The following is a 56,032-nucleotide window of genomic DNA, read 5'->3' on the forward strand; positions in this document are numbered from 1 at the left end:
TCCTACTGCCATCAAGACGGCGGGAATAACGACAATCATCATCAGGCCGAAGGCCGTCAGAATCAAAGAGCGTTGCTCCAGTCCAATCTGTCCTTTTGGGTCAAGGAGTGCAGAATCACAACCACTGAGTAATACAGTACTTGCGATTAATGACATCCATCCCAAACTTTTATTGTATTTCCTGAGTCTCATTGAACGACCTCAATTCCACGGGATCTGGTGGCGTTTAAAGTGTACGGGCATTTTACGGTAAGGTTGCATTACTGTAAACATGATTGGATCTCTGTCAGTTCTGTGTTAGCGGCTTCTGCTTGGTTTGTCACATATGTTACGTAGTGTTACGTAATCGCTTGCAAAGCCTGATTTTCGTGGGATTGATAACGAAAGGGATAAGAAAAGGAGTACTTAGCGGCGAATGGGCATAACCACCCAAAAATTAGAACAATTGTTTAACATTTAATTATCAAATAAAAGACATTGTGAAAACCTAAAATAAAATCGCCGTAGCTGAATCGGTTAAATTATTTAAAGAATCGAATGAAAACTGTCAATAATTTCCAGAAATCAAAAACGCACAAAACAACAAATAGCGCGGCGGGCAATATAAAAGCGTTAATAAGCCGTTATAATTACGTTTCGTAATTACAACGGCTAATAATGATGCAGCTTCCTTAAATCAGGCGAGTTTTACGCAGCGCCAGGTAGTCGAGCAGACCGCCGAACAAAATACCGCCCACCGCAGTCAGCGCCGCAACCTCCAGCAGACCGGACAGGAAAGAGAAGGCGGTGTAATCCAGGGCGTTCATGATCAGCAGTACCAGCCATACCGCCAGCAGCAGGCAGCCCAGCGCCAGGATCCTTAACGCCAGCGCATAGGCTTGCGGGTATTCGCTTCGCGGCATAAAGCTTGCTGTGCGTTGGGTATGCTCAAGCGTTTGCCGGCACAGCAGCAGCAGGGCAATCCCCGGCACCGCCGCGACGACCGAGAAGAGATAGAACGTCGACCAGCCGTGGGCCTCGACAAACCAGCCGGCGATCGGCCCAACGTACACGCGGCCGACCGCGGACAGCGCAGAGAGCAGCGCGAACTGGGTAGCGGAAAAGGATTTATTGCACAGCGTCATCAGCAGCGCGACAAACGCCGCCGTCCCCATTCCCCCGCACAGGTTTTCAAAGAACACGGCGGTTGCCATGGAATAGAGGTGCTTATCGGTAATCGACAGCAGCCAGTAGCCAGCGTTGGAGACCCCCTGCAGCACACCGAAGATCAGCAGCGCCCGAAACAGCGTCAGCCGCTGCATCAGGACCCCGCCGTACAGGGCGCCGAGAATGGTGGCAAACAGGCCTAAGGTTTTGTTCACCATCCCCACTTCGCCGGCGTCAAAACCGACGCCGCGGATGAGGAAGGTGGTGGTCAGGCTCATGGCAAACGCATCGCCCAGCTTATAAAGGACGATGAGCAGCAGAATCAGCCAGGCGTTATTGCGACCGAAAAAATCGCGCAGCGGTTCGGCGACCGCCTGCTCCAGCGATCTGGGAACCGGGATAACGTCGCTCGGCTCGGGCGCCAGCAGTGTGGCGATGATGCACGGCACCAGCAGCGCCGCCATCAGCCAGTACATCCCCTGCCAGCCGAGATAGCGGTCGGCAAGCCACAGTGCCAGCCCCCCGGATACCAGCATCCCGAGGCGATAACCCAGCACGCTGATCGCGGCGCCAGCGCCGCGCTCTTCCGCTGGCAGAACGTCGGTTTTCCAGGCGTCGAACACAATATCCTGTGACGCCGAGCAGAAGGCGATCACCACCGCCAGCGCCGCCATCCAGCGGAGCTGGGAGACAGGCTCAAGAAAGCCCATCGCCGCGATAGCCAGCAGGAGCAGGACCTGGGTAGTCAGCAGCCAACCGCGACGACGTCCAAGAAACGGCGGCGTATAGCGGTCCATTAGCGGGGACCAGAGAAATTTAAAGACATAGGCCTGGCCGACGAGTGAGAAAAAACCGATCGTTTTCAGATCGATATTTTCCACTGTCATCCAGGCCTGCAGGGTACCGGAGGTGAGGGCCAGCGGCAGGCCTGAGGCGAAACCGAGGATCAGCAAAATCGCTGATTTCGGCTGTTGAAAAATGCGTAAGTAGTGACTGGACATAGCATAAAGCACGAACCCGGCCGCGGCCGGGTTCGTGGTGGCATTAACGCGCGTTTTGCTTGATGAAATCGTGGATGCTGGTGTCCTGCGCCATATCGGCGATGGTATCGGTCAGGACGCTGTTGACGGCATCAGCGATGTTCTTGTTCGAGGCCTGGAAGGCGCCTTCAACGGAATAGCTGGCGCGGTAGTTTTTGGTCATCTTCGTGCCGTTTGCCGCGGTGGCGATGATGGCGATATCGGCTTTCGTGGCGATGTTGTAGCGCACGTTGCCCTGGGAGACGTCAGCGTAGAGTTTATTGACAATAATCTGCAGATCGACCGCACCGTTCGGGCCAATCATGTAGCCGCGAGCGGTCATCTGTTTCTCCAGCACTTCCTGCAGCAGGAAGCGCAGATCGCGCGAGGCGGTGAGGGTGACCTGCTGATTGTCGCGCGTGACTTTCGCCAGCGCCTGGTCCGGACGCTGATCGGCGCCGTTGATGCTGACGGTCACGCCCATCAGGCTCGGATCCTGCTGCGGCAGCGTGATTTTCGGCGATACTTCAATGGTGGTCGGCGGCGTGGCGCATCCTGCCAGCATAAACATGGCGACCAACGGGAAAAGGATCTTCTTAAGCATGTTCAGGTCTCAACGCATGGTGTTGTTATAAGGAAAATTACCGCCATCATAGCATTGCCAACGGCAAGGGGAAGTGGCAACGCGTGTAAATCCATCGCCCTGGCGGTTTTCTGAGCGTCCCGCCACGGTTAATCGCTCTTTCCCCGGCAGTTCTGGCGACCAGAGCCAGTAAACGTGATACTTTTGAATGAAAATATCAGAACAATGCTAATTTTTTGTTGTTTTCTCCTAATGGAAGCGGTAAAAGCGGCTAACATTTAAATGGAGTGGCGGCATCTCAGCGTTGTCGGAGGAGAAAATTCATGATGATACGTGAACAGATCGAAGCAAAACTTAGAGCAGCGTTCGACCCGATGTATCTCGAAGTCGTGGATGAAAGTTATCGTCACAACGTCCCAGCGGGCTCTGAAAGTCATTTTAAAGTGGTGTTAGTGAGCGATCGCTTCACTGGCGAGCGTTTCCTCAATCGCCACCGTATGATCTACGGCACGCTAACCGAGGAGCTGTCGAATACGGTGCATGCCCTGGCGCTGCACACCTACACGATAAAAGAGTGGGAAGCATTACAGGATACGGTTTTCGCCTCGCCGCCTTGCCGCGGTGCGGGGAGTATCGCCTAGAAATCCCATTTGCAACCGCTGGCGCTTTTCCAGTATGTTGCTTGCAGATTTAGCAAAAACGGCCTACGGGCCGTTTTGTTTTGCCTGGAAAATGCGCAAAGTGAGCGCTTTTGCGGACAAATTTGAGCGGGAAATGTGAAAAATGCCGCAGCAGTGGGCGACAACCGTTCTCGACTCACAAAAGTGATGCCGCTATAATGCCGCGTCTTATATATGAATGTCTTCGGGATGATTCTGACGACAGGGAATGTGTTTCTGATTTGAAGAGGGCATCCCGGTTCTGCGAAGCCACCTACACGCGCTTCCAGAGTTGACCGAGCACTGTGATTTTTTTGAGGTAACAAGATGCAAGTTTCAGTTGAAACCACTCAGGGCCTTGGGCGCCGTGTAACGATTACTATCGCCGCTGACAGCATCGAGAATGCTGTCAAAAGCGAGCTGGTCAACGTAGCGAAAAAAGTTCGCATTGACGGCTTCCGTAAAGGCAAAGTGCCGATGAATGTTGTTGCTCAGCGTTATGGCGCATCCGTTCGCCAGGACGTGCTGGGCGACCTGATGAGCCGTCATTTCGTTGACGCGATCATCAAAGAGAAAATCAATCCGGCCGGTGCGCCGAACTACGTTCCGGGCGAATACAAACTGGGCGAAGACTTCACCTACGCGGTAGAGTTCGAAGTGTATCCGGAAGTTGAACTGCAGGGTCTGGACGCGATCGAAGTTGAAAAACCGGTTGTTGAAGTGACCGACGCTGACGTTGACACCATGCTGGAAACCCTGCGCAAACAGCAGGCGACCTGGAAAGACAAAGACGGCGCCGTTGACGCTGAAGATCGCGTCACTATCGACTTCACCGGTTCCGTAGACGGCGAAGAGTTCGAAGGCGGCAAAGCCTCTGACTTCGTACTGGCGATGGGCCAGGGTCGCATGATCCCGGGCTTCGAAGATGGTATCAAAGGCCACAAAGCGGGCGAAGAGTTCACCATCGACGTGACCTTCCCGGAAGAATACCACGCAGAAAACCTGAAAGGTAAAGCGGCTAAGTTCGTTATCAACCTGAAAAAAGTTGAAGAGCGTGAACTGCCGGAGCTGACTGAAGAATTCATCAAACGTTTCGGCGTTGAAGATGGTTCCGTCGCTGGCCTGCGCGCTGAAGTGCGTAAAAACATGGAGCGCGAGCTGAAAGGCGCTGTGCGTAACCGCGTGAAGTCTCAGGCTATCGAAGGTCTGGTTAAAGCCAACGAGATCGACGTTCCGGCTGCCCTGATTGACAGCGAAATCGACGTGCTGCGTCGTCAGGCTGCTCAGCGTTTCGGTGGCAACGAGAAACAGGCTCTGGAACTGCCGCGTGAGCTGTTCGAAGAGCAGGCTAAACGCCGCGTTGTTGTCGGTCTGCTGCTGGGCGAAGTGATTCGCACCAATGAGCTGAAAGCTGACGAAGAGCGCGTGAAAGGCCTGATCGAAGAGATGGCTTCTGCGTACGAAGATCCGTCAGAAGTGGTTGAGTTCTACAGCAAGAACAAAGAGCTGATGGACAACATGCGCAACGTGGCGCTGGAAGAGCAGGCTGTTGAAGCTGTGCTGGCGAAAGCCAAAGTGTCTGAAAAAGCCACTTCCTTCAACGAACTGATGAACCAGCAGGCGTAATTTCGCCGCGATTGTTTAAGGTTCGAGCAAAAACCCGTTGCCGAAAGGCGGCGGGTTTTTTTTTAAGATAATGATAGCCTCAGGCACGGTGCTAAAACGCATTTACCATGATAGCGTTACAGCAAAAGCTTGTTATGCTTGAAATATGGCAACACCATCCCCATTACCGGGGGAGGCAACTGCATCCGCTATCGCACGCGTGTTGAAGAGGCGGTGACGCGTTCAGCGGATAGAAACTGTGGCTGATAATCCGTCCGTAAGGTTACAATCAGTGCAGCAGGTATTTTAAAATTACTCCAGGAGACGGAAATGTCATACAGTGGCGAACGAGACAACTTTGCACCCCATATGGCCCTGGTGCCGATGGTCATTGAACAGACCTCACGCGGTGAACGTTCTTTTGATATCTACTCCCGTCTGCTTAAGGAACGCGTCATTTTTCTGACCGGCCAGGTCGAAGACCACATGGCAAACCTGATCGTGGCGCAGATGCTGTTTCTGGAAGCGGAAAACCCGGAAAAAGACATTTACCTGTACATTAACTCTCCGGGCGGGGTGATCACCGCCGGGATGTCGATTTATGACACCATGCAGTTCATCAAGCCGGATGTCAGCACCATTTGTATGGGGCAGGCCGCTTCTATGGGCGCGTTTCTGCTGACCGCCGGGGCGAAAGGCAAGCGCTTCTGCCTGCCGAACTCCCGCGTGATGATCCACCAGCCGCTGGGCGGCTATCAGGGACAGGCGACGGATATTGAGATCCACGCCCGTGAAATCCTGAAGGTGAAAGGACGCATGAATGAGCTGATGGCGCATCATACCGGCCAGTCTCTTGAGCAGATTGAGCGTGACACCGAGCGTGACCGCTTCCTCTCCGCTGCGGAAGCCGTGGAGTACGGGCTGGTCGACTCTATTTTGACCCATCGTAATTGATGCCCGAGGCGCAAGGGTGCCGCTTTACGCTTCATCCTTCTCGCCGCGATTTTTCGGGTGGTTGGCAGTTTTTCGGACGCTTGCCGGGCAGGCTCGCGGCCGGAGGCTTTGCCACCGCCTCGATGTAGCGCGAAGGATTTTGTGTATATACTAATGAAGGGCGGCACAACGCTATATGGCGGCTTGCGCCTGAGAATGGCATTTGCGTCGTCGTGTGCGGCACAAAGAACTTAAAAAGAGGTTTGGACTCATGACAGATAAACGCAAAGATGGATCGGGCAAATTGTTGTATTGCTCTTTTTGCGGCAAAAGCCAGCATGAAGTGCGTAAGCTGATCGCCGGGCCATCCGTGTATATCTGCGACGAATGCGTTGATTTATGTAACGACATCATTCGCGAAGAGATTAAAGAAGTTGCGCCGCACCGCGAGCGCAGCGCGTTGCCGACGCCGCACGAGATTCGCCACCACCTTGATGACTATGTCATCGGTCAGGAACAGGCGAAGAAAGTGTTGGCGGTCGCGGTATACAACCACTACAAACGTCTGCGCAATGGCGATACCAGCAATGGCGTAGAGCTGGGTAAAAGTAACATTCTGCTGATCGGGCCGACCGGTTCCGGTAAAACGCTGTTGGCGGAAACGCTGGCGCGCCTGCTGGATGTGCCGTTTACCATGGCAGACGCCACCACCCTGACCGAAGCGGGTTATGTGGGTGAGGACGTCGAAAATATCATTCAGAAACTGCTGCAGAAGTGCGACTACGACGTGCAGAAAGCGCAGCGCGGCATCGTTTATATCGACGAAATCGACAAAATTTCGCGTAAATCCGATAACCCGTCGATTACCCGCGACGTCTCCGGCGAAGGCGTACAGCAGGCGTTGCTGAAGCTTATCGAAGGCACCGTCGCCGCCGTTCCACCGCAGGGCGGGCGTAAACATCCGCAGCAGGAGTTCCTGCAGGTTGATACCTCCAAGATCCTGTTTATCTGCGGCGGCGCGTTCGCCGGCCTGGACAAAGTCATTTCCCACCGTGTTGAAACCGGCTCCGGCATTGGTTTTGGCGCGACGGTAAAAGCGAAGTCCGACAAAGCGAGCGAAGGCGAGCTGCTGGCCCAGGTCGAGCCGGAAGATCTGATCAAGTTTGGTCTGATCCCGGAATTCATTGGCCGTCTGCCGGTGGTGGCGACCCTGAATGAGCTGAGCGAAGAAGCCCTGATCCAGATCCTGAAAGAGCCGAAAAATGCCCTGACCAAGCAGTATCAGGCGCTGTTTAGCCTTGAGGGCGCAGAGCTTGAATTCCGCGACGAAGCGCTGGACGCCATCGCCAAGAAAGCGATGGCGCGTAAAACCGGCGCCCGCGGTCTGCGCTCGATTGTGGAAGCGGCGCTGCTGGATACCATGTATGACCTGCCTTCGATGGATGATGTCGAAAAAGTGGTCATTGATGAGTCGGTTATCGAGGGTCAGAGCAAACCGCTGCTGATCTACGGCAAACCGGAAGCCCAGCAAGCATCTGGTGAATAATTAACCATTTCACTCAAGCAGTTAACAAAAAGGGGGGATTTTATCTCCCCTTTTATTTTTCCTGCATTCCCGCCGTTGAATGTGTGGAATACATCCCCATATACTGGATTACATATTAACGACGATGCAGTGGAGTATGGCGTCGTCGGCTACCTGGCGGACTTTAAACTAAGAGAGAGCTCTATGAATCCTGAGCGTTCTGAACGCATTGAAATCCCCGTATTGCCATTGCGCGATGTGGTGGTTTATCCGCACATGGTCATACCCCTGTTCGTAGGGCGGGAAAAATCTATTCGTTGCCTCGAAGCGGCCATGGACCATGATAAAAAAATCATGCTGGTTGCGCAGAAAGAAGCGTCGACGGATGAGCCGGGTGTAAACGATCTTTTCACCGTTGGAACCGTGGCGTCTATTTTGCAGATGCTGAAGCTGCCGGACGGCACCGTGAAGGTGCTGGTCGAAGGGCTGCAGCGTGCACGTATTTCTGCGCTGTCTGATAATGGCGAACATTTCTCGGCGAAAGCGGAGTATCTCGACTCGCCGGCGATTGACGAACGCGAGCAGGAAGTGCTGGTTCGCACCGCTATCAGCCAGTTTGAAGGCTATATCAAGCTGAACAAAAAGATCCCACCGGAAGTGCTGACGTCGCTGAACAGCATCGACGATCCGGCACGCCTGGCGGATACCATCGCGGCGCACATGCCGCTGAAGCTGGCTGACAAGCAGTCTGTGCTTGAGATGTCCGACGTCAACGAACGTCTGGAATATCTGATGGCGATGATGGAATCGGAAATCGATCTGCTGCAGGTTGAGAAGCGTATTCGCAACCGCGTCAAAAAGCAGATGGAGAAATCCCAGCGCGAGTACTATCTGAACGAGCAAATGAAAGCGATTCAGAAAGAACTCGGCGAGATGGACGACGCCCCGGACGAAAACGAAGCGCTGAAGCGTAAGATCGACGCGGCGAAAATGCCGAAAGAGGCGAAAGAAAAAACCGAAGCGGAACTGCAGAAGCTGAAGATGATGTCGCCGATGTCTGCGGAAGCGACCGTCGTGCGTGGCTACATCGACTGGATGGTGCAGGTGCCGTGGAACGCGCGCAGTAAGGTCAAAAAAGACCTGCGCCAGGCCCAGGAGATCCTCGATACCGATCACTATGGCCTGGAGCGCGTGAAGGATCGCATCCTTGAATATCTCGCGGTGCAGAGCCGGGTGAATAAAATCAAGGGGCCAATCCTCTGTCTGGTGGGACCGCCGGGGGTAGGTAAAACCTCGTTAGGTCAATCCATCGCCAAAGCGACCGGACGTAAATACGTACGTATGGCGTTAGGTGGCGTGCGCGATGAAGCGGAAATTCGCGGTCATCGTCGGACCTATATTGGCTCGATGCCGGGCAAACTGATCCAGAAAATGGCGAAAGTGGGGGTGAAAAACCCGCTGTTCCTGCTGGATGAGATCGACAAAATGTCTTCCGACATGCGCGGCGACCCGGCTTCTGCGTTGCTTGAGGTGCTGGATCCGGAACAGAACGTGGCCTTTAACGACCACTATCTGGAAGTGGATTACGATCTCAGCGATGTGATGTTCGTGGCGACGTCTAACTCCATGAACATTCCGGCGCCGCTGCTGGATCGTATGGAAGTGATTCGCCTCTCCGGTTACACCGAAGATGAAAAGCTTAACATCGCCAAGCGTCACCTGCTGCCGAAGCAGATCGAACGTAACGCGCTGAAGAAAGGCGAGCTGACCGTCGACGATAGCGCCATTATCGGCATTATTCGTTACTACACGCGTGAAGCGGGGGTTCGTAGCCTGGAGCGTGAAATCTCCAAGCTGTGCCGTAAAGCCGTTAAACAGCTGCTGCTGGATAAGTCGCTGAAACACATCGAGATTAACGGTGAGAATCTGCATGATTATCTCGGCGTACAGCGCTTTGACTATGGCCGTGCCGATAGCGAGAACCGCGTCGGTCAGGTGACCGGTCTGGCGTGGACGGAGGTGGGGGGCGATCTGCTGACCATCGAAACCGCCTGCGTACCAGGCAAAGGCAAGCTGACCTACACCGGTTCGCTGGGTGAGGTCATGCAGGAATCGATTCAGGCTGCGCTGACCGTGGTGCGTTCGCGGGCGGACAAACTGGGCATTAACGCCGACTTCTACGAGAAGCGTGATATTCACGTCCACGTTCCGGAAGGGGCGACGCCGAAGGATGGTCCTAGCGCGGGTATTGCCATGTGTACGGCGCTGGTCTCCTGCCTGACCGGTAACCCGGTACGCGCTGATGTGGCGATGACCGGTGAAATCACTCTGCGTGGTCAGGTGCTGCCGATAGGCGGTCTGAAGGAAAAACTGCTGGCGGCGCATCGCGGCGGCATTAAGACTGTTCTGATTCCTGATGAGAACAAACGCGACCTTGAAGAAATTCCAGATAACGTTATCGCCGATTTGGATATCCATCCGGTGAAACGAATCGAGGAAGTTCTGACACTTGCGCTGCAGAACGAACCGTTCGGCATGCAGGTTGTGACCGCGAAATAGTGATTCTGCGCAAATTGCGCTAATAAAAATAGGGCTGGTAAGTCATTTCGGACTTGCCAGCCTTTTTTTGTGTAGCTAACTTAGATCGCTGGCAGGGGGGTCATCGACAACTGCTGTTGTAAGGGCATGACAGTCCTGATATAACTGCTGCGCGGTCGCACTATGAAGGACTCAGGTGCGATATAAATTATAAAGAGAGGAAGAGAACAGTGAATAAATCTCAACTGATTGACAAAATTGCTGCGGGTGCGGACATTTCTAAAGCTGCAGCTGGACGTGCGTTAGATGCTTTAATCGCTTCTGTTACTGAATCTCTGCAGGCTGGGGATGACGTTGCGCTGGTAGGTTTTGGTACCTTTGCTGTTAAAGAACGTGCCGCCCGTACTGGTCGCAACCCACAAACAGGTAAAGAAATTACTATCGCTGCCGCAAAAGTGCCGGGCTTCCGTGCTGGTAAAGCGCTGAAAGACGCGGTGAACTGATCGGCTTTCCCGTCAGGGAATGTGACGAAGTACAAGGGCGCATCGTGAGATGTGCCTTTTTTATTGCCTTTTCAGACCACTTTATGTGTGTTTATCGCCACTTGTGGGCTGACAATCACCCTGTTTTCTTGTCAAAATACGTCCTCACGCGCGGCGGCCATCACGTGCTATGCTGCGCGAGCTAAAGTCATCTACAGCGGAGCGTTGTTACACCATGATGGACAACCTACGCACGGCCGCCAACAGCGTCGTGCTCAAGATTATTTTCGGTATCATTATCGTCTCGTTCATTTTGACCGGGGTGAGTGGTTACCTGATTGGCGGTGGCAAAAACTATGCCGCAAAAGTGAATGGCCAGGAGATTGGCCGTGGGCAGTTTGAAAACGCCGTCGCCAGCGAACGTAACCGTATGCAGCAGCAGCTTGGCGACCAGTTCTCCGAGCTGGCGGCGAACGAAAACTACATGAAAACCATGCGCCAGCAGGTGCTGAACCGCCTGATCGATGAATCGCTTCTGGATCAGTATGCCCGCGAGCTGGGCCTCAGCATCAGCGATGAGCAGGTGAAGCAGGCGATCTTCCAGACCCAGGCTTTCCAGACGAACGGTAAGTTCGACAACCAGCGTTTCAGCGGTATTGTCGCCCAGATGGGGATGACCACCGATCAGTACGCTCAGGCGCTGCGTAACCAGCTGACCACACAGCAGCTGATTAACGCCATTGCGGGTACCGACTTCATGCTGCCGGGTGAGTCCGATCAGCTGGCGGCGCTGGTGTCTCAGCAGCGTGTCGTCCGCGAAGCGACCATCAACGTGAATGCCCTGGCGGCAAAACAGACGGCCAGCGATGAGGAAATCAACGCTTTCTGGCAGCAGAATCAGGCCCGTTTTATGGCGCCGGAGCAGTTCCGCGTCAGCTATATCAAAATGGATGCCGCCAGCATGCAGGAGAGCGCCTCTGACGAAGAGATTCAGTCATGGTACGACCAGCATAAGGATCAGTTCACTCAGCCGCAGCGCAACCGCTACAGCGTGATTCAGACCAAAACGGAAGCCGATGCGAAAGCTGTGCTGGCCGAGCTGCAAAAAGGGGCAGATTTCGCCACGCTGGCGAAAGAAAAATCGACCGATATTATCTCTGCCCGCAACGGCGGCGATATGGGGTGGATGGAAGAGGCCTCTACGGTGCCTGAGCTGAAAGATGCCGGGCTGAAAGAGAAAGGCCAGCTGTCTGGCGTGATCAAATCCTCGGTTGGCTTCCTGGTGGCCCGTCTGGACGACGTCCAGCCGGCGCAGGTGAAGCCGCTGGCTGACGTGCGTAATGACATTGCGGCGAAAGTGAAGCAGGAAAAAGCGCTGGATGCTTACTACGCGCTGCAGCAGAAGGTGAGCGATGCGGCCAGCAACGATAATGAATCGCTGGCGGGCGCGGCGCAGGTCGCCGGACTGAAGGTGGTGGAAACCGGCTGGTTTGGCCGCGATAACCTGCCGGAAGAGCTGAACTTTAAACCGGTCGCTGACGCTATCTTCAACGGCGGTCTGGTGGGTGAGAACGGCGCGCCGGGCAGCAACTCCGACATCATTACCGTTGACGGCGATCGCGCTTTTGTTCTGCGCATCAGCGAGCACAAAGCCGAGGCGGTGAAGCCGCTGGCTGAAGTGAAGGCGCAGGTTAGCGATATCGTTAAGCACAATAAAGCGGAACAGCAGGCGAAACTGGACGCCGACAAGCTGCTGGCGGCGCTGAAAGACGGCAAAGGCGATGAAGCGATGAAGGCGGCTGGCCTGAGCTTTGGCGCGCCGCAGACGCTTTCTCGTACCGGCCAGGATCCGCTGAGCCAGCTGGCATTCACTCTGCCGCTGCCGCAGCAGGGCAAACCGGTCTACGGCGTTGGCAGCAATATGCAAGGCGATGTGGTGCTGGTGGCGCTGGATGAAGTGAAAGCAGGCAACATGCCGGAAGAGCAGAAGAAGGCCATGGTTCAGGGGATTACCCAGAACAATGCCCAAATCGCTTTCGAAGCGCTGATGAGCAACCTGCGCAAGGCGGCGAAAATTAAGCTGGGCGACAGCATCGACCAGCAGCAGTAATTTCGCGTCGTCTCGCAAAAATGAGCAACATGATGTAATCCTCAAGGGCCGCTTTCGCGGCCCTTTCCATTTCTGTGATTTGCCTTTTGTCGGCCATCCGCACTGACGCTATCGTAACCTTGCTGTCTACACACAAGGAGATATCAGCATGAAATATGGAATAAAAACACTGATGGCCGCGGGCGTTCTGGTTTTCGCGGTAGGGGTACAGGGGGCGCTGGCGGCACCCGCCAGCGGTAAAGCGGCGGTGAATAAAGAAAATGTGCAGGCGACCGCTTCGGCGAAGGCGGAAGCGGTGCCCGGCGACACCGACAACGGGGCGACAAAAGTCAGCATTAACCACGCCAGCGCCGAACAGCTGGCGCAGGCGTTGAATGGCGTGGGGTTGAAAAAAGCCCAGGCCATTGTCAGCTACCGCGAAGAGTACGGGCCGTTCAAAACCCTCGATGATCTGAAGCAGGTCCCGGGAATGGGGAGCGCGCTGGTGGAGCGCAATTTAGCCCATCTGACGCTGTAAATTTTATGCCAGACCTTGCACAGCGGTGATTTTTTGCCAGGATAAAGAGGTTGCATCAAGTGGTGTGACCTCTTACCTCATAAACAACAATAACAGAAAGGCATTAGTGCTATGCAGACACAAATTAAAGTTCGCGGCTATCATCTGGACGTCTACCAGCATGTGAACAACGCACGTTACCTGGAGTTCCTTGAGGAAGCCCGCTGGGACGGTCTGGAAAACAGCCCCGCGTTTCAGTGGATGATGGAGAAAAACATCGCCTTCGTGGTGGTGAATATCAATATTAACTACCGTCGTCCGGCGGTGCTGGGCGATGTGCTGACAGTGAGCAGCAAACTGGAGCAACTCAACGGCAAAAGCGGCACCCTTAGTCAGGTGGTCACCCTCAACCCCAATGGCGAAGTGGTAGCCGATGCGCTGATTACCTTTGTCTGTATCGATTTGAAGACCCAGAAGGCGCTGCCGCTTGAAGGGGAGTTGCGTGAGAAACTTGACCAGATGAACTTGCGCTGACAACCGACGTGCGAGTGACGGGCCCACGGCAGGTGATGAACCCGTAGCCCCGGTAAGCGTCGCGCTACCGGGGAATTTGAGTCAAAGCTCCGGTAAATCGCGCCCCGTAGACTATGCCTGTGCCAGCCCGGTTTTTTGCTTCATCACCGCCATTACGCCAACCTTGTCCCCCAGATACTGGTTGAGTCCGTTTGCGCGCAGGTTACAGGCGGCGCACTGGCCGCAGCCATCGCCCTTAATGCCGTTGTAGCAGGTGAGGGTTTCCTGGCGCACCAGATCCAGCTGACCCCAGAAGTCGGCAAGCGCCCATGTCTCGGCTTTATTCAGCCACATCAGCGGCGTCTCAAAGCGAATGTCTTTCGCCATCCCAAGGCTGACGGCGTGGTGCAGCGCTTTGACAAACTCATCGCGACAGTCCGGGTAGCCGGAGAAGTCGGTCTCGCACACGCCGGTGATGATGGCTTCGGCTTTCACCTGATAGGCGTAGATTGCCGTCAGGGTTAAAAACAGAATATTGCGCCCGGGGACAAAGGTGTTGGGAATCCCCTCAGCATCAGGCTGATAGTCGGGTACCGGAATGTTATCGCGGGTCAGGCTGCTGACTGCCAGTTCGTTGAGCAGAGTGACGTCCAGCACTTTATGCGCGACGGCGCCCAGTTTCAGGGCGAGTTCGCGCGCAACGTCGATTTCCGCGCGGTGGCGTTGGCCATAATCAAAAGTGACGCAATGCACTTCATCATACTGTTGCAGAGCCTGCACCAGACAGGTGGTTGAATCTTGTCCTCCGCTGAAGACAACTACGGCGCGTTTCATGGCAATTCCTGACTAAATGAGTAAAGGCGCTATGGTAGCGCCAGACGCGCGCGGCGACCAGCTCTCTCACGTCAACGAGGCCGGCAGCCAGGCGCTGGCGAAGTCAAACCAGCCCCGGGCGTTGAGGCGCAGGCCATTAACCCCCGGCGGCGCGCTGATCCGATAGTTATACTTGAACAGCGGCGTCATGATGGCGTCTTCCATCAGACTGTTGAAGACGTTGCGCAGCGCATCGTTGCGGCTGCGGGCGTCGGGCTGAGACTGCACGGCGTCTAATGTCGCCTGCAGATGGGCATATTGCGCCCCGGTCAGCAAATTAGGCCACAGCATATCGCAGCGCAGCCACTGCTCCAGGGCGTACTCCGGCGCTTCGCCGATCAGTCGGTCGCCCATCATCAGGTCGGCCTGCCCCAGATGCTGACAGCCTTCCCAGTTTTTGGCGTCATGAAAAATGATCGTCAGTTCGCAGCCCAGCAGAGCCAGCCGTTGCCTCAGTTGCTCGGCCATCGCATGAAGCTCGACCGGCAGATGATAGAGTAGAGTGAGCCTGGCCGGCAGCGGCACCGCGTTGTTTTCCGGTCCCTGCGGGATGGACCATCCCGGCAGCACCTCATGGCTTGGCGTAATCAGATCCTCCTCCAGCGGCAGCGTTTCCAGCAGCGACGAGTGATGGATTATCGACACCAGTCGCTGGGCCTGAGCTTTACTAAGACGCGGGCTGTGGCGCAGGGTCAGATAGCAGAAGCCAAGGCTGATACGGTTGCTGACCTGGCGCAGATTGTGGAGCTCTTCGCGATCGCCGATGGTGATCTGCACCGGATGGCGGCAGCTGGTGCCGAGATCGCGGTCAAAGAGCTGAGGAGTGATCCAGTATTCCACCGCCTGGATCAGCGGATGCTGCAGGTGGTACCGGGGATGGTTCTCCAGGCGGACGAGTTCCGGACTAAACCGCTTCAGGCGGAATGGCCCGCAGCCGATGGCCGGATCGTCGGGATGCGCCAGCACGCTGCAGTAGCTGGCGAGACGGAACGGTAGCCAGTAGTCAGGACGATGCAGCGTGATGGTGAGACACTGGGCGTGAGTGACATCGATACGGCTGATGCTGGCGAAGAGGGTCCGTAAGGCGGGCAGCTCAAGCAGCAACCGTAACCGCTGCCGTAGCTGTGCGGTTTGCACCGCATCGCCATTGTGCCAGTACAGCGTGGAGCGAATGTAAAAATGCCAGCGCAGGCCGTCCGGCGAGACCTGCCAGTGATGCGCCAGATCGCCGATCGGCATATTGTCGCCTTCATCGAAGCGCGTCAGCCCGGCATAGATCTGCCCGGCCAGATGCTGCTCGGCGCGTCCGGGGAGAAAGCCAGGACGCAGCGGCTCCAGTGGGCGATAGTAAGGAATACGCAGCGTCGGAGTATTGTTTTGCCACTGACCGCCGAGGAAGGGATGGAGCAGGGCTTTCAGCTCCACCGGGGCCAGCTGCGCCAGCTCCAGCGCGTTTTGCTGCTGACCGTTGTTCAGCGCCTGCTCCATCATCTCGTTGCGCAGACTTTCCGGGGTTTTGTGAAATGAGAGCTGTCCGCGTTTGCCGCGCCCGGAGCTGGCCTGCCAGCTTAGCCACCCCGCCTCCTGCGCCTGACGCAGCAGAGTGCGGACGTGGCGTTCGCTACAAAAACAGCGCTCCGCCAGTTCGCCGACGGTCACCTGCTGCGGCGCCCCGGCTGAGGGTTGCCACAATCGCTGGTATTGATTTAAACGGTGTAAGAGTCGCATGGGGGCCGTCATCCACCGGGCCGCTGTAAACCCGGAACAATTAATAATATCTATTCACTATTACTTCCGTATATCCCAGGTGATACTGCAACACAAGCGAAGCCCATCACACATCGGGGAATACACCATGGCAAAACTGGCCGCATTTGATATGGACGGCACCCTGCTGATGCCGGACCATCGTCTCGGCGAGCAAACGCTCACCGCGCTGAAACGACTGCGGGAACGTAATATCACCCTGACGTTCGCTACCGGTCGCCATGTGCTGGAGATGCACCATGTGATTGGCGAATTTTCCCTGGACGCATTTCTGATCACCGGCAACGGGACGCGCATCCATTCGCTGGAAGGGGAGGAGCTTTATCGCCAGGATCTCGCTCCCGAGGCGGCGGAAGCGGTGCTGCACAGCAAATGGGATACTCAGGCCAGCATGCATGTGTTTAACGATGGCGGCTGGTTCACCGGTCAGGCAAGGCCTGAATTGTTGCAAGCGCATGTCTTCAGCGGCTTTCACTATCAACTGTGCGATCCGAAACGCATGTCGGCGCAGCATGTCACCAAGATCTGTTTTTGCGGCGATCATGACGATCTCCGCCGCCTGCGGATCCAACTGAATGAGACGCTGGGCGATCGCGCGTTTCTCTGCTTCTCGGCGATGGACTGTCTGGAAGTGCTGCCGGTCGGGTGTAATAAAGGTGCGGCGCTGGCGGTGCTCAGCCAGCACTTAGGCTTCACCCTGCAGGAGTGCATAGCGTTTGGCGATGCGATGAATGACCGCGAGATGCTGGGCAGCGTTGGGCGGGGTTTTATCATGGGCAACGCGATGCCGCAGCTGAAAGCCGAGCTGCCGCATCTTCCGGTTATCGGAGACTGCCGGCATCAGGCGGTCTCCCACTTTTTAACGCATTGGCTGGATAATCCTGATCTTCCTTATTCCCCCGAATAGAGAGACCCTTCCGGCAAGCCAGATAGTTTTCTATCTGGCTTTTTTTATCGCCTGCCGACCAGCGCGGCGATCTCCGCCTGCCAGGGCGCGATATCGCCGATATTGGCGGCCACCCACTGCGGGTTGTAATAGGTTTCCAGGTAGCGCTCACCGCTGTCGCACAACAGCGTGACGATGGAACCCGTTCGCCCTTCCTCGCGCATCCGCGCGGCCAGCTGCAATACGCCCCACATATTGGTGCCGGTAGAAGCGCCGACCTTGCGCCCAAGCTGTGTTTCCAGCCACAGGGCGGTGGCCACGCTCGCCGCATCCGGTACGCGCAGCATCTCGTCGACGACGTCGGGAATAAATGACGGTTCGACGCGTGGGCGGCCGATGCCTTCAATTTTGCTGCCGACCGGGCTGCGGAGGGTGGCGTCGCGGGTCTGCCAGTATTCGAGGAAGACCGAATTCTGCGGATCAACGACCATCAGCTGCGTCTCATGGCCCTGGCTGCGAATATAGCGGCCAATGGTTGCCGAGGTGCCGCCGGTGCCGGCGCTCATGACGATCCATGACGGCTGCGGGTGCGGTTCATGGCTCATCTGACGGAAAATACTGTCGGCGATATTGTTATTGCCGCGCCAGTCGGTGGCCCGCTCGGCAAAGGTGAATTGATCCATATAATGGCCGTTCAGCTCGCGGGCCAGCGTTTCGGAAGCATCGTAGATTTCGCAGGCGCTCTGCACAAAATGGCAGCGTCCGCCGTAAAACTCGATCTGTTCGATTTTACGTTTGGCGGTGCAGGAAGGCATCACGGCGATAAACGGCAGCCCCAGCAGGCGGGCGAAGTAGGCCTCCGAAACGGCGGTTGAACCCGAGGAGGATTCAATAATCGGCGTACCTTCTTTGATCCAGCCGTTGCACAGGCCATAGAGAAACAGCGACCGCGCCAGGCGATGTTTAAGGCTGCCGGTGGGGTGGGTGCTTTCATCTTTCAGATACAGGTGGATGCCCGGAAACGCAGGCAGCGCCAGACGGATCAGGTGCGTGTCGGCGGAGCGCTGATAGTCGGCGTTGATTTCGCTAATGGCATGTTTAACCCAGGCGCTATTCATCGTGATTTCCTGTTTGTCATTTTGTGCCTAGCTTAGCGGAAAGCGCAGGAAAAATTGTTGCCATTTAGCCTTTGGATTACCATTATGAGAGCAAAATTTTCTCTTCGGATGCCCTATGCTAGATAAAATTGACCGTAAGCTGCTGGCGCTGCTGCAGGAAGATTGCACCCTCTCTTTGCAGGCGCTGGCCGATGCCGTTAATCTGACCACCACGCCCTGCTGGAAGCGCCTGAAACGGCTCGAAGATGAAGGTATTTTGCGCGGGCGCGTCGCCTTACTGGATGCCGAAAAGGTGGGGCTGGGCCTGACGGCGTTTGTCCTGATCAAGACTCAGCATCACAGCAGCGACTGGTATGGCCATTTTGTGAGCGAAGTGACGCAGATGGCGGAAGTGCTCGGCTTCTGGAGGATGGCGGGGGAGTATGACTACCTGCTACGGGTGCAGGTGGCCGATATGAAACGCTATGACGACTTTTATAAACGTTTAGTGAACAGCGTGCCGGGGCTGTCGGATGTCACTTCGAGTTTTGCCATGGAACAGATAAAATATACCACCGCCTTGCCTGTCGAATAACGGTATTGCGCCGTAACCCATTACAAATCAGGATTTTACTGCTTGCGATTATTTGCTCAACTCAGCTGGTACTTCCGCCGGGAGTGGCGCCGCTATCTTGGCGCGATTGCCCTGCTGGCCATTATTGCCGTCCTGCAGCTTATTCCGCCGAAGGTGGTGGGCATTGTGGTGGACGGCGTGACGCAACAACATTACACCGCAGAGAAGGTGTGGATGTGGATCGGCGCGCTGGTGCTGGTCGCGGTAATGGTCTACCTGCTGCGCTATGTCTGGCGCGTGCTGCTGTTCGGCGCCTCTTACCAGCTGGCGGTCGAACTGCGGGAAGATTTTTACCGGCAACTGAGCCGCCAGCATCCGGCATTCTATTTGCGCCATCGCACTGGCGATCTGATCGCCCGCGCCACCAACGATGTTGACCGGGTGGTATTTGCCGCCGGTGAAGGGGTGTTAACCCTGGTGGATTCGATGGTGATGGGCTGTGCGGTATTGATTGTGATGTCGACGCAGATTAGCTGGCAGCTCACCCTGCTGGCGCTGTTGCCGATGCCGCTGATGGCGCTGGCGATTAAACGCAACGGCGATGCGCTTCACGAACGTTTTCGCGTGGCCCAGGCGGCCTTTTCCAGCCTTAACGATCGCACACAGGAGAGCCTGACCAGCATCCGCATGATTAAGGCTTTTGGGCTGGAGGATCGCCAGTCGGCGCAGTTTGCCGCCGATGCCGCCGATACCGGCGCGAAAAATATGCGCGTGGCACGCATTGACGCGCGTTTCGACCCCACCATCTATATCGCCATTGGGGCCGCTAACCTGCTGGCTATCGGCGGCGGCAGCTGGATGGTGATCCACGGCAGCCTGACGCTGGGCCAGCTGACCAGCTTTGTGATGTATCTTGGCCTGATGATCTGGCCGATGCTGGCGCTGGCGTGGATGTTTAACATTGTTGAGCGCGGTAGCGCGGCCTATGGCCGTATCCGCACGATGCTCGAAGAGGCGCCAGCGGTGGACGACGGTAATGAAGCAGTGCCGGCAGGCCGCGGTGTCCTGCAGGTTGCCATCCGCAACTTCATCTATCCGCAGGCGAGTAAACCTTCGCTGGAGCAGGTTAATTTTACCCTCCAGCCGGGGCAAATGCTGGGTATCTGCGGGCCGACGGGCGCCGGTAAAAGTACCATTCTGGCGCTGCTGCAACGTCATTTTGACGTCACCAGCGGCGAGATCCGCTTTCACGATCTGCCGCTGCCGCGTCTGCAGCTCGACAGCTGGCGCGCCCGGCTGGCGGTGGTCAATCAGACGCCATTTTTATTCTCTGACACCGTCGCCAATAATATCGCGCTGGGCAAACCGGATGCGACACCGGCGCAGATTGAACGCGTGGCACGGCTGGCCAGCGTGCATGACGACATTCTGCGCCTGCCCCAAGGGTACGATACCGAGGTGGGCGAGCGCGGCGTGATGCTCTCCGGCGGCCAGAAACAGCGCATCTCGATTGCCCGCGCTCTGCTGCTGGAGGCTGAAATTTTGATCCTTGATGATGCTTTGTCGGCGGTAGATGGCCGTACGGAGCACCAGATCCTGCACAACCTGCGCCAGTGGGGGGAGGGGCGGACGGTGATTATCAGCGCCCACCGGCTGTCGGCGCTGACCGAGGCCAGTGAAATTCTGGTGTTGCAGCATGGGCATATTGCCCAGCGTGGCCGCCATGAGGCGCTGGCCGTGCAGCCAGGCTGGTACCGCGACATGTATCGTTACCAGCAGCTGGAAGCCGCGCTTGACGAGGTTCCGCAGGCGCAAGAGGAGGCCCTGGATGCGTAGATTTACCGAACTCTGGCCGACGCTTAAACGCCTGCTGGCCTATGGTTCTCCCTGGCGTAAGCCGCTGGCCATTGCGGTGGGGATGATGTGGATCGCGGCGGCGGCGGAAGTGAGCGGCCCGCTGCTCATCAGCTATTTCATCGATAATATGGTGGCGAAGCATACGCTCCCGCTGAAGCTGGTGGCAGGCCTGGCGGTAGCCTATATCGGCCTGCAGCTGCTGGCGGCATTACTGCACTATAACCAGTCGCTGCTGTTTAACCGCGCCGCGGTCGGCGTCGTCCAGCAGTTGCGTAGCGATGTAATGGATGCCGCCCTGCATCAGCCGCTCAGCGAGTTTGATACCCAGCCGGTTGGGCAGCTTATCTCGCGGGTGACCAACGATACGGAAGTCATTCGCGATCTGTACGTGACGGTGGTGGCGACGGTGCTGCGCAGCGCGGCGCTGATCGGCGCGATGCTGGTGGCGATGTTTAGCCTCGACTGGCGGATGGCGCTGGTGGCGATCGCGATCTTCCCGGCGGTGCTGATCGTGATGATCATCTATCAGCGCTATAGCACGCCGATCGTGCGCCGGGTGCGCGCTTGGCTTGCTGATATCAACGATGGTTTCAACGAAGTGATCAACGGCATGGGGGTGATCCAGCAGTTCCGCCAGCAGGCGCGCTTTGGCGAACGGATGCGCGAGGCCAGCTATGCCCACTATCTGGCGCGGATGCAGACGTTGCGCCTCGACGGTTTTCTGCTGCGCCCGCTGCTGAGCCTTTTTTCCTCGCTGGTGCTGTGCGGGCTGCTGATGCTGTTTGGCTTTAGCGCGGTGGGCACGATCGAGGTCGGGGTCCTGTACGCGTTTATCAGCTATCTCGGACGCCTTAACGAGCCGCTTATTGAGCTGACCACCCAGCAGTCGATGCTGCAGCAGGCGGTGGTCGCCGGCGAACGCGTTTTTGAGCTGATGGATCGCCCGCGCCAGGCGTGGGGCTCGGATGACGCGCCGCTGAGCAGCGGCCGGGTGGAAATTGACCATCTCTCCTTTGCCTACCGGGGGGATCGACTGGTCCTGCAGGATATCAGTCTGGATATTCCCTCCCGCAGCTTCGTGGCGCTGGTCGGGCATACCGGCAGCGGGAAGAGTACTCTCGCGAGTCTGATGATGGGCTATTACCCGTTAACCCACGGGGAGATCCGCATCGATGGCCGGCCGCTTGCTTCCCTCAGCCACAGCGCGTTGCGTCGGGGCATCGCGATGGTGCAACAGGATCCGGTGGTGCTGGCGGATACCTTCTACGCCAACGTCGCGCTGGGTCGGGATATCAGTGAGACGCAGGTCTGGGAAGCGCTGGAGGCGGTGCAACTGGCGGAGGTGGCGCGCAGCATGAGCGATGGCCTGTACACTCAGCTGGGCGAGCAGGGCAATAACCTCTCCGTTGGGCAGAAACAGCTGTTGGCGCTGGCGCGCGTGCTGGTGGAGACCCCGCAGGTATTGATTCTGGATGAGGCGACGGCAAACATCGACTCCGGCACCGAGCAGGCGATCCAGCAGGCGCTGGCGAAAGTCCGCCAGCATACCACCCTCGTGGTTATCGCCCATCGACTGTCAACCATCGTTGAGGCCGATACCATCCTGGTGCTGCATCGCGGTCAGGCTGTCGAGCGGGGCACCCATCAGCAGCTGCTGGCGGCGAAGGGTCGTTACTGGCAGATGTATCAGCTGCAGCTGGCTGGCGAAGAGCTGGCGGCCAGCGCCCGGGAAGAGTCGCTCAGCGCCTGATGCACCACCAGCAGGCAGCGAAGAAAGCGTGGCCTGCCGTGGTGCAAAAACGTTACATTAAATGCACTGTTGTGGTGCATTTTTGCGCTGCAAACGCGTTTCAGCAGGCAATTGTCTGACCTGTCCCCTGTTTTTTACCATCAAAGGGCCGCTCTGCGGCCTTTTTTCATTTCTGGCATAGCCCTTGCTTTATATCCATCGTGTTAGCTGCGGCCATTACCGAATACTGCCTGGAGGGGACTTATGAAGCTGGTTACCGTGGTAATCAAACCATTCAAACTGGAAGACGTGCGTGAAGCCTTGTCTTCCATCGGCATTCAGGGCCTGACGGTCACTGAAGTCAAGGGCTTTGGCCGTCAGAAAGGTCATGCGGAGCTCTACCGCGGCGCCGAGTATAGCGTCAACTTTCTGCCAAAAGTGAAGATTGATGTGGCGATTGCCGACGATCAGCTGGATGAAGTCATCGATGTGATCAGCAAAGCGGCTTACACCGGAAAAATTGGCGACGGCAAAATTTTTGTCGCTGAATTGCAGCGCGTCATTCGCATCCGTACCGGCGAAGCTGACGAAGCGGCACTGTAATTTCCAGACCACACAGTGATGGGGAACGAAACAATGAAAATGGCAACAATGAAATCGGGTCTGGGGGCATTAGCCCTTCTTCCGGGACTGGCAATGGCCGCGCCCGCAGTGGCGGACAAAGCCGATAACGCGTTTATGATGATTTGCACCGCGCTGGTTCTGTTTATGACCATCCCGGGGATCGCGCTGTTTTACGGCGGCCTGATCCGCGGCAAAAACGTCCTTTCCATGCTGACTCAGGTGATTGTGACCTTTGGCCTGGTCTGCGTACTGTGGGTGATTTATGGCTATACCCTGGCCTTCGGCACCGGCGGCAGCTTCTTCGGTAGCTTTGACTGGGTGATGCTGAAAAATATTGAACTGAAAGCGCTGATGGGCACCTTCTATCAGTACATCCACGTGGCCTTCCAGGGCTCGTTCGCCTGTATCACCGTCGGGCTGATCGTGGGGGCGCTGGCTGAGCGTATTCGTTTCTCCGCCGTGCTGATTTTTGTGGTGGTGTGGATGACGCTCTCTTATGTTCCGATTGCGCACATGGTCTGGGGCGGCGGTCTGCTGGCGACCCACGGCGCGCTGGACTTCGCGGGCGGCACCGTTGTACACATCAACGCTGCGGTTGCCGGGCTGGTGGGGGCGTACATGATGGGCAAACGTGTGGGCTTCGGCAAAGAAGCGTTCAAACCGCACAATCTGCCGATGGTGTTCACCGGAACCGCCATCCTCTACGTGGGCTGGTTCGGCTTCAACGCCGGCTCCGCCAGCGCAGCGAACGAAATTGCCGCACTGGCTTTCGTCAACACCGTCGTCGCCACAGCGGCTGCCATCCTGGCGTGGACCTTTGGTGAATGGGCTCTGCGCGGCAAACCTTCACTGCTGGGCGCCTGCTCCGGGGCGATTGCCGGTCTGGTTGGCGTCACACCAGCCTGTGGGTATATCGGTGTCGGTGGGGCGTTGATTGTGGGTATCGCATCTGGTCTGGCGGGCATCTGGGGCGTAACGGCGCTGAAACGCTGGCTGCGGGTTGATGACCCTTGCGACGTCTTCGGCGTCCACGGCGTCTGCGGCATCGTCGGCTGTATCCTGACCGGTATCTTCGCGGCCACCTCTCTGGGCGGCGTGGGTTATGCAGAAGGCGTCACCATGGGCCATCAGCTGCTGGTGCAACTCGAGAGTATCGCCATCACCATCGTCTGGTCGGGCGTTGTCGCTTTCATTGGCTACAAAGTGGCGGACATGACCGTGGGGCTGCGCGTACCAGAAGAGCAGGAGCGCGAAGGACTGGACGTCAACAGCCATGGCGAAAACGCCTACAACGCCTGATAGAAAACCCTTCTCCCTGTAGCAAAAAGCCTCCCGTCAGGGAGGCTTTTTTTATGCGTTGCGGTTACGCATCACCCCTTCCTGGACCGTTGAAGCCACCAGCGTTCCATCCTGAGTGTAGAACTCGCCGCGGACGAAGCCACGGGCGCTGGAGGCCGAGGTGCTTTCAACGCTGTATAACAGCCATTCATTGATATTAAACGGCCGGTGGAACCACATTGAGTGGTCGATAGTGGCGACCTGCATGCCAGGCTCAAGGAAGCCGACGCCGTGCGGCTGCAGCGCCACCGGCAGGAAATTAAAGTCCGAGGCATAGCCCAGCAGATATTGATGAATGCGCAGATCGTCGGGAACGGCGCCATTGGCGCGCAGCCACACCTGGCGCACCGGTTCAGCAATATGGCCTTTCATCGGGTTATGAAATTCGACCGGGCGGATCTCCAGCGGTTTATCACAGAGGAATTTATCTTTTACCTGCGGCGGCAGAAGGTGTGCCAGCTTGCGGGCGATATCGGTTTCCGAGTGCAGGCCGTCAGGAGAGGGGGCCGGCGGCATCGCTTTCTGATGCTCATAGCCGTGCTCTGGCGCCTGGAAGGAGGCGGTCATATAGAAGATCGGCTTCCCGTTCTGAATGGCGGCCACTCGCCGGGCGCTAAAGCTGTTGCCGTCGCGCAGTACTTCCACATCGTAGACGATCGGTTTCTGGCTGTCGCCGGGGCGCAGAAAGTAGCTGTGAAATGAATGTACCAGACGTTCAGCGGGCACGGTCTCTTTTGCCGCATACAGCGCCTGGCCCACCACCTGGCCGCCAAAAACCTGGCGCAATCCCAGGTCTTCGCTCTGTCCGCGGAATAACCCTTCCTCAATTTTTTCCAGATCTAATAATGCCAGCAGGTTAGAGAGTGCCTGACTCATACTTATCCTCAATTAATGATAGCGGCGCAGCGCGGTGCGCGTGATGTGGCAAAGTATAACCTGGAATCGCAAGTGGTCCGATGGGTGTAATAATCTGAATAACGAGGGGGTAACAGGAACAAATCTGAGATCTGTGCCACACTTATTGACGACACGAAAGTTCCTGCCGGCGAAGCGGCGGAACATCCTCCTGGGTATTAAGGGATGATAAGGAGAACATCATGAAATTTGCCTATATGTTTAGTGCCTTAGCCGTCGCCGCGACGCTAACCGCCTGTGCTAATCACCACTCTACCAGTTCTTCGACTCAGGCAGCCGCGCCCGACCCTTATGGCATCGCGACGCTGAGCGTGGCACAGCAGCAGCCGAGCGTTACGGGGACGATTAATATCCGCCAGAGAATCGCTTTACCGCCGGATGCGGTACTGACGGTGACCCTGTCGGATGCTTCTCTGGCAGATGCGCCAGCCCGCGTGTTGTCGCAAAAAGCGGTGCGTACCGAAGGCAAACAGGCGCCATTTAACTTTGCCCTGCCTTACAATCCGGCAGACATTCAGCCGAACGCCCGTATTCTGCTGAGTGCCGCGATCGCGGTGAACGGCCAGCTAATGTTCATTACCGATACCGTGCAGACGGTGATAAACCAGGGGGGGACGCATGCCGACCTGACGCTGGTTCCGGTCACGCAGACCGCCGTCCCCGTTGCGCAATAAGCTCGCCGAGCCCCCTGACGGGGGCTTTTTTTTGTCTTCAGTAAACCCAGCGATAATGCTGGAGATCGATATGGCCGCTGCCGGAGACCTGAACCCCTTCGGCCAGCAACGCCTGGCGCTGTCGCTGAAGATCGGGCCCGGTGAGGGAGATATCGCCATGGCGATTGACCACCCGATGCCAGGGCAGGGTTGACCCTTCCGGCAGGCGCTTCAGTACGCCACCTACCTGGCGCGCGGCGCGCGGTGAACCGGCCAGGCGGGCGACATCGCCGTAGGTGGCGACATAGCCTTCCGGTATCGACGCCACGATATGCCAGACGCGTTGGGGGAATGTGTCGTGCGGATCCATGTTCAGCCCTGTTAACCGGAAAACGCCAGCATAAGCGCTGAGGCGCAGGCTGTACAGCCTGCCTCGGTTCAGGCGGGTTGTTCGACAGTGAAGGTCAGGGCCAGGCCGAGGATCTGCATGCCATGGACATTGTCAGACGGTGAACTGGCGATGAGGCTCTCGAGAAATTTCAACCGCTGCGAAGTGGCGTTAATGATCAGTTTCGCGCGCAGGCCCGGCATGGTCAGCGACGAAATGGGGTACACCACCCGGCCGCTGATGTAGACGGGCAGTTTGCGCAGTTCCACCTGGCGCAGCACGCCGACGGTGGAATAGAGCAGCGCCAGCGGCGTGACCGCCCGCACGGGGGTCTGGCTGATGGTCGCGAAGTCGAGCATTTTTTCCGGGCGCAGATAGTTCACGCCATGAAAGGCGATGGTCATCCCTTCAATAGCGGGTAAAGGCAGAGTGATGGTCTGTGGTGATGAGTCAGTCATTCGATTACCGTCGAGACAAGGTGCTGATGATTAAAGGTGACGCAAGAGGGCTAAGTATGGTGGATAACCCGGCAATGTGCTGAGCGCGTGCTCCCAATCTCACAGCCTGGCCGTGAGTTGTTGGTTTTATTGGCGTATTGTGCAATAAACCAGCAGGCGATCGGGGTGAGCTTGCAATTCACCAGGTCAGCAGGGATAATGCGCCAGCGCGTTGGGTAACTAACGCTCTCAATGGGGGCTCTGTTGGTTCTCCCGCAACGCTACTCTGTTTACCAGGTCAGGTCCGGAAGGAAGCAGCCAGAGCAGACGACGTGTGTGCCGGGATGTAGCTGGCAGGGCCCCCACCCATTTCGCCCTCCTGATATCTCCCTTGTATTTGTCCGGTCTTTATCCCTGCTATAATTAATATCTGATACGGATCACATATTATTTTTTGTTGCTAAAACAACCCGTTTTTATTCCATAATATTTACTTGTCATAAATCTGAAATGCTACTGAAATATTAATGTCATTTGCATGTCATAAATAAAAGGCATCTTATTGATGGGAATTTGTTGCCAGAGCCATGCTATAAAATATATCTCTGGATCAGCATGTTAACTTCGTGTATTAATTATGATGATTTTATTGCACGGGAAGCGTAGCTATGACCACAGTGGTTTTGAATGTAAAAATTGACGCCGAGTTAAAAGAGAAGCTGCGTCATTATGCGGAAGTGAATAACGAGAACCTGGGAACGGCAACGGAAAAGCTGCTGCAGCTGGCTTTTCAGCTGGAGGAGTCAGCAGGTGAGGCGGGGGTGACGGAAGAGGACATTGACAGCCAGCATACCGAAGAGGAAGCGACCCCATTAACCCCTAAAGAAATCAAAGCATTAAGAAAACTTCTGAAGAAGAAAAAATGAAACAACAATTCTCTACAGCCAGCAACTATAGCGAAGCCTGCGATATGTTGCGCTCAGGATACGTAAAACACGTGCGCCTGAACTGGAATATCGGTAGTGATGAGTTCTTTCGCATTGCCTCCGACTGGTGTGACACCGGCGCTAAAATTAAAAAAGATGAAGATGGCTTTATTATTTCCCTGAAAGGGTTTCCTATTCCGCGCCAGCATTAATGAAATTGCCTTATTTCTGTCACCGGGATGCCATAACCAGAGGGCAGGATACTCAGGCAATTTTATAAAAACATCTCATATACCTCATGGATGATGGTCATTTGACGGGCTGATGCCAGCCCGTCGATATTTTCTTATATTATTTTCCGCAAACGCGTATTTTCCTTCTGTTCTGCAAGGCTTTGCCACAGCGGTTGTAGCGTGGAGAAGGCCTGGCGCAATGCTTCGTCTGGCAGTGTAAATGGCAGACGCAAATAGCGATCAAAGGCTCCCTCAAGACCAAAGCGCGTGCCGGTGCCGATATGGATCCCCTGACTTTCCGCGCGCGCAGAGAACAGCGTGGCCAGCATGTCAGGGAGTTCCACCCAAAAAGAGAGCCCACCTTTCGGCGGTGAAAATCGCCAGCGGGGAAAATATTCCGCCATTAACGTTTCGCACATGTCCCGGCGCGCCTTCAGCATTTCCCGCCGCGGCGGTAGCAGCGTGGCGGCATTGGCCAGCAGCCAGCTGCAGGCCAGTTGCTCCAGCAGAGGCGTACCCAAATCCAGGGAATCGCGAGCCTGAATAAGGGAGGCGATGGTTCGCGTACTGGCGCGGATCCAGCCGATGCGCAGTCCCCCCCAGAAACTTTTCCCGGCTGAGCCAATGGTGATCACCGCGGCATCGGGATTAAAGCAGGCCAGCGGCGGGGGCGGTGGCGCGTTATACCAGAGATCAACCATGGTCTCGTCGATCACCAGCGTCGTCCGCGTCCTGGCGGCGATGTCCGCGACCCGCTGGCGGGTGGGAGCATCCATACAGCGCCCGGTGGGATTGTGAAAATCCGGCATCAGCCACGCCAGACGCGGCGCGGTCTGCGCAATAGTCGCCGCGAGTCCATCACAGTCCCATCCTTGCTGTGGAAGCGCGACGCCGACCGGGCGGCAGGAGGCGCCCTGAATGGCGCTAATCGCCATCGGATAGGTGGGGGCATCGATGACCACCCGGTCACCCGGGCCGGTAAACAGGCGGAGGATCAATGCGAAGGCGCTGAGGGCGCCGTTGACCACCATCACTTCATCGGGCCGCGTCGGCAGACCGCGTTCGCTGTAGCGACGGGCAATCGCCTCCCGCAGTACTGGCAGCCCTTGTTGATCGTAGCCGGTCTGGCCCAGGTAAGGCGGCAGCAGCGTCATGGCATGCTGGAAGGCCTGATGGACTTCCGGCCCGGCGCTGAGGGCGGCAGTAGAGAGATTCAGCGTGGAGGGGATGTCTGAAGGGGGCGGCAGGTCGGCGGGGCGTTCTGGTAAAACAATGCGCGAACCGCTTCCCTGGCGGCTGTAGAGAAAGCCCTCCTCCCGCAACTGGCCGAGCGCGCTGGCGATGGTCGTCCGGCTGACGTTCAGCGCCGCCGCCAGCTCGCGCTCGCCTGGCAGGCGCGTTTGCAGCGTCAGGCGACCGTCGAGGATCAGCAGGCGGAGCGCTTCCGCTAGCTGACGCCATAGCGGCGTGCGTGAAGTGGACTCCTGCCAGTTGCCGAGCAGGCGTACCAGCGATTGTGTTCCAAAGCGTCGGGTTGACATAGCGATCCACTTTTCCAAAACTGGCCATTAATTATCAGTCCATTTTTGCTGATGATGAGGGCATTCGCAATGATGTAGAGGAAAAAATATGCTTCGTCGCCTGCTGCAGTTATATATTGGTCTGGTGCTTTATGGCGTGTCCACGGCGCTCTTCGTGCATGCCAATCTTGGCGCCGATCCGTGGGATGTTTTCCATCTCGGGGTGGCTAAACAACTGGGTATCAGTTTCGGTACGGTGATTATCCTGACCGGCGCGGCGGTGCTGCTGCTGTGGATCCCGATCCGGCAAATGCCGGGACTCGGCACGGTGAGCAACGTCATCGTGCTGGGGCTGGCGGCGGATGCCACGCTGGCCGTCCTGCCGCCGCTGGAGTCGCTGGTGGCTCGCAGTGTGCTGCTGGTGGGGGCGATTGTGCTGAATGCTATCGCCACCGGGATGTATATCGGCGCGGGCTTTGGCCCCGGGCCGCGTGATGGCCTGATGACTGGTCTGCACGCTCGTACCGGCTGGTCATTACGCGGTATCCGTACGGCTATTGAGCTTACTGTGCTGGTGATTGGCTGGCTGCTGGGCGGTAAGTTTGGCGTCGGCACCGTGATTTACGCGCTGTCGATTGGGCCTCTGATCCAGCTGTGCCTGCCGTGGTTTCGCCAGCCCGTCAGCCGCAAAGCGGTCAGCACTCCGCAGGAGATAGTCTCCTGAATTAACGACTCGCCCTCTCTATCCGCAAGAGGGCGAGCCGACGCTTACAGGCCGCTCAGGCCGTGAACCATCATGTAGATCCCCACCACGATAATCAGTAAACCTGAGAACCAGGGCGCCTTGCGCGAGACATCATTAAGCCAGGGCCAGCGGCGGGTGGCCTGTTTAAGACTCAGCGCGGCGATAGCCCCGCAAGCCACCAGCGTCAGCGCCAGACCAACGCTAAAACCCAGCACCAGCGTGGCGCCAAGGGAGAATTTCTTCAGCTGTAAACAGATAAGCAGCACAGTAATGGACGCCGGGCAGGGGATCAGCCCGCCGGTCAGGCCAAACAGTACGATCTGCCCGGTCGTCACCTGGCGGCCATCAAAGCGCCGGTTGATCTCCTGAGCATGAGCCCGCTGATGCGCGTCCTGCCACTCCTCCGCCACCAGCGGCACGGCGGATGAGGACGCATGGTGATGGTCATGGTGGTGATCATGTTCATGGTGGTGATCATGTTCGTGATGGTGCTCATGTTCATGGTGATGCTCATGTTCATGGTGGTGATCATGATGCGTATGGGGCTGCGATTCGCGCCAGGTGCGCCAGAGCATCCAGCAGGCAATCAGTACAATCGCTATCCCCGAGATCAGTTGAAACCAGGGTTCGGAGGTCTGCGCGTTCCAGCCGCGGCCAAACCACAGGCCGGCCATGGCGATCAGCCAGACCACTGCCGTATGGGAAACCGTCGCCGCCAGCCCCAGCAGCACCGCCTGTTTTAACGTTCCCCGTACCGCCACGATAAAGGCGGCCATCATGGTTTTTGAATGGCCCGGTTCAAGGCCGTGCAGGGCACCGAGCAGTATCGCGCTGGGAATAAACAGCCAGGCATTACCTTGCTGCAGAAGGGAAGTGAAATCGTTCATATCGGGATCCTTGCCAAAAGTGCGTTTATCCTACTCCCCCCCAGTAGTAAAATACTACCCCCCAGTAGAAAAAGCGGCTGACAAAAGGGATCATGCTATGCTGGCAGGCGTTACTGATGATGAAGGTCGGTAATCACGGACAGAATGAAACGGTGGATCGTGCAATGTCACATACAGTTCGACACAAAAAAATGTTACTGACCCGACTGAAAAAAATTCAGGGGCAGAGTTCCGCGTTAGAGAAAATGCTCAATCGCGAGCATGAGTGCGCTGAGGTACTCCAGCAGCTGGCGGCGATTCGCGGCGCGGTCAACGGTATGATGCTGCAGGTTATTCAGGGGCATCTGACCGACCATGTGGTGAAAGAGCCTGAAGAGACACAGCGTGAAGCGGATCTGGAAACGGTGATGCAGGTCATTAAATCCTATCTGAAGTAGCGCCCAGGCGCGGGCGGCCAAGAGGCCGCTCCGGCTGGCGTTCCGCTCAACGCTCCTGTCGCTTAATGGGCATGCAGGTTATTTTCCGCCCACAGAATGAACTTCTCTTTCGGCAGCGCCTTGCTGTACAGCCATCCCTGGGCGTACTGGACGCCATGCTGTCGTAGCCAGTCGCGCTGGCTTTCGGTTTCCACCCCTTCGGCGACGGTGGCCAGATTGAGCGCTTTGGCCATTTCAATAATGTGCGGCGTCAGCGGCCGGTACTCGAGGGTATCGACAAAAGATTTATCGATTTTCAGCGTATCGACGTCCAGTTTCTGCAGATAGCTCAGGCTGGAGTAGCCGGTGCCAAAGTCATCAATCGAGATACGATGCCCGGCCTGACGGTAGTGAGCGATCACCGGCATGGTGGTCTCCGGGTCGACAAACCCGCGCTCGGTGATTTCAAGGATGATCTGTTCGGCGGCGATCCCCCAGTGCTGCAGCTGATCGTGTAACAACGTCGGTAGGGTGGGCGAGCGTAAATCATCTACCGACAGGTTGATGGAGATGTGCACTTCCGGCCGCTGCCGCAGCCAGGGACCGAGATCGGTAAAAATTTTCCTGACGATATCTTCCGTCAACTGCGTAATCAGCCCGGTCTGCTCGGCCAGAGGAATAAAAATATCCGGCGATAAAAAGGTGCCGTCGGGTTGCTGCCAGCGGGCCAGGGCCTCGGCCCCGGCGATTTTCCCATCCTGCAACGAGATTATCGGCTGATAGTAAACCTGAATCGCTTCGGAGTTGAGGGCGTCCAGCATACTGTTGCGTGGTGATCGCAGGTGTCTCAGCAGGCGCAGCAGCAGCCAGGTAGCAAGCAGGCTGGTGAAGATGCCGACAGGGAGCCAGAAGATTAGCTGCTGGCGAATACGCTGCTGCAGCGGCAGCGTCGACGACCAGGTCACGATGCCGGAGCCCAGCTCGGGAATGCGCTGGATCCGATAGACCGTGTTATCCAGCGTCAGCATATTAACATGTGGATCTTTAATACGCTGCCAGACCGTATCCGGCAGCGGTTGGCTGCTGATCACCATTTTCAGGTGATCCAAACCAAACAGCATGGTATGGATCTTCTCCTCGCTGGCAGGAACCACATCGATAAAAGAGATGGGATCGATCATCACCATATGCTGTTGACTGCCCATGGCCGTCATCTGGTGATTAAGGCCGAGATCGTTTATTGAGGTCAGCCAGGTGCGATAGCCGTCAGGGGCAATGTGATCCGGCGGGGGAAAGGTGACCGCGACGCTATGGTCTTCCAGGGAGGAACATTGCGGCACGGAATCACGCAGCCAGAGCACTTCCTGAATGTAGCGATGGGTGTAGGCGATGCGGCGGAGCGTGAGCAGGTGCTCAGGGCTACAGGAGGCGGCGGTGTGTGAGTCGGCCTCACGTAGCGCTTCCCTGGCCTGATCGGCAACCTGCAGCGTGCGGACGACGATACGGTTGGAATAGTCATCCAGTTCACGATAGAACTGCAGCTTGGCCTGCCGCGCTGCCTGCCAGATGCTGAGTGAGATGGGCAGGATGATGGCCAGTATCAGCACCCCTGTAAACAGCGCCACCAGATGCCGGGTCCTCATACCTGTGTCCTTATCGTTCGCCGGGTGTCATCAGTATATGCGAAAGATAAATCAGGCGCAGCGAGAGAAGTGAGCTGAGGTCGCGAAAAAACCGGCATCGCGAGAGGCTGCGATGCCGGGAGAGAAGGATGATTCCGATGCAGCAGAATAAAAATGAGGGTGTGAATGCCGGGCAGGGTGTGTTCCGGCATTCAGTCGCAGCATACGCGGCGCAGATGACAGCAATATGTTAGCTAGTGCGCATCCGGCGCCGGGATATCAGCGCTGATACGCAGGTCATTCTCATCAAATACCATGCAGAAGCGCTCATCGAAGGCCAGATTTATTTTCTGCCACGGGCGGAAATGGACGTCGCCGGGCAGCAGGACCTTGACGTTATCGTGGCCGTAGCACTGGCCGAACAGATAGGTATTGTTACCCAGACGCTCCACCACTTCACATTGAAACTCCACCACGGTACCGGTAGTGACGTCGGGCGTGAGATGCTCTGGCCGGATCCCCAGCGTCACCGCGGCGCCGGGCTTCAGCGGCTGGGTAGCGATATTGAGGACCAACTGATGGTCCTGCGCGAGGGTGACCGTTAAGCGTTCCGGCTGCCAGTCGCTGACGATGGCCGGCAAAAAGTTCATCTTCGGCGAGCCGATAAAGCCGGCGACGAATTTGTTGACCGGATTGTAATACAGCGCCATCGGCGAACCCATTTGTTCGACCTTCCCGTAGTTCATGACCACGATTTTATCGGCCAGCGTCATCGCCTCTACCTGATCGTGGGTGACATACACCATGGTGGTCTTCAGCTCCTGGTGCAGACGGGCAATATGCAGGCGCATATCGACGCGCAGCTCCGCATCGAGGTTAGAGAGCGGCTCATCGAACATAAACACCCGGGGATTACGCACGATCGCCCGGCCAATGGCCACGCGCTGCCGCTGGCCGCCAGAGAGCTGCTTCGGTTTACGATCCAGCAGGTGCGAGAGCTGCAGCGTTTTAGCCACCATTTCCACCTGGCGACGGATCTCCGTTTTCGGCACTTTATTCACCTTCAACCCGTAGCCCATGTTCTCTGCCACCGTCATGTGCGGGTAGAGCGCATAGGACTGGAAGACCATCGCCACGCCGCGGCGGGCGGGCACGACATCATTCATCACCTCATCGCCGATCAGCACTTCACCCTCGCTGACCTCTTCCAGACCGGCAATCATGCGCAGCAGCGTCGATTTTCCACAGCCGGAAGGACCGACGAAAACGGCAAACTCGCCATCTTCAATATCGAGATTGACCTGGTGCAGCGTCACCGTGCTGCCGAACCTTTTGGTGACATTCCTCAGTCGTATATTGGACATCCACATTCCCCGAAGTGAGTAGCTGTTGTTGGCCGTTGGTTTGTCGCTGTGTGTAGCATGAATTGTATTACGTGTAACAAATCAGCGTGGCGATGTTCAACAGCAGTAAAATCATGCCCTGACTATAACTTCCGCAGTTTTAGCGCCATACAGCGGCGTTTCATTTCTGCAAGGATGATCACACAACTGGCAGCTTATGGTAGTTTTGTCAGCAATCTACGGGTAGCGTATAACAAAAGAGAGCTGGAACCTTTTTCTCATATAACTCGGCAGTTTGAAGTGATTTATTTTTCTGACTGGCAGAGATAAGCCCAATAAAAACCATTAAATTGTTATACCTTCACATGAGGTTGATAATGAAAAAGAACACGCTTGCTGCACTGATCCTTACCACCCTGGCGGCGGGGCAACTCACCAGCCTGCAGGCGCACGCCGCCGGGCAGCTCAACGTCTGGGAAGACATTAAAAAATCCGCCGGCATCAAAACCGCGGTTAGCGATTTTGAAAAGCAGTACAACGTGAAGGTCAATCTCCAGGAGATGCCTTATGCCCAGCAGCTGGAAAAGCTGCGCCTCGACGGCCCGGCGGGCATTGGGCCGGACGTGCTGGTGATCCCGAATGACCAGCTCGGCGGCGCCGTGGTTCAGGGACTACTCTCGCCGCTCAGTGTCGATCAGGCGAAACAGGATGCCTTTACGCCAGCCTCCATCAATGCCTTCCGCATGGACAACGCGCTGTACGGGATCCCGAAAGCAGTGGAAACCCTGGTGCTTATCTACAACAAGGACCTGATCGACAAGCCGCTGGACAGCCTGCAGGCCTGGCTGGACTACTCGAAAACCCAGCGCGAGCAGAACAAATACGGCCTGCTCGCCAAGTTTGACCAGATCTATTACAGCTGGGGGGCGATTGGCCCGATGGGCGGCTATATCTTTGCTAAAAACGACAGCGGTGGCTTTAACCCGCAGCAAGTGGGCCTCAATACCCCCGGCGCCGTCGAAGCCGTCACCTTCCTGAAAAAATTCTATGCCGAGAAGGTCTTTCCAGCGGGGATCCTCGGCGATAACGGGCTGAATGCCATCGATTCCCTGTTTACCGAGAAAAAAGCGGCGGCGGTGATCAACGGCCCCTGGGCCTTCCAGCCGTATGAAGCCGCTGGCATTAACTATGGCGTGGCGCCCCTGCCGACCCTGCCGGACGGCAAGCCGATGAGCTCCTTCCTGGGCGTCAAAGGCTATGTGGTATCGACCTGGAGTAAAGACAAAGCGCTGGCGCAACAGTTTATCGAGTTCATCAACCAGCCGCAGTATGTGAAAGCCCGCTATGTCGCCACCGGCGAAATTCCGCCGCTGAAGGCGATGATTGACGATCCGGTGATTAAAAACGACCAAAAGGCCAGTGCCGTCGCCATCCAGTCGGCGCGAGCGGTGGCGATGCCGGGCATTCCGGAGATGGGGGAAGTGTGGGGGCCGGCCAACGCCGCGCTTGAACTGAGCCTCACCGGTAAGCAGGCGCCGCAGGCCGCGCTCGATAACGCGGTGAAACAGATCACGATGCAGATCGAAGCAATGCAGGCCAGCAATCAGTAATTCACCGTCACGTGAAGTCACCGAGCGGGAGGGGGACCTCCCGTTTGTAGAAGGAGTCGAGTGTGAGCATCCATTCCAGCGAAAATTTTAGCGACGCACGCGGGCCCGGGCGCCATGCATGGTGCGGCCTGCTGCTGGCAATCGTGCCGGGTTTCGGTCAGTTTTATCATCGCCAGTGGCTGAAAGGGCTGGTCTTCCTGGTGCTGCTCAGCAGCTTTCTGGGGATTTTTTATGATTTCCTGCGTGAGGGGTTGTGGGGGTTATATACCCTGGGTGAAGAGGTACCGCGGGATAACTCTATCTTCCTGTTAGCGGAGGGGATTATCAGTGTGCTGATCGTCGCCTTTGGCGTGCTGATCTATTTTCTCTCGCTGCGGGATGCGTGGCTGAACGGCAAAAAACGCGATGAGGGGATCGCCCTGAACAGCGTGCGTAAGCAGTACCAGATGCTGCTGAGCGACGGCTTCCCGTACCTGATGATCACCCCGGGCTTTATTCTGCTGGTGTTTGTGGTGATCTTTCCCATTCTGTTCGGTTTCGCCATCGCCTTCACCAACTACAACCTGTACCACACGCCGCCGGCGAAGCTGGTGGACTGGGTGGGGCTGAAAAACTTCGTCAATATTTTCACCCTCTCTATCTGGCGCTCCACCTTCCTGGATGTGCTGCAGTGGACCGTGGTGTGGACGCTGCTGGCGACCACCCTGCAGTGTACGGTGGGCGTGCTGCTGGCGATTCTGGTGAATCAAAAAGATCTGCGCTTTAAGCCGCTGATCCGCACCATCTTTATTTTGCCGTGGGCGGTGCCGGGGTTTGTCACCATCCTCGTCTTTGCCGGTATGTTCAACGATTCATTCGGGGTCATCAACAACGCGATCCTGTCGTTCTTCGGTATCAGCCCGAAGGCATGGCTGACCGACCCGTTCTGGACTAAAACGGCGCTGATCATGATGCAGACCTGGCTTGGCTTCCCGTTTGTCTTTGCCATGACCACCGGCGTGCTGCAGGCGATCCCGGACGATCTGTATGAAGCGGCGACGATGGACGGCGCCAGCGCCTTTACCCGTCTGCGCACCATCACTCTGCCGCTGGTGCTGTACGCGATCGCGCCGATCATCATCACTCAGTACACCTTCAACTTTAATAACTTCAACATCATTTATCTGTTTAACAACGGCGGTCCTGCGGTGGCAGGCTCCAACGCCGGTGGGACGGATATTCTGGTGTCGTGGATCTATAAGCTGACGATGTCCTCGTCGCAGTACGCCATCGCGGCGACCATCACGATCCTGCTGTCGATCTTTGTCGTCGGCCTGGCGCTGTGGCAGTTCCGCGCCACCAAATCCTTCAAAAATGACGACATGGCGTAAGGGAAGCAACATGGCTCAATCACCCAGTATTAAACGCGAAAAGTGGATCCGACTCTCTCTCACCTGGCTGGTGGTTATTCTGGTCTCGGTGGTGATCATCTATCCGCTGGTCTGGACGGTCGGGGCGTCGCTGAACGCCGGCAATAGCCTGCTCAGTACCTCGATCATTCCGGAAAACCTGTCGTTCCAGCACTATGCCGATCTGTTCAATGGCAATGTGAATTACCTCACCTGGTACTGGAACTCGATGAAAATCAGCTTTCTGACCATGGTGCTGACCCTGATTAGCGTCAGCTTTACCGCTTACGCCTTCTCCCGCTTCCGCTTTAAAGGGCGGCAGAACGGGCTGATGCTGTTCCTGCTGCTGCAGATGATCCCGCAGTTTTCCGCGCTGATTGCGATCTTTGTGCTATCGCAACTGCTTGGCCTGATTAATAGCCATCTGGCGCTGGTGCTGATCTACGTCGGGGGGATGATCCCGATGAATACCTGGCTGATGAAGGGGTATCTCGACGCGATCCCCAAAGATCTGGATGAGTCCGCCCGCATGGACGGCGCCAGCAGCTTTCGCATCTTTATCGAGATCATCATGCCGTTGTCGAGGCCGATCCTCGCGGTGGTGGCGCTGTTCTCCTTCACCGGTCCGCTGGGCGATTTCATCCTCTCCAGCACCATCCTGCGTACCCCGGATAAATACACGCTGCCTATCGGTCTGTATAACCTGGTGGCGCAAAAAATGGGTGCCAGTTACACCACCTACGCGGCGGGGGCGGTGCTGATTGCCGTACCGGTGGCGATCCTCTACCTGGCGTTACAAAAATACTTTGTCTCCGGCCTGACCTCGGGCAGTACTAAAGGATAAGCACATGAAAAGATTCACCCCCGCATGGCTTGCGGTTTGTCTGGCATGCAGTTTCTCCACCTCTTCTCTGGCCGCGGACGCGCTTGAAACCCGCGCGTTTCAGGGCATGCCGGCGGACTTTATCAAAGGCGCGGATATCTCCACGCTGCTGGATGCCGAAAAGCACGGGGCGACGTTCTACGACCAGAATAATCAGCGCAAGGATCCGATCGCGATTCTGAAAGAGAACGGCGTCAACTATGTTCGCCTCCGTCTGTGGGTGGATCCGCAATCGGCGAGCGGTGAGGGCTATGGCGGCGGAAATAACGATCTGGCCACCACCCTGACCCTCGCGAAACGGGCGAAAGCCCAGGGGATGAAGCTGCTGCTCGATTTTCATTACAGCGATTTCTGGACCGATCCCGGCAAGCAGTTCAAGCCGAAAGCCTGGGAAAAGATGGATTATCCGCAGCTGAAAACGGCGATTCATGACTATACCCGCGATACCATCGCCCGCTTTAAGCAGGCAGGCGTCCTGCCGGACATGGTGCAGATCGGCAATGAGATCAACGGCGGCATCCTGTGGCCGGAAGGGAAAAGCTGGGGGCAGGGGGGCGGCGAGTTCGACCGGCTGGCCGGGTTGCTGAACGCGGCCATTGATGGCCTGAAGGAGAATCTACGTAACGGCGAGCAAGTGAAAATCATGCTGCATCTGGCCGAAGGGACCAGGAACGATACCTTCCGCTGGTGGTTTGATGAGATTGACAAGCGCCATGTACCGTATGACGTGATCGGTCTGTCGATGTACACCTACTGGAACGGGCCGATCAGCGCCCTGAAGGCCAATATGGATGACATCAGCAAACGCTATAACAAAGACGTTATCGTCGTCGAGGCGGCCTATGCCTATACCCTGGCCAACTGCGACAACGCGGAAAATAGTTTCCAGGCGAAAGAGGAAAAGGACGGGGGTTATCCCGCCACCGTGCAGGGGCAATATCACTATATTCACGATCTGATGCAGGCCGTCATAGATGTTCCCGACCAGCGCGGCAAAGGTATTTTTTACTGGGAGCCCACGTGGATTGCCGTGCCGGGAAATACCTGGGCCACCCCGGCGGGGATGAAATATATCCACGACGAGTGGAAAGAAGGCAATGCACGTGAAAATCAGGCGCTATTTGATTGCCAGGGAAAAGTATTGCCGTCGGTAAAAGTTTTTAATTAATTTTTTGTCGTTTTTTTCAGGAAGTTTATTATGAATAAATTTGCACCTTTACATCCGAAGGTTAGTACGCTGCTGCATGGCGCGGATTATAATCCGGAGCAATGGGAGAATGACCCCGATATTATTGATAAAGACATTGCCATGATGCAGCAGGCAAAATGCAATGTGATGTCGGTGGGAATATTTAGCTGGGCGAAACTGGAGCCACGCGAAGGGGTATTTAATTTCGCCTGGCTGGATACTATCCTCGATAAACTGTATGCCGCCGGCATTCATGTTTTTCTGGCCACGCCGAGCGGCGCGCGTCCGGCGTGGATGTCTCAGCGCTATCCGCAGGTTCTGCGGGTGGGACGCGATCGGGTGCCGGCCCTGCACGGCGGCCGTCACAACCACTGTATGTCGTCACCGGTCTATCGCGAGAAAACCCTCAAAATCAATACCCTGCTTGCAGAGCGTTATTCTTCACACCCGGCGGTACTGGGCTGGCATATTTCCAATGAATATGGCGGTGAATGCCATTGCGATCTCTGCCAGAACCGTTTTCGTGACTGGCTGAAGGCGCGTTACCAGACCCTGGAGAACCTCAACCAGGCCTGGTGGAGCACCTTCTGGAGTCATACCTATACCGACTGGTCGCAAATTGAATCACCTGCGCCACAGGGCGAGGTGTCAATTCACGGTCTCAATCTTGACTGGCATCGCTTTAACACCGCTCAGGTGACCGATTTCTGCCGCCATGAAATTGCCCCGCTGAAGGCGGCGAATGCCTCCCTGCCGGTGACCACTAACTTTATGGAGTATTTCTACGATTACGACTACTGGCAACTGGCAGAGGTGCTGGACTTTATCTCGTGGGACAGCTATCCGATGTGGCACCGCGATAAAGACGAAACCGCACTGGCCTGCTACACCGCGATGTATCACGACATGATGCGCAGCCTGAAGGGCGGCAAACCGTTTGTGCTGATGGAGTCCACACCAGGCGCCACCAACTGGCAGCCGACCAGCAAACTGAAGAAGCCGGGAATGCATATTCTCTCCTCGCTGCAGGCGGTGGCGCATGGCGCCGACTCGGTGCAGTATTTCCAGTGGCGGAAAAGCCGCGGTTCGGTTGAGAAATTTCACGGCGCGGTGGTTGACCACGTCGGGCACATTGATACCCGTATTGGTCGTGAAGTCAGCCAGCTCGGCGAGATACTGAGCAAGCTACCAGAGGTCCGGGGTTGTCGCACCGAGGCGAAAGTAGCGATTATCTTCGACCAACAAAACCGCTGGGCGCTTGATGACGCCCAGGGGCCGCGCAATCTGGGTATGGAGTATGAGAAGACGGTCAACGAACACTACCGTCCGTTCTGGGAACAGGGCATTGCCGTCGATGTGATTGACGCTGATGTCGATTTAACGCCATACCGGTTAGTGATTGCCCCGATGTTATATATGGTGCGCGACGGCTTTGCCGCGCGGGCAGAGGCGTTTGTCGCCAGCGGCGGCCACCTGGTGACCACCTACTGGACCGGCATCGTCAATGAGTCCGATCTCTGCTATCTCGGCGGCTTCCCGGGCCCGCTGCGCAATCTGCTGGGGATCTGGGCGGAAGAGATCGACTGTCTGAATGACGGCGAGTTTAATCTTGTGCAGGGGCTTGCCGGGAATCAGTGCGGTCTGCAGGGTCCCTATCAGGTGCGCCATCTCTGTGAACTAATCCATACCGAGAGCGCTCAGACGCTGGCCACCTACCGGGATGATTTCTATGCCGGACGGCCGGCGGTGACGGTGAACGGTTTCGGGAAAGGTAAAGCCTGGCATGTCGCCTCCCGCAACGATTTAGCCTTCCAGCGCGATTTCTTTGCTGCCCTGAGCAGGGAGCTGGATCTGCCACGAGCGATAGCGGCGGATTTACCGCCCGGCGTAGTGGCTACCGCGCGCACCGACGGTGAGAGCACGTTTGTCTTCCTGCAGAACTACAGCGCGCAAAGTCATACTCTGACTCTGCCGCCGGGGTATTGGGATTGCCTGACCGACGCGGCGGCGCCGGACCCGCTGACACTCTCAGCATGGGATTGCCGTATTCTTCGTCGTCACGCCTAATCCTTTTTTCTCCACGCCTGCTCTGCTGAGCAGGCTTTTTTTTATCTTAAACCTGGAGTTTATGATGGTGAGTTTAAAATCCTTTCTGCACTATTTCTCTCCTGCACGTCCGGCACAGCCGTTAAGCGAGGTGGAAAAACAGCAAATCGAGGCGCTGATTCAGGCCTTTGGTGGCGAAGCGAATATTACGCAAGTGGATGCCTGTATTACTCGTCTGCGGGTGACGGTTCGTCATCTTGCTGCCGTGGATACTGACGCATTACAGCAGCAGGGCGCGCTGGGCGTCATTATTCTCGGTCAGCAGGTGCATGCTATTTTCGGTAAGCAGTCCGATGCGTTGCGTCAATTGCTGGATGAGCATTTTGCTACCCGGAAATAAATAAAACGGGATAACCTGAAAACAGGTTATCCCGAAAATAAGACAAAGACAGCAGTGGCAATAATGATTACCGGAGGGTAATTAATGACCTTACAGTTGGAGATATAAATAACGTATTTGTCTTACCAGCGCGATATTACCACCAGGCCTCAACCTGCACGCCGAAATTCCAGGTATTATTCGCCGTCTGGTCTTCAAACGGTTTACCATCTTCGGAATCATTCAGGTATGAAGCAAAAATGCGTAATTCCGGGCGTGACATAAAGTCCGGCCCGTCCGCGAGGCCCAGCGCAATGGTATATTTCTCACCGGCCTGTTTGTAGCTGGTGCCATTGTTATAGCTGTCTTTCTGATAGAAACCGCCGACTTCGCCAATCAGGCGGACGTAGTCGGTGAACTGATACTGCCCACGGGCAACCAGCGACAGCATCCGCGTTTTGTCGGTGTAGTCGGTAATATCATCCGCCGAGCCCCAGGTCAGGACGTGGTTGATGGAGAACTTTTCGGTAATCGGGATCAGGCCGGTGTTAATCACGCGATAGCCGGTGGCGTCGTTCACGTAGTTCCACATATCGTACCAGCCGCCGCCCTGGGAGACCATGTTCTGCGCCAGCCCTTTGTTGGCATACTGCAGCACGGTTTTGTTATAGCCGCCCAGCATATCCTGACTGATTTCACCGGTCAGCATCACGCCATTATCGGCATCGTACAGCCCGCCGTAGCTGTCCTGTTTTTTGGTGGTGTTCGGCATGGCGTAGTCGATGCCGAATTCGGTCCACGAACCCGACCACGGCTTCCAGCCTGCATAGCGTAAATCGATATAGTTAATATTGACGTTGCTGTCGCCATCGACGCGATAGTCAACGTCGTTGGCATCGCCGCGGATCCAGGCCAGCGAGACGGCGCCCGGGCCGAGGGTGTAGTTTTCCACCCCGGCCCCGGAGCCGGATATGTTCCAGTATTTGGTATCGATGATGTGCAGATCGTGGCGCTGGTAGTAACGTTTACCCCCCCAGATCACCGCATTCGGATCGCCGGGGATCAGCCCTTTGATCTGCAGGTTCAGCTGACGTAAACCGAACTGTGCATCATCATTCAGCGTGGTTTCATTATCGTTAGAGCCGTCGGAGACCATGCTGACCATGCTGTCGAGATAGAAGCTGACGTCATCTTTCTTGTAGACCTCGGAGCCCAGCTCCAGCTCACCATAGGTATCCGATTCATTACCCAAACGGCCCAGCTTGTTCTTTTGCCATTCCGCTTCACTACCATCGCCGGAGACCCCAACCCCGGCGCGCATATAGCCATGGAAATCGATACTCGGGATTGCGGCGGTCGCCGCAAACGCGGAAGGGGCGATTAGCGCAGCGGCTAACGCGGCGGAAAGGGCGCGCAGTGTCGTATTCATCTCTATCCTCTTATTGTTTTGTATTACGTTCACATAACTGATGTCATAAAATGCCTAAATGTAACTTCAGGCAAACGAGATATGATTATTGTGTGACTAAGTGCAAATAATCATGCTGGTTTTTGTTGTGATGGGTGAGGTGATTCACAATTAACTATGTTGTGAACGTAATACTTTTTGTGGTGTAATTTTGCGATGAAAGGTGGCGGTGAGCGTTTTTTCAAATGGCCCCTGTTACAATCATGGGATAACAACATAAGGAACCGGACCATGAAGTCTAAAAGCGCTACTCTGGAAGACGTCGCACGCCATGCGGGCGTCTCTTACCAGACCGTGTCCAGGGTACTCAATAAATCTGCCAATGTATCCGAAGCGACGCGCCGCAAGGTGGAGAAATCGATAGAGGCCTTACGCTATGTGCCAAACCGGCTGGCGCAGCAGCTGGTGGGGAAGGAGAGTCAGACGGTCGGGCTGGTGACGATTTCGCTGGCCTGGCATGCGCCTTCCCAGGTGGCGGCGGCGGTAAAACGTTATGCCAATCTGGAAGGTTACCAGGTCCTGATTTCGATGATCGATGAGAGCGTCAACCAAAGTATTCAGGATTCCATCAATGAGCTGAAATCTCAGCGGGTGGATAAAGTCATTATCAACGTGCCGCTGGAGACCGAGCAGGCGCAGAAAATCGCCGCTGACAACGATGATATCGTCTGCCTTTTTCTCGATGTCGACCCCTACAGTTCCGTGTTTAACGTTTCGTTTAATCCGGCAGATGGCACCCGGGCCAGCGTCAAATATCTTTATGAGATGGGGCATCGGGAGATCGCGTTGCTGGCGGGGCCGGACAGCTCCGTCTCGGCCAAACTCCGGCTGAAAAGCTGGCTGGAGACTCTGGAGGGCTACGGCCTGAAGCCGGTGACCGTTCTGCACGGCAACTGGGATGCGCAAAGCGGCTATGCCGGCGCGCTGCAGATGCTGCGCGAAACGCCCAATTTCAGCGCCGTGCTGGTGGGTAATGACCAGATGGCGCTGGGGGTGCTCAGCGCCTTCCATCAGCACCAGGTGGCGGTGCCGGGGGAGAAGTCCGTCATTGGCTATGACGATACCTACGAAAGCTCCTTTTTCTATCCGGCGCTGAGTACGGTGTCGCTGGACCTCGATCTGCAGGGGAAAGAAGCGGTGCGGCGGATCCTCGCCAGCACCAGCGGTGCGCCACATACTTCATCCATCCTGCCGGCGCGCCTGGTGATACGTCATTCCAGCGGCGCCAGAACTGAGCAAGGCAAAGATCTGCAGGCCATCGCGGAACAGCTACGCGCCATCGCCCACCGTCTGGCGCCCTGAAACCTAAGGCGGGGAAACTCGCCTTAGGCCCATTACCCTTAATTTGAACATGGTTGATCTTTGTCGTGGAACGGCGTAACTTAAATGTTATGTTATAACATAATGACGAGGTCATCATGAAAGCCCATATCCATCCCCCTTATCGCACGGTGGTGTTTCACGACACCAGCGTTAATGAGTATTTTAAAGTCGGTTCCACCATCCGCACCGATCGCGTGATTGAACTCGACGGCGAAACTTTTCCGTATGTAACGATCGACGTCTCCTCGAAATCGCATCCGTACTACACCGGCAAACAAAAAACCTTCGCCAGCGAGGGCAGCGCGGCCCGGTTCCGTCAGCGCTTCGGCGGCTTTATTGATGCGAAAAGGAAGGCATGATGCAGGTCGTTAACTCATTACGCAGCGCCAAACAGCGCCACCCGGATTGTCAGCTGGTCAAGCGCAAAGGGCGGCTGTACGTTATCTGTAAGAGCAACCCCCGCTTTAAAGCGGTGCAGGGGCGCAAAAAACGTCGTTAACGGAAACTCTCCAGAGTGCGGCGCTGCTGGCCGTCGGCGGTAAAATTGTCGGCGGCCAGCCATTGCCGCATGGCGTTATCCAGCTGCGGCCATTCGCCGTCTATCACCGAAAACCAGTCCGTATCCCGGTTATGTCCTTTGCTCACCAGTGCCTGACGAAAACGTCCTTCGTACTGAAAACCCAGCCGTCTTGCCGCCCGGCCCGACGGCATATTGAGACTATTACATTTCCATTCATAGCGACGATAACCGAGCGTATCAAACACATACTGCATCAACAGCCAGTGCGCTTCGGTGGCCATAGCCGTTCGGCTCAGCAACGGTGAAAAATGCACATGTCCCACCTCTACCACGCCGTGGGTGGCGTCAATGCGCATTAACGCCAGCGAGCCAACCGCTTTCCCTTGCCGCTGGTCAACGACGGCAAAATGGATCGGGTCTGCCAGCGTGGCGACCTGCTCCACCCAGGCACTGAATTCTGCAAGGTTGCTCTCAGGTTCACGCAGCAGCCACGTCCAGCTGCGGGCGTCTGGCGCCAGCTGGTGAGCAGCAAACAGGTCGCTGGCATGCGCGAGAGTCAGTGGTTCGAGCCGACAGCGGCTGCCCTGTAATACCTGCCGTGCTGGCCATGGACGCGGTTGCCAGTCAGGCAGCGCGGCGCCGAGTTCCTGTCCAAACTGATTGTATTCACGCATTGCGGTTTCCTTAGCGGGGTTTTTCAGGCAGCGTACGCGCTCACTGGTTCCATAAAAAGTGCCACAGGCGTATGTTTTTATAGGGCCACGAGGAGATGAGATGAACATACCGGACGATGGTTTTTTTACGCTGGTGACGCAGGGGATACAGCACCGATCGGATGAAACCCTGCAGCGGGCCCTTTACCACACATTGCGTCATGCCATCCTGCAGGGAACTCTGGCGGCCAACTGCCGTTTGCCCGGATCGCGGGTGATGGCCGGACGGCTGCAGCTATCGCGAAATACGGTCAATGCTGCCCTGGAGCAGCTGGCGCTGGAGGGATACCTGATGCGGAGCCGTCAGGGAACGCAGGTGGTACCGCTCGCCGCCTGCCGCGAAGAGCCCGTGAAGGTGCCGCCCGTCGTGCTGCCTGAACGGCTGCAAGGGCTGCCAGCCGCAATGCGCCGCGACTCTCCGGCGCTGCTGTTTACCACTGGCATGCCGGCGGTGAACTATTTCCCGTTGCCGCTGTGGCGGCGGCTGATGGATAACGTCTTACGTGACGAGGGCAGTGCACTGCTCGGCTATGGCGAGGCGGCAGGCGACCCCTTGCTGCGGGAGGCTATCGCTCGTCATCTGGCGCTCTCCCGGGGGATCCGTTGCGATATTCGGCAGATTGTCATTACCGAAGGGGCCCTGGAAGGGGTGAACTTATGCGCTTCGCTGTTGACGGATCCTGGCGACAGCGTGTGGGTGGAAGAGCCGGGTTACCTGGGGGCCAGGAGCAGCTTCCAGCGGGCAGGGCTGCGGGTCAGCGGGATGGCGGTCGATGACAAAGGGATGGGGATTGCCAACGGCGTCGCGGAGCCGCCCCGGCTGATCTTCACCTCTCCCTCTCATCAGTATCCCCTCGGGAGCGTCATGAGCGCCGCGCGACGTCTGGCGCTGGTGGAGTACGCCCGCCTGCACGGGGCGTGGATTGTGGAGGATGACTACGACAGCGAGTTTCGCCATAGCGGAGAGCCGATCCCGGCGATGCTGGGGATGGTGCCGGATGCCCCGGTGGTGTATCTCGGTACCTTCAGCAAAACACTCTTTCCGGCGCTGCGTATTGGCTTCATGGTGATGCCGCCTGCGCTGGCGGATGCCGTTCAGGATGTGATTGGCACGTTGCTGCGTGGAGGACACCGCACGGAACAGCGGGCGCTGGCCAGGTTTATTGAGAAGGGGCACTATGCTCGCCATCTGGCGGCCATGCGTCGCCTGTACCGCAAGCGCCAACAACAGCTGCGTGAGGCACTGGCGCAAGAGATAACCGTGCCATGCGAGGTCCTTGGCGGGGAAGGGGGGCTCCATTTGACAGTCGCAATGGAAGGGTTCGATGACCAGGCGATTGCGCAGCAGGCGCGTCAGTTTCAACTGGCGCCTGCCGCGTTAAGTCATTTCTATCTCGACCCGCAGCGGGGGCGGAGCGGGCTGGTGCTGGGATATGGTAATACTTCTGCTTCCCGCTATCCGCTGGCGCTGCGGACGCTAAATCGTCTTATTGTGCAGCACCGGCGCGGGTCAGCGTAAAAACGTCGTAGAAGGAGAGCTCGCCTTTGGTGGCGACCATCTTTTTGAGCTGCGCCTTCTGCTCGCTATCGACATCCGGCGACTGAAGAATACGCTCGATCAGCTGCCGGGGAACAAAGCGGGTGTTATACCATTCCCCGTTGTAGCACACGCGAAAGTCGAGGACATCGATATCTTCATAACGATAGCGCGGATAGACATCAAAGAAGAAAAAGGCGTTGAACAGGATGAACAGCACCACCAGCAACCAGACCGAGTCTACCAGCGTTTCAGAGCGCAGCATGACCACCAGCGTCGCCAGAAACGCGGCATACATGGCAACAAACAGCCCCGGATGGTTGCGGATAAAACTGATGCTAAAACGCGGGCGATTATCGCGTTTTTCCTGAACGTTGAGTTCGTCAATGGTATGAGTTAGCAGGCGTTGTATTTCTGTCATCTTGGTCCCCGAATTCTGCAATGAGCCAGCCGTGCGCGCCCGGCGGACCAGGCGTGGCAGGCTTAGCCTGAAGGCTATTTTATGTTGCAATATTCCACGGCGAAAGTAACAGATCAGTTACAGAAAACCATAACAGTTACGGATTTGGTACCGGAAGGCGCTTAATGATCTGCGCCGGGTTGCCGCCGACAACGGCCCCGGCCAGTACATCTTTGGTGACGACTGCACCGGACGCAATGACCGCATTATCACCAATGGTCACCCCGGGATTGATTACCGCCCGCCCACCAATCCACACATTGTGGCCAATGGTCACTGGTTTGCCATATTCCTGGCCGCTGTTACGCGCCTCGGCATCCAGCGGATGGGTGGCGGTATAAATATGGACGCCCGGCGCCAGCATGCAGTTATCGCCAATATGAATAGGGCAGACGTCCAGCATCACGCAGTCAAAATTGGCGTAAAACGCGTTGCCGAGAAAGATATTGTAGCCGTAGTCGCAGCGAAAGCTTGGCTCGATATACGCATCGCCGGCGCGACCGAACAGCTCGGCCAGAATATGCTGACGTTCTTCCTGCGCATCCGGGGAGGAATGATTATAACGGTGTAACAACTGTCTGGCGCGCAGGCGATCGGCGCGAAGCGTTGGGTCGCCAGATAAATAGAGCTCACCGGCGATCATTTTACGTTTTTCTTCACTCATGGGTCTTCCTTATACCTGACTTTAGATGGCCGTAGCAGTATAAAAAAGAAACCGGTTACAGGGTTGCTGTTAGCTGAATGATGTGATGACTATCACAAAGATACCCTGCGGCGGCTGACGCGTATCGTCCGGTCAGCAGACCACGTTGTGCGCGTCGATTAGCGGATAAACTTCCAGACTGAGGTCGGGATCTTATCGTACAGCTTATTCATGGTCAGTTCAGCCAGACGATGATCGGCGGCTGAGTAAAATACCGCCAGTTCATTATCAGACAGTTCATATTTATTTTTTTCAATGACGCGCTCCAGCGTGTCAATTGTCTGGCAACGACGTAAGCGCATCAAATAGTCTGTTTTAGTTAATGGCTTATCAGACATAATTCCACCTTTTGATTGTAATAATTCTAACACGAGAGACTGGCCGGGTTTTCCCGGCTGGCGTTGACAAAGCAACGAAATAGTCGATTACCGGATTTTTTCCACTTTTGCAAATCCGTTGAGTTAATGCCGTAGTTACTGAACAAGGTAAAAGTATCGTCCAGATATTCGTCAACCTGAGCGACCAGTTTATTATCCTCAGTGTACTTAATTTTATAATTAAGCGCGAATGTGGCAATGTGCTCGATCAATTCATTTAACTGAAGATTGACAGCCGAAGTCGGGTCGTTGACCCAGCCATGGTTGCTCTCTTCCAGGTTTGCAAGGCAGTCATGATACAGCGTTTCGCAGAGAAAGCGTAGCTGTGCAATATCATGTCTTTTTGGCGAGTATTCGTCCATAACGCATCCCCTTTTGAGTGGTTTAAACGACGACTAACAAACACCGTTGTGGGATGAACACGACTAACCGACCTGACACTAACTGAGTAATCCTGCTGATTTAACTATAATCCACTCTCCAACAGATTTCATCGTGCTATTACGAAAAATTACAATTATCAGAGAGAAATTATCTTAAAAATAGACGAATTAATTTCGCAGGCCCTGGCACACAGCCCGAGAAATAGAGAAGTCTTATCAATCATCGGCTTAAGGCAGGCAGCTGTCGCGTTCAGAAACCGCCGGCCGCGGGCGTTGGTATTAGGATTATTCCTGGTAAATGAGTGTGTAAAGATCATAAGTACCAGGCAATGTGAAAAAATAGCCAGGACCATATCAATATATATTAAATGCAGTGTGAAAAATAAACAATGGCAATATGTGCCCTGTTGCGACGGACAAAAAAAGGGCCGCGAAGGCGGCCCTTTGTTCAAGTGTGACGATTAATGATGCTCAACCTGATGGCTGTGCTCAATATCTTCCGATTTCTTGCTAAAGCGGCGACGAACCACCACGAAGAACACTGGCACGAAGAAGATGGCCAGAATCGTCGCGGTCACCATCCCGCCCATTACGCCAGTACCGACGGCGTTCTGCGCGCCGGAGCCGGCACCCGAGCTGATCACCAGCGGCATAACGCCGAGGATAAACGCCAGGGAGGTCATCAGGATCGGACGCAGACGCATACGCACTGCTTCAAGCGTTGCCTCAATTAGCCCTTTACCCTCTTTCTCCATCAGGTCTTTGGCGAATTCAACGATCAATATCGCGTTCTTCGCCGACAGGCCGATGGTGGTCAACAGGCCCACCTGGAAGTAAACGTCGTTGGTTAAACCGCGGAAGGTAGCGGCTAACAGCGCACCGACCACACCCAGCGGAACGACCAGCATGACCGAGAACGGAATTGACCAGCTCTCATACAGCGCTGCCAGACACAGGAAGACGACAATCAGCGAAATGGCATACAGGGCAGGGGCCTGGTTGCCGGACAGTCGTTCCTGATAAGACATCCCGGTCCAGTCGTAGCCGATACCGGAAGGCAGTTTACCCGCCAGCTCTTCCATCAGGCTCATCGCCTCACCGGTACTCTTGCCTGGCGCTGCCTGGCCGAGAATTTCCAGCGACGGCAGGCCGTTGTAGCGTTCCAGACGCGGCGAACCGTATTCCCAACGCGAAGTAGAGAAGGCGGAGAACGGCACCATCTGACCATCGCTGCCGCGAACATACCACTTGCCGATGTCTTCCGGCAGCATACGGTATTTCGCTTCAGACATGATGTACACTTTCTTCACGCGGCCGCGGTCGATAAAGTCGTTGACATAGCTCCCGCCCCAGGCTGCGCCCAGCGTGGTGTTAATGTCGCTGATAGAGACGCCCAGCGCCTGGGCTTTTTCCTGATCGATATCGACTTTGAACTGCGGTGTATCTTCCAGACCGTTAGGACGCACGCCGGTTAATACGTCAGGATGCTGCGCCACCATGCCAAACAGCTGATTTCGCGCCTGGGTCAGTTTTTCGTGGCCCAGACCGCCCTGGTCAATGAGCTGGAAGTCAAAGCCGGTCGCGGTACCCAGTTCAACGATAGCTGGCAGGTTAAAGGCGAACACCATCGCATCTTTAATCTGCGAGAAGTAGCCCATCGCCCGGCCGGTGATCGCTTCAACTTTGTTTTCCTCACCCGGACGCTGGCTCCAGTCTTTCAGCGAGACGAACGCGATGCCGGTGTTCTGGCCACGACCGGCGAAACCGAAGCCGTTAACCGCAAACACGGATTCCACGTTGTTTTTCTCTTTGGTGAGATAGTAGTCCGTCATCTCATCCAGCACTTTCTGCGTACGCTCCTGGGTGGCGCCGGCAGGCAGCTGCGCCATGCTCAGGAATACCCCCTGGTCCTCGTCCGGCAGGAACGAGCTCGGCAGACGGACGAACAGCCACGCCATGCCCACCACGATGATCAGATACAGCACCAGATAACGACCGGTGCTGCGCAGAATGTTGCCTACGCTGTCGGTGTAGTGGTGCGTGCTCTTATCGAACATGCGGTTAAACCAGCCGAAGAAACCGGTGGTCGCGCCATGGCTGCCTTTCTGAATAGGCTTCAGCATCGTGGCGCACAGCGCTGGCGTCAGGATCAACGCCACCAGTACCGACAGCGCCATCGCAGAAACGATGGTGATGGAGAACTGGCGATAGATGGCCCCGGTTGAACCGCCGAAGAACGCCATTGGGATAAATACCGCCGACAGCACCATGGCGATACCGACCAGCGCGCCCTGGATCTGTCCCATCGATTTACGCGTCGCTTCTTTCGGCGGCAGACCCTCTTCCGCCATTACGCGCTCGACGTTCTCGACCACCACGATGGCGTCATCCACCAACAGGCCGATGGCGAGCACCATCCCGAACATCGTCAGGGTGTTTATCGAGAAGCCAAACGCCGCCAACACCGCGAAGGTGCCTAACAGGACTACGGGGACGGCGATGGTCGGGATCAGCGTGGCGCGGAAGTTCTGCAGGAACAGATACATGACCAGGAACACCAGGATGATCGCTTCCACCAGCGTTTTAACCACTTCGTGAATAGAAATTTTCACGAACGGGGTGGTGTCATACGGGTAAACGATCTTCATCCCCGACGGGAAAAACGGCTCCATCTTCGCCAGCTCTGCACGGATAGCGTTGGCGGTATCCAGCGCGTTCGCGCCGGTAGCCAGTTTAATACCCAGACCCGATGCTGGCTGGCCGTTAAACTTCGCCACTACGTCATAGCTTTCGCCGCCCAGCTCAATTTTGGCGACATCGCGCAGACGAACCTGGGAACCGTCCTGGTTCACCTTCAGCAGAATGTTGCCAAACTCTTCGGTATTGGTCAGACGGGTTTGCGCGATGATCGAGGCGTTAAGCTGCTGGCCTTTCACCGGCGGCGTACCGCCTAACTGACCCGCGGCCACCTGGGCGTTCTGCGCTTTCAGGGCGCTGATCACGTCCACCGGCGTCAGCTGGAAGTTGTTCAGTTTGTTCGGATCCATCCAGATACGCATCGCGTACTGGGAACCGAACAGCTGAACGTCGCCGACACCGCTGGTACGGCTGATCGGGTCCTTCATGTTGGCCGCCACGTAGTCCGAAATATCGTCCTGGTTCATGGTGCCGTTGGTGTTAATAACGCCGACAACCATCAGGAAGCTGCTGGACGCTTTCTCAACGCTAATCCCTTGCTGCTGTACTTCTTGCGGCAGCAGAGGTGTCGCCAGCGCCAGCTTGTTCTGAACCTGAACCTGGGCAATATCCGGATCGGTACCGGATTCGAAGGTCAGGGTGATGGTCGCCGTACCGGTGGAGTCGCCATTGGAGGACATGTACATCAGGTGGTCGATACCGTTCATATTCTGTTCGATAACCTGAGTCACGGTGTTCTGCACAGTTTCGGCGTCAGCACCGGGGTACATGGCGGTAATGGAAATTGCTGGCGGCGCAATCGTCGGATATTGCGCTACCGGCAATTTGAGGATCGATAATCCCCCAGCCAGCATGATGATGATGGCGATCACCCATGCAAATATGGGGCGATCGATAAAGAAATTAGGCATGTCTTAACGGCTCCTGTTTAAGTTAAGACTTGGTTTGTTCTGATGGCGCGTTGCCTGCGGCTTGCTGTTTATCATCAGAAGCTACTTCCTGCGCTTTTACCTGCACGCCTGGTTTGATTTTTTGCAGGCCGGTGACGATAACGCGATCGCCAGTTTTCAGACCGTCAGTGACCAGCCATTTATCGCCAATCGCCTGAGAAGCAGTGACCTGGCGGACTTCGACTTTATCGCCTTCCCCGACCACCATGACGCTGGCGTCGCCGCGCGGCGTACGGGTAACACCCTGTTGCGGTACCAGCAGGGCGTCAGGGTTAACCCCTTCTTCCAGACGGGCACGCACAAACATCCCCGGTAGCAGGGTGTGGTCCGGGTTCGGGAAAATCGCGCGCAGCGTGATAGAGCCGGTGGTCTGATCGACGGTGACATCCGAAAATTCCAGCGTGCCGGCCTGCGGATACTTAAGACCGTCATTCGTCACCAGCTCCACTTTCGCTTTGCCGTTTTCCTGTTTCAGGCGGCCATCGGCCAGCTCCTGTTTCAGGCGCAGGAAATCATTGCTCGACTGGGTGACGTCAACATAGATCGGATCCAACTGCTGAACGGTTGCCAGGGCAGTCGTTTGACCATTCTGCACCAGCGCGCCTTCGGTCACCGCGGATTTACCAATCCGGCCGCTAATTGGCGAGGTGACTTTGGTGTAGGCCAGATTGATGCGCGCGGTTTCAACAGCTGCTTTTGCTGCGACCACGGCCGCATTGCTCTGCTGTGCTGTCGCAACGGCGGTATCGTAGTCTTGTTGACTAATATATTTGGTGCCTAACAGTTTCTGATAACGCTTGACCGTCAGTTGATCCATGTTCGCCGCCGCCTGGGCTTTTGCCAGGTCGCCTTTGGCGCTGTCATAGCTGGCCTGATAGGTGGCGGGATCGATCTGATACAGGGAGACGCCGGCCTGGATATCGCTACCTTCCACGAAGTTACGTTTTAAAATAATGCCACTGACCTGAGGACGGACTTCCGCAATGCGATAGGCGCTGGTGCGGCCTGGCAGTTCGGTGGTTATTTGTAGAGGTGCGGATTTGAGCGTCACAATACCGACTTCCGGCATGTGCTGGGCTCCTTGTTGAGCCGGTTTATCGTCACATCCTGTTAGCGCTAAGCTGCCTGAGAGCATCAGAACGACCGCCAGAGGCGTTAACCCTCTGTTTTTGTTCATATGTAAACCTCGAGTGTCCAATTTCAAAATGTTCAGTGGCTCAAACAACCACAAACCCACTACAGTCTTTCTATTATGGTCATGCTATGGTACATACATTCACAAATGTATGTAAACGTAACCTCTGTAAAGTCATTAACCTATGGCACGAAAAACCAAACAACAGGCACGTGAAACCCGGCAACTGATTCTGGATGTTGCTCTGCGTCTGTTTTCGCAGCAAGGCGTATCATCTACCTCGTTGGCAACAATTGCAAAAGCTGCGGGTGTAACGAGGGGGGCTATCTACTGGCATTTCAAGAATAAATCAGATTTATTCAACGAAATTTGGGAGCTGTCAGACGCCAGTATTAGCGATCTCGAAATTGAGTATCGGGCAAAATTCCCCAACGATCCACTCTCAGTTATCAGGGAGATATTAGTCTATGTTCTTGAAGCGACAGTGACAGAGGAACGTCGACGATTAATGATGGAGATTATCTATCATAAGTGTGAGTTTGTCGGTGAGATGACCGTGGTGCAGCAGGCCCAGCGGCAGCTCTCCCTGGCGAGCTACGAGCGTATCGAGCAGACCTTAAAAGAGTGCATCGCCGCGAAGCTGTTGCCCGCCAATTTACTCACCCGGCGGGCGGCCGTGTTAATGCGCAGCTACCTTTCCGGCCTGATGGAAAACTGGCTGTTTGCCCCTGACTCGTTCGACCTGCATGCGGAAGCGCGCGACTACGTCGCCATCCTGCTGGAGATGTATCAGTTCTGTCCTACGCTACGCGGCCCGGAGAGCCTGACAGCTTAACGTTAGCGCGCGGATGTACGTGAATTTTTAGCGCCGTCCGCCGCTATTCGCCAGCGAAGAGAAGTGCTATTCTGCGCGCTTGCGACGACCCCCGGTATTCTCCGGCATTTGCATTCATTCATATTAACTATGCTGCACACGATCTCCAGGCAACGCGCCACGTTTATCTTTTTCATTACGCTGCTCTGCTTTATTGGCCTTTTCAGCCCAGTTCAGGGCCGCGCCGCGGACCTCCCTGACCGGGCAGAGGTGCAGAGCCAGCTCAATACGTTAAACAAGCAAAAAGAACTGACTCCGCAGGACAAACTGGTCCAGCAGGATTTGACCCAGACGCTGGAAACGCTGGATAAAATCGAGCGCATCAAAAGCGAGACGGCACAGCTGCGTCAGCAGGTCGAGCAAGCCCCGGCGAAGCTGCGCCAGGCGGTGGATAGTCTCAACAACCTGAGCGAGGTCCCTGACGACGCCGCCACGCGCAAAACGCTCAGTACGCTCTCTCTGCGTCAACTGGAGTCACGCGTCACCCAGACGCTGGACGATCTGCAGAATGCGCAAAACGATCTGGCGACCTATAACAGCCAACTGGTTTCCCTGCAAACGCAGCCGGAACGTGTGCAGAACGCGATGTATAACGCCTCCCAACAGTTGCAGCAGATCCGCAATCGGCTGAATGGCACCTCGGTGGGCGACGAGACGCTGCGCCCGACCCAGCAGGTGCTGTTGCAGGCTCAACAGGCGCTGCTCAACGCGCAGATTGAGCAGCAGCGCAAGAGCCTCGAAGGCAACACCGTCCTGCAGGATACCCTGCAGAAGCAGCGTGACTACGTCACCGCCTGGAGCAACCGGCTGGAGCATCAGCTGCAGCTGCTGCAGGAGGCGGTGAACAGCAAGCGGCTTACGCTGACGGAGAAAACCGCCCAGGAGGCGGTCACCCCGGACGAAACCACGCGAATTCAGGCCAATCCGCTGGTTAAGCAGGAGCTGGATATTAACCATC

General features: G+C 56.2%; 53 protein-coding genes, 1 other RNA gene and 1 pseudogene (2 of these 55 only partly in view). 34 read left to right on the forward strand and 21 right to left on the reverse strand.

The window, feature by feature from the left end; translation table 11 throughout:
* The 3 genes from cyoA to HMPREF3142_RS05540 all read right to left on the reverse strand — a co-directional run.
* Positions 1-192, reverse strand: partial view of a cytochrome o ubiquinol oxidase subunit II gene (gene cyoA / locus HMPREF3142_RS05530; RefSeq protein ID WP_008805398.1) — the 5' end (the start) only. The gene continues 753 nt to the left of window position 1, outside the view; only the first 192 of its 945 coding nucleotides appear in the window; it begins with the start codon at positions 190-192; the stop codon falls past the left edge of the window.
* A gap of 479 nt (positions 193-671) precedes the next feature.
* Positions 672-2,147, reverse strand: coding sequence for a muropeptide MFS transporter AmpG (gene ampG, locus HMPREF3142_RS05535; protein ID WP_012542689.1), 1,476 nt, complete (start codon positions 2,145-2,147; stop codon positions 672-674).
* Positions 2,148-2,190: 43 nt separating this feature from the next.
* Positions 2,191-2,769, reverse strand: coding sequence for a lipoprotein (locus HMPREF3142_RS05540; protein ID WP_004204800.1), 579 nt, complete (start codon positions 2,767-2,769; stop codon positions 2,191-2,193).
* Between the two features lie 302 nt (positions 2,770-3,071).
* Here HMPREF3142_RS05540 and bolA point away from each other — a divergent pair, with 302 nt between their 5' ends.
* The 9 genes from bolA (at position 3,072) to HMPREF3142_RS05585 (ending at position 13,630) form a co-directional block, all read left to right on the forward strand.
* On the forward strand, positions 3,072-3,389 hold the full coding sequence (gene bolA / locus HMPREF3142_RS05545; RefSeq protein ID WP_002891649.1) for a transcriptional regulator BolA: 318 nt from the start codon (positions 3,072-3,074) through the stop codon (positions 3,387-3,389).
* Positions 3,390-3,734: 345 nt separating this feature from the next.
* Positions 3,735-5,033, forward strand: coding sequence for a trigger factor (gene tig, locus HMPREF3142_RS05550; RefSeq protein WP_008805401.1), 1,299 nt, complete (start codon positions 3,735-3,737; stop codon positions 5,031-5,033).
* Positions 5,034-5,342: 309 nt separating this feature from the next.
* Positions 5,343-5,966, forward strand: coding sequence for an ATP-dependent Clp endopeptidase proteolytic subunit ClpP (gene clpP / locus HMPREF3142_RS05555; RefSeq protein ID WP_002891804.1), 624 nt, complete (start codon positions 5,343-5,345; stop codon positions 5,964-5,966).
* Positions 5,967-6,216: 250 nt separating this feature from the next.
* Positions 6,217-7,491 carry an ATP-dependent protease ATP-binding subunit ClpX gene (gene clpX / locus HMPREF3142_RS05560; RefSeq protein WP_008805402.1) on the forward strand — a complete coding sequence of 425 codons (1,275 nt, stop codon included), beginning with the start codon at positions 6,217-6,219 and terminating at the stop codon, positions 7,489-7,491.
* A 183-nt stretch (positions 7,492-7,674) separates the two neighbouring features.
* The gene (gene lon / locus HMPREF3142_RS05565) at positions 7,675-10,029 is read left to right on the forward strand and encodes an endopeptidase La (RefSeq protein ID WP_004151336.1); all 2,355 of its coding nucleotides are present in this window, start codon (positions 7,675-7,677) and stop codon (positions 10,027-10,029) included.
* Positions 10,030-10,238: 209 nt separating this feature from the next.
* Entirely contained in the window at positions 10,239-10,511 is a 273-nt protein-coding gene (hupB, locus tag HMPREF3142_RS05570) for a nucleoid-associated protein HU-beta (protein WP_002444653.1), read from the forward strand.
* Positions 10,512-10,725: 214 nt separating this feature from the next.
* Positions 10,726-12,600 carry a peptidylprolyl isomerase gene (gene ppiD / locus HMPREF3142_RS05575; protein ID WP_012968827.1) on the forward strand — a complete coding sequence of 625 codons (1,875 nt, stop codon included), beginning with the start codon at positions 10,726-10,728 and terminating at the stop codon, positions 12,598-12,600.
* A gap of 148 nt (positions 12,601-12,748) precedes the next feature.
* The gene (locus tag HMPREF3142_RS05580) at positions 12,749-13,117 is read left to right on the forward strand and encodes a helix-hairpin-helix domain-containing protein (protein WP_008805404.1); all 369 of its coding nucleotides are present in this window, start codon (positions 12,749-12,751) and stop codon (positions 13,115-13,117) included.
* A 111-nt stretch (positions 13,118-13,228) separates the two neighbouring features.
* Positions 13,229-13,630: a YbgC/FadM family acyl-CoA thioesterase gene (locus tag HMPREF3142_RS05585; RefSeq protein ID WP_008805405.1), complete on the forward strand. Its 402-nt coding sequence runs from the start codon at positions 13,229-13,231 to the stop codon at positions 13,628-13,630.
* Positions 13,631-13,741: 111 nt separating this feature from the next.
* On the opposite strand, the gene queC is transcribed toward HMPREF3142_RS05585, so the two are convergent.
* Both queC and HMPREF3142_RS05595 read right to left on the reverse strand, forming a co-directional pair.
* Complete coding sequence (gene queC / locus HMPREF3142_RS05590; protein WP_008805406.1) at positions 13,742-14,443, reverse strand: 7-cyano-7-deazaguanine synthase QueC; 702 nt, start codon at positions 14,441-14,443, stop codon at positions 13,742-13,744.
* 66 nt (positions 14,444-14,509) lie between these two features.
* Positions 14,510-16,210, reverse strand: coding sequence for an SgrR family transcriptional regulator (locus HMPREF3142_RS05595; RefSeq protein WP_070611737.1), 1,701 nt, complete (start codon positions 16,208-16,210; stop codon positions 14,510-14,512).
* Positions 16,211-16,337: 127 nt separating this feature from the next.
* Between HMPREF3142_RS05595 and cof the strand changes: the two genes are divergently transcribed.
* Entirely contained in the window at positions 16,338-17,156 is an 819-nt protein-coding gene (gene cof / locus HMPREF3142_RS05600; RefSeq protein WP_070611738.1) for an HMP-PP phosphatase, read from the forward strand.
* 44 nt (positions 17,157-17,200) lie between these two features.
* Here cof and HMPREF3142_RS05605 read toward each other — a convergent pair whose 3' ends face one another.
* On the reverse strand, positions 17,201-18,253 hold the full coding sequence (locus HMPREF3142_RS05605; protein WP_008805410.1) for a PLP-dependent cysteine synthase family protein: 1,053 nt from the start codon (positions 18,251-18,253) through the stop codon (positions 17,201-17,203).
* Positions 18,254-18,368: 115 nt separating this feature from the next.
* Between HMPREF3142_RS05605 and HMPREF3142_RS05610 the strand changes: the two genes are divergently transcribed.
* The 5 genes from HMPREF3142_RS05610 to amtB all read left to right on the forward strand — a co-directional run bounded on the left by HMPREF3142_RS05610 (position 18,369) and on the right by amtB (position 24,315).
* Positions 18,369-18,827, forward strand: coding sequence for an Lrp/AsnC family transcriptional regulator (locus HMPREF3142_RS05610; protein WP_008805409.1), 459 nt, complete (start codon positions 18,369-18,371; stop codon positions 18,825-18,827).
* Positions 18,828-18,869: 42 nt separating this feature from the next.
* Positions 18,870-20,642, forward strand: coding sequence for a SmdA family multidrug ABC transporter permease/ATP-binding protein (locus HMPREF3142_RS05615; protein WP_064323871.1), 1,773 nt, complete (start codon positions 18,870-18,872; stop codon positions 20,640-20,642).
* Positions 20,635-22,413 (forward strand): SmdB family multidrug efflux ABC transporter permease/ATP-binding protein, encoded by a 1,779-nt coding sequence (locus HMPREF3142_RS05620; RefSeq protein WP_070611740.1) that lies wholly within the window; start codon positions 20,635-20,637, stop codon positions 22,411-22,413. Before HMPREF3142_RS05615 ends, HMPREF3142_RS05620 begins: the two co-directional genes overlap by 8 nt.
* A 243-nt stretch (positions 22,414-22,656) precedes the next feature.
* Entirely contained in the window at positions 22,657-22,995 is a 339-nt protein-coding gene (glnK, locus tag HMPREF3142_RS05625; protein WP_002891893.1) for a P-II family nitrogen regulator, read from the forward strand.
* Between the two features lie 33 nt (positions 22,996-23,028).
* Positions 23,029-24,315: an ammonium transporter AmtB gene (gene amtB / locus HMPREF3142_RS05630; RefSeq protein WP_012542680.1), complete on the forward strand. Its 1,287-nt coding sequence runs from the start codon at positions 23,029-23,031 to the stop codon at positions 24,313-24,315.
* 51 nt (positions 24,316-24,366) lie between these two features.
* On the opposite strand, the gene tesB is transcribed toward amtB, so the two are convergent.
* Positions 24,367-25,230: an acyl-CoA thioesterase II gene (gene tesB / locus HMPREF3142_RS05635; protein ID WP_070611741.1), complete on the reverse strand. Its 864-nt coding sequence runs from the start codon at positions 25,228-25,230 to the stop codon at positions 24,367-24,369.
* Positions 25,231-25,451: 221 nt separating this feature from the next.
* Between tesB and HMPREF3142_RS05640 the strand changes: the two genes are divergently transcribed.
* Complete coding sequence (locus HMPREF3142_RS05640; RefSeq protein WP_008805415.1) at positions 25,452-25,943, forward strand: YbaY family lipoprotein; 492 nt, start codon at positions 25,452-25,454, stop codon at positions 25,941-25,943.
* 37 nt (positions 25,944-25,980) lie between these two features.
* Here the strand turns inward: HMPREF3142_RS05640 and HMPREF3142_RS05645 are convergent, their stop codons facing one another.
* Positions 25,981-26,292 carry an MGMT family protein gene (locus tag HMPREF3142_RS05645; RefSeq protein WP_008805416.1) on the reverse strand — a complete coding sequence of 104 codons (312 nt, stop codon included), beginning with the start codon at positions 26,290-26,292 and terminating at the stop codon, positions 25,981-25,983.
* A gap of 68 nt (positions 26,293-26,360) precedes the next feature.
* Positions 26,361-26,768: a hypothetical protein gene (locus tag HMPREF3142_RS05650; protein ID WP_008805417.1), complete on the reverse strand. Its 408-nt coding sequence runs from the start codon at positions 26,766-26,768 to the stop codon at positions 26,361-26,363.
* Positions 26,769-27,009: 241 nt separating this feature from the next.
* Between HMPREF3142_RS05650 and ffs the strand changes: the two genes are divergently transcribed.
* The 3 genes from ffs (at position 27,010) to HMPREF3142_RS05665 (ending at position 27,885) form a co-directional block, all read left to right on the forward strand.
* An RNA gene (gene ffs / locus HMPREF3142_RS05655) (signal recognition particle sRNA small type) lies at positions 27,010-27,106 on the forward strand.
* Between the two features lie 309 nt (positions 27,107-27,415).
* Positions 27,416-27,673, forward strand: a complete 258-nt coding sequence (locus HMPREF3142_RS05660) for a hypothetical protein (protein WP_002891977.1) — start codon at positions 27,416-27,418, stop codon at positions 27,671-27,673.
* The gene (locus HMPREF3142_RS05665) at positions 27,670-27,885 is read left to right on the forward strand and encodes a hypothetical protein (RefSeq protein ID WP_004142688.1); all 216 of its coding nucleotides are present in this window, start codon (positions 27,670-27,672) and stop codon (positions 27,883-27,885) included. Before HMPREF3142_RS05660 ends, HMPREF3142_RS05665 begins: the two co-directional genes overlap by 4 nt.
* A 134-nt stretch (positions 27,886-28,019) precedes the next feature.
* Here HMPREF3142_RS05665 and HMPREF3142_RS05670 read toward each other — a convergent pair whose 3' ends face one another.
* Positions 28,020-29,447, reverse strand: coding sequence for a MocR-like transcription factor YczR (locus HMPREF3142_RS05670; protein WP_070611743.1), 1,428 nt, complete (start codon positions 29,445-29,447; stop codon positions 28,020-28,022).
* Between the two features lie 88 nt (positions 29,448-29,535).
* Between HMPREF3142_RS05670 and HMPREF3142_RS05675 the strand changes: the two genes are divergently transcribed.
* On the forward strand, positions 29,536-30,150 hold the full coding sequence (locus HMPREF3142_RS05675; RefSeq protein WP_008805419.1) for a membrane protein YczE: 615 nt from the start codon (positions 29,536-29,538) through the stop codon (positions 30,148-30,150).
* Between the two features lie 44 nt (positions 30,151-30,194).
* Here HMPREF3142_RS05675 and HMPREF3142_RS05680 read toward each other — a convergent pair whose 3' ends face one another.
* Entirely contained in the window at positions 30,195-31,058 is an 864-nt protein-coding gene (locus HMPREF3142_RS05680) for a nickel/cobalt efflux protein RcnA (RefSeq protein WP_070611745.1), read from the reverse strand.
* Positions 31,059-31,222: 164 nt separating this feature from the next.
* On the opposite strand from HMPREF3142_RS05680, the gene HMPREF3142_RS05685 reads away from it, so the two are divergent.
* Positions 31,223-31,495 (forward strand): metal/formaldehyde-sensitive transcriptional repressor, encoded by a 273-nt coding sequence (locus tag HMPREF3142_RS05685; protein ID WP_012542675.1) that lies wholly within the window; start codon positions 31,223-31,225, stop codon positions 31,493-31,495.
* Positions 31,496-31,557: 62 nt separating this feature from the next.
* Here the strand turns inward: HMPREF3142_RS05685 and HMPREF3142_RS05690 are convergent, their stop codons facing one another.
* Both HMPREF3142_RS05690 and HMPREF3142_RS05695 read right to left on the reverse strand, forming a co-directional pair.
* Positions 31,558-33,117 (reverse strand): EAL domain-containing protein, encoded by a 1,560-nt coding sequence (locus HMPREF3142_RS05690; RefSeq protein ID WP_032753766.1) that lies wholly within the window; start codon positions 33,115-33,117, stop codon positions 31,558-31,560.
* A 233-nt stretch (positions 33,118-33,350) separates the two neighbouring features.
* Positions 33,351-34,460, reverse strand: coding sequence for an ABC transporter ATP-binding protein (locus HMPREF3142_RS05695; RefSeq protein ID WP_008805423.1), 1,110 nt, complete (start codon positions 34,458-34,460; stop codon positions 33,351-33,353).
* A 356-nt stretch (positions 34,461-34,816) separates the two neighbouring features.
* On the opposite strand from HMPREF3142_RS05695, the gene HMPREF3142_RS05700 reads away from it, so the two are divergent.
* The 6 genes from HMPREF3142_RS05700 (at position 34,817) to HMPREF3142_RS05725 (ending at position 41,955) form a co-directional block, all read left to right on the forward strand.
* Positions 34,817-36,049 (forward strand): maltodextrin ABC transporter substrate-binding protein, encoded by a 1,233-nt coding sequence (locus HMPREF3142_RS05700; protein WP_012542673.1) that lies wholly within the window; start codon positions 34,817-34,819, stop codon positions 36,047-36,049.
* 62 nt (positions 36,050-36,111) lie between these two features.
* Positions 36,112-37,419: a carbohydrate ABC transporter permease gene (locus HMPREF3142_RS05705; RefSeq protein ID WP_008805425.1), complete on the forward strand. Its 1,308-nt coding sequence runs from the start codon at positions 36,112-36,114 to the stop codon at positions 37,417-37,419.
* A gap of 10 nt (positions 37,420-37,429) precedes the next feature.
* Positions 37,430-38,281, forward strand: a complete 852-nt coding sequence (locus HMPREF3142_RS05710) for a sugar ABC transporter permease (RefSeq protein ID WP_004204761.1) — start codon at positions 37,430-37,432, stop codon at positions 38,279-38,281.
* Between the two features lie 4 nt (positions 38,282-38,285).
* The gene (locus HMPREF3142_RS05715; protein ID WP_042946830.1) at positions 38,286-39,488 is read left to right on the forward strand and encodes a glycoside hydrolase family 53 protein; all 1,203 of its coding nucleotides are present in this window, start codon (positions 38,286-38,288) and stop codon (positions 39,486-39,488) included.
* A 30-nt stretch (positions 39,489-39,518) separates the two neighbouring features.
* The gene (locus tag HMPREF3142_RS05720) at positions 39,519-41,576 is read left to right on the forward strand and encodes a beta-galactosidase (protein WP_070611747.1); all 2,058 of its coding nucleotides are present in this window, start codon (positions 39,519-39,521) and stop codon (positions 41,574-41,576) included.
* A gap of 64 nt (positions 41,577-41,640) precedes the next feature.
* Positions 41,641-41,955 carry a glucose PTS transporter subunit EIIB gene (locus HMPREF3142_RS05725; protein ID WP_008805428.1) on the forward strand — a complete coding sequence of 105 codons (315 nt, stop codon included), beginning with the start codon at positions 41,641-41,643 and terminating at the stop codon, positions 41,953-41,955.
* Between the two features lie 136 nt (positions 41,956-42,091).
* Here the strand turns inward: HMPREF3142_RS05725 and HMPREF3142_RS05730 are convergent, their stop codons facing one another.
* Positions 42,092-43,363 (reverse strand): maltoporin, encoded by a 1,272-nt coding sequence (locus HMPREF3142_RS05730; protein ID WP_008805429.1) that lies wholly within the window; start codon positions 43,361-43,363, stop codon positions 42,092-42,094.
* 270 nt (positions 43,364-43,633) lie between these two features.
* Between HMPREF3142_RS05730 and HMPREF3142_RS05735 the strand changes: the two genes are divergently transcribed.
* From HMPREF3142_RS05735 to ykgO, 3 genes are all read left to right on the forward strand, one after another.
* Entirely contained in the window at positions 43,634-44,704 is a 1,071-nt protein-coding gene (locus HMPREF3142_RS05735) for a LacI family DNA-binding transcriptional regulator (protein WP_008805430.1), read from the forward strand.
* Positions 44,705-44,820: 116 nt separating this feature from the next.
* Complete coding sequence (locus HMPREF3142_RS05740; RefSeq protein ID WP_008805431.1) at positions 44,821-45,084, forward strand: type B 50S ribosomal protein L31; 264 nt, start codon at positions 44,821-44,823, stop codon at positions 45,082-45,084.
* Positions 45,084-45,224 (forward strand): type B 50S ribosomal protein L36, encoded by a 141-nt coding sequence (ykgO, locus tag HMPREF3142_RS05745; RefSeq protein WP_002892018.1) that lies wholly within the window; start codon positions 45,084-45,086, stop codon positions 45,222-45,224. Before HMPREF3142_RS05740 ends, ykgO begins: the two co-directional genes overlap by 1 nt.
* Here ykgO and HMPREF3142_RS05750 read toward each other — a convergent pair.
* A complete protein-coding gene (locus tag HMPREF3142_RS05750) occupies positions 45,221-45,919 on the reverse strand; it encodes a GNAT family N-acetyltransferase (protein ID WP_016160391.1) in 699 nt (232 codons plus the stop codon). The genes ykgO and HMPREF3142_RS05750 overlap by 4 nt on opposite strands.
* A 100-nt stretch (positions 45,920-46,019) precedes the next feature.
* On the opposite strand from HMPREF3142_RS05750, the gene HMPREF3142_RS05755 reads away from it, so the two are divergent.
* Complete coding sequence (locus tag HMPREF3142_RS05755) at positions 46,020-47,477, forward strand: MocR-like pyridoxine biosynthesis transcription factor PdxR (protein ID WP_070611749.1); 1,458 nt, start codon at positions 46,020-46,022, stop codon at positions 47,475-47,477.
* On the opposite strand, the gene HMPREF3142_RS05760 is transcribed toward HMPREF3142_RS05755, so the two are convergent.
* Entirely contained in the window at positions 47,446-47,916 is a 471-nt protein-coding gene (locus tag HMPREF3142_RS05760) for a YlaC family protein (protein WP_008805434.1), read from the reverse strand. The genes HMPREF3142_RS05755 and HMPREF3142_RS05760 overlap by 32 nt on opposite strands.
* A 27-nt stretch (positions 47,917-47,943) precedes the next feature.
* Between HMPREF3142_RS05760 and HMPREF3142_RS29290 the strand changes: the two are divergent.
* Positions 47,944-48,081, forward strand: a pseudogene (locus HMPREF3142_RS29290) (hypothetical protein); the annotation flags it as partial.
* Here the strand turns inward: HMPREF3142_RS29290 and maa are convergent.
* The 5 genes from maa to acrA form a co-directional block, all read right to left on the reverse strand.
* Positions 48,053-48,619, reverse strand: a complete 567-nt coding sequence (gene maa / locus HMPREF3142_RS05765; protein WP_023297139.1) for a maltose O-acetyltransferase — start codon at positions 48,617-48,619, stop codon at positions 48,053-48,055. The pseudogene HMPREF3142_RS29290 and the gene maa overlap by 29 nt on opposite strands.
* 158 nt (positions 48,620-48,777) lie before the next feature.
* Positions 48,778-48,996, reverse strand: a complete 219-nt coding sequence (locus tag HMPREF3142_RS05770; RefSeq protein ID WP_002892050.1) for an HHA domain-containing protein — start codon at positions 48,994-48,996, stop codon at positions 48,778-48,780.
* A 26-nt stretch (positions 48,997-49,022) separates the two neighbouring features.
* A complete protein-coding gene (gene tomB / locus HMPREF3142_RS05775) occupies positions 49,023-49,397 on the reverse strand; it encodes an Hha toxicity modulator TomB (RefSeq protein ID WP_008805436.1) in 375 nt (124 codons plus the stop codon).
* A gap of 482 nt (positions 49,398-49,879) precedes the next feature.
* Entirely contained in the window at positions 49,880-53,026 is a 3,147-nt protein-coding gene (gene acrB / locus HMPREF3142_RS05780; protein WP_064170793.1) for a multidrug efflux RND transporter permease subunit AcrB, read from the reverse strand.
* 22 nt (positions 53,027-53,048) lie between these two features.
* Positions 53,049-54,242: a multidrug efflux RND transporter periplasmic adaptor subunit AcrA gene (gene acrA, locus HMPREF3142_RS05785; RefSeq protein WP_008805438.1), complete on the reverse strand. Its 1,194-nt coding sequence runs from the start codon at positions 54,240-54,242 to the stop codon at positions 53,049-53,051.
* A 142-nt stretch (positions 54,243-54,384) separates the two neighbouring features.
* On the opposite strand from acrA, the gene acrR reads away from it, so the two are divergent.
* A complete protein-coding gene (gene acrR / locus HMPREF3142_RS05790) occupies positions 54,385-55,035 on the forward strand; it encodes a multidrug efflux transporter transcriptional repressor AcrR (RefSeq protein ID WP_008805439.1) in 651 nt (216 codons plus the stop codon).
* Between the two features lie 129 nt (positions 55,036-55,164).
* A protein-coding gene (mscK, locus tag HMPREF3142_RS05795) for a mechanosensitive channel MscK (protein ID WP_070611751.1) crosses the window boundary here: on the forward strand, positions 55,165-56,032 show its 5' portion. 2,480 nt of this gene lie beyond the right edge of the window; only the first 868 of its 3,348 coding nucleotides appear in the window; it begins with the start codon at positions 55,165-55,167; its stop codon lies beyond the right edge, outside the window.

Origin of the sequence: Klebsiella sp. HMSC16C06, assembly GCF_001808325.1 — a bacterium.
Classification (GTDB): Bacteria; Pseudomonadota; Gammaproteobacteria; order Enterobacterales; family Enterobacteriaceae; genus Klebsiella; species Klebsiella variicola.

What these genes read in the sequence shown, in the direction of transcription:
- lon (WP_004151336.1), top strand. Translation starts at nt 7,675, where the DNA reads ATGAATCCTGAGCGTTCTGAACGCATTGAAATCCCCGTATTGCCATTG.
- HMPREF3142_RS05760 (WP_008805434.1), bottom strand. Translation starts at nt 47,916, where the DNA reads ATGACAGAAATACAACGCCTGCTAACTCATACCATTGACGAACTCAAC.
- HMPREF3142_RS05715 (WP_042946830.1), top strand. Translation starts at nt 38,286, where the DNA reads ATGAAAAGATTCACCCCCGCATGGCTTGCGGTTTGTCTGGCATGCAGT.
- HMPREF3142_RS05675 (WP_008805419.1), top strand. Translation starts at nt 29,536, where the DNA reads ATGCTTCGTCGCCTGCTGCAGTTATATATTGGTCTGGTGCTTTATGGC.
- HMPREF3142_RS05725 (WP_008805428.1), top strand. Translation starts at nt 41,641, where the DNA reads ATGGTGAGTTTAAAATCCTTTCTGCACTATTTCTCTCCTGCACGTCCG.
- HMPREF3142_RS05645 (WP_008805416.1), bottom strand. Translation starts at nt 26,292, where the DNA reads ATGGATCCGCACGACACATTCCCCCAACGCGTCTGGCATATCGTGGCG.
- ykgO (WP_002892018.1), top strand. Translation starts at nt 45,084, where the DNA reads ATGCAGGTCGTTAACTCATTACGCAGCGCCAAACAGCGCCACCCGGAT.
- HMPREF3142_RS05710 (WP_004204761.1), top strand. Translation starts at nt 37,430, where the DNA reads ATGGCTCAATCACCCAGTATTAAACGCGAAAAGTGGATCCGACTCTCT.
- HMPREF3142_RS05650 (WP_008805417.1), bottom strand. Translation starts at nt 26,768, where the DNA reads ATGACTGACTCATCACCACAGACCATCACTCTGCCTTTACCCGCTATT.
- tesB (WP_070611741.1), bottom strand. Translation starts at nt 25,230, where the DNA reads ATGAGTCAGGCACTCTCTAACCTGCTGGCATTATTAGATCTGGAAAAA.
- tomB (WP_008805436.1), bottom strand. Translation starts at nt 49,397, where the DNA reads ATGGACGAATACTCGCCAAAAAGACATGATATTGCACAGCTACGCTTT.
- HMPREF3142_RS05660 (WP_002891977.1), top strand. Translation starts at nt 27,416, where the DNA reads ATGACCACAGTGGTTTTGAATGTAAAAATTGACGCCGAGTTAAAAGAG.
- HMPREF3142_RS05605 (WP_008805410.1), bottom strand. Translation starts at nt 18,253, where the DNA reads ATGAATAGCGCCTGGGTTAAACATGCCATTAGCGAAATCAACGCCGAC.
- glnK (WP_002891893.1), top strand. Translation starts at nt 22,657, where the DNA reads ATGAAGCTGGTTACCGTGGTAATCAAACCATTCAAACTGGAAGACGTG.
- HMPREF3142_RS05755 (WP_070611749.1), top strand. Translation starts at nt 46,020, where the DNA reads ATGAACATACCGGACGATGGTTTTTTTACGCTGGTGACGCAGGGGATA.
- bolA (WP_002891649.1), top strand. Translation starts at nt 3,072, where the DNA reads ATGATGATACGTGAACAGATCGAAGCAAAACTTAGAGCAGCGTTCGAC.
- acrR (WP_008805439.1), top strand. Translation starts at nt 54,385, where the DNA reads ATGGCACGAAAAACCAAACAACAGGCACGTGAAACCCGGCAACTGATT.
- HMPREF3142_RS05735 (WP_008805430.1), top strand. Translation starts at nt 43,634, where the DNA reads ATGAAGTCTAAAAGCGCTACTCTGGAAGACGTCGCACGCCATGCGGGC.
- HMPREF3142_RS05685 (WP_012542675.1), top strand. Translation starts at nt 31,223, where the DNA reads ATGTCACATACAGTTCGACACAAAAAAATGTTACTGACCCGACTGAAA.
- maa (WP_023297139.1), bottom strand. Translation starts at nt 48,619, where the DNA reads ATGAGTGAAGAAAAACGTAAAATGATCGCCGGTGAGCTCTATTTATCT.
- amtB (WP_012542680.1), top strand. Translation starts at nt 23,029, where the DNA reads ATGAAAATGGCAACAATGAAATCGGGTCTGGGGGCATTAGCCCTTCTT.
- acrB (WP_064170793.1), bottom strand. Translation starts at nt 53,026, where the DNA reads ATGCCTAATTTCTTTATCGATCGCCCCATATTTGCATGGGTGATCGCC.
- HMPREF3142_RS05750 (WP_016160391.1), bottom strand. Translation starts at nt 45,919, where the DNA reads ATGCGTGAATACAATCAGTTTGGACAGGAACTCGGCGCCGCGCTGCCT.
- HMPREF3142_RS05670 (WP_070611743.1), bottom strand. Translation starts at nt 29,447, where the DNA reads ATGTCAACCCGACGCTTTGGAACACAATCGCTGGTACGCCTGCTCGGC.
- HMPREF3142_RS05680 (WP_070611745.1), bottom strand. Translation starts at nt 31,058, where the DNA reads ATGAACGATTTCACTTCCCTTCTGCAGCAAGGTAATGCCTGGCTGTTT.
- HMPREF3142_RS05690 (WP_032753766.1), bottom strand. Translation starts at nt 33,117, where the DNA reads ATGAGGACCCGGCATCTGGTGGCGCTGTTTACAGGGGTGCTGATACTG.
- tig (WP_008805401.1), top strand. Translation starts at nt 3,735, where the DNA reads ATGCAAGTTTCAGTTGAAACCACTCAGGGCCTTGGGCGCCGTGTAACG.
- HMPREF3142_RS05640 (WP_008805415.1), top strand. Translation starts at nt 25,452, where the DNA reads ATGAAATTTGCCTATATGTTTAGTGCCTTAGCCGTCGCCGCGACGCTA.
- HMPREF3142_RS05585 (WP_008805405.1), top strand. Translation starts at nt 13,229, where the DNA reads ATGCAGACACAAATTAAAGTTCGCGGCTATCATCTGGACGTCTACCAG.
- HMPREF3142_RS05695 (WP_008805423.1), bottom strand. Translation starts at nt 34,460, where the DNA reads ATGTCCAATATACGACTGAGGAATGTCACCAAAAGGTTCGGCAGCACG.
- HMPREF3142_RS05720 (WP_070611747.1), top strand. Translation starts at nt 39,519, where the DNA reads ATGAATAAATTTGCACCTTTACATCCGAAGGTTAGTACGCTGCTGCAT.
- HMPREF3142_RS05610 (WP_008805409.1), top strand. Translation starts at nt 18,369, where the DNA reads ATGCTAGATAAAATTGACCGTAAGCTGCTGGCGCTGCTGCAGGAAGAT.
- acrA (WP_008805438.1), bottom strand. Translation starts at nt 54,242, where the DNA reads ATGAACAAAAACAGAGGGTTAACGCCTCTGGCGGTCGTTCTGATGCTC.
- HMPREF3142_RS05580 (WP_008805404.1), top strand. Translation starts at nt 12,749, where the DNA reads ATGAAATATGGAATAAAAACACTGATGGCCGCGGGCGTTCTGGTTTTC.
- cof (WP_070611738.1), top strand. Translation starts at nt 16,338, where the DNA reads ATGGCAAAACTGGCCGCATTTGATATGGACGGCACCCTGCTGATGCCG.
- queC (WP_008805406.1), bottom strand. Translation starts at nt 14,443, where the DNA reads ATGAAACGCGCCGTAGTTGTCTTCAGCGGAGGACAAGATTCAACCACC.
- clpX (WP_008805402.1), top strand. Translation starts at nt 6,217, where the DNA reads ATGACAGATAAACGCAAAGATGGATCGGGCAAATTGTTGTATTGCTCT.
- clpP (WP_002891804.1), top strand. Translation starts at nt 5,343, where the DNA reads ATGTCATACAGTGGCGAACGAGACAACTTTGCACCCCATATGGCCCTG.
- HMPREF3142_RS05770 (WP_002892050.1), bottom strand. Translation starts at nt 48,996, where the DNA reads ATGTCTGATAAGCCATTAACTAAAACAGACTATTTGATGCGCTTACGT.
- HMPREF3142_RS05665 (WP_004142688.1), top strand. Translation starts at nt 27,670, where the DNA reads ATGAAACAACAATTCTCTACAGCCAGCAACTATAGCGAAGCCTGCGAT.
- HMPREF3142_RS05620 (WP_070611740.1), top strand. Translation starts at nt 20,635, where the DNA reads ATGCGTAGATTTACCGAACTCTGGCCGACGCTTAAACGCCTGCTGGCC.
- HMPREF3142_RS05540 (WP_004204800.1), bottom strand. Translation starts at nt 2,769, where the DNA reads ATGCTTAAGAAGATCCTTTTCCCGTTGGTCGCCATGTTTATGCTGGCA.
- HMPREF3142_RS05700 (WP_012542673.1), top strand. Translation starts at nt 34,817, where the DNA reads ATGAAAAAGAACACGCTTGCTGCACTGATCCTTACCACCCTGGCGGCG.
- ampG (WP_012542689.1), bottom strand. Translation starts at nt 2,147, where the DNA reads ATGTCCAGTCACTACTTACGCATTTTTCAACAGCCGAAATCAGCGATT.
- HMPREF3142_RS05730 (WP_008805429.1), bottom strand. Translation starts at nt 43,363, where the DNA reads ATGAATACGACACTGCGCGCCCTTTCCGCCGCGTTAGCCGCTGCGCTA.
- HMPREF3142_RS05740 (WP_008805431.1), top strand. Translation starts at nt 44,821, where the DNA reads ATGAAAGCCCATATCCATCCCCCTTATCGCACGGTGGTGTTTCACGAC.
- HMPREF3142_RS05595 (WP_070611737.1), bottom strand. Translation starts at nt 16,210, where the DNA reads ATGCGACTCTTACACCGTTTAAATCAATACCAGCGATTGTGGCAACCC.
- ppiD (WP_012968827.1), top strand. Translation starts at nt 10,726, where the DNA reads ATGATGGACAACCTACGCACGGCCGCCAACAGCGTCGTGCTCAAGATT.